Source organism: Burkholderia sp. BC1 (assembly GCF_052683555.1).
This window is the reverse complement of sequence record NZ_JBQYLP010000021.1, coordinates 1-57671: the sequence shown is the minus strand read 5'-3', so window position 1 is coordinate 57671 and position 57671 is coordinate 1. Positions and strand designations below refer to the sequence as shown.

The following is a 57671-nucleotide window of genomic DNA, read 5'->3' as shown; positions in this document are numbered from 1 at the left end:
GCAATCCGATCACGGCTCCGGCGCGCCGCTGTCGGCCGGCACCTCGAGCAGTTACACCGGCAACGGCGATACGGCCGCGCCGCCGCCGCCGAACATGCAGCAGTCGGACGGCGGACGCGGCACGATGTCGTCGCACAGCGGCGCGAGCGGCCACGTGAAGCCCGGCGCGAAGGGCGAGGGCGCCGGCAACGGCCGCTCGCCGGGCGCGACCGGTTCGGGCGGCGGCGGCGCCGGCGGGCAGGGCAGCGCCGGTTCCAGCGGTTACTGACGATGTCGCGCCGGCGTGCGGCCGGTGCGGCGCGATGGCCGACGCCCGCCGCCGGGGCGGGCGCGGCGACCACGCAGGAGGACACCATGCAATCGAACCCCCGAATCGGCATCGAGCCCTACGACATCGACGACGACCCGGATGCGGACGACCTCAACACGACAGTGCACCTCGACGTGGCGACCGGCAGGATCACGTTTCATGCGGCGTGGGCGATCGCGCCCGATGCGCCGCCCGACGCCGTGCGCCATTCGGTCGTGCTCGCGCTCGACTGCGACACGATGGAGCGCTACGCGGATCTCGACGACGGCGCGCGCATGCGCGTGCACGCGATGCTGCACGACTCGGTGCAGGCCATGCTCGAGCGGCTGCCCGACCTCGACGAAGACCAGACGCTGACGGTCGAGCTGACCGACGCGATGCTCGACGTCGCGACGCGTCTGCAGTGACCGGCCAAGTGTCCACGGCCGCGAAACCGTCTCGACGCTGCGACACATTGCGACGGCGCATGTCGCACGCGAGCGCCTGCGCAGCGGCGCGGCCTGCCCGTTACACGCGGTTGAAATCTTTGCAGTGAACGATGGGCGTTGCCGCGCGCGCCGCGTCGACGGGGTCGGAGAGCCGTTTGCACGTCGTTCGCGAAGCGCGACCGCAGGCCCGATGCGCGCGTTGTGTGAGCTCGCGCACGCGACGTGGCACGTCGATTGCTGCTGTCGGGTGACGGCACGATCGGTGCCGCAACCAGCATGGAGGTTTTTCATGAGCGGCAAACTCGCCAATTGCAAGGTCGCGATCCTCGCCGTGGACGGCTTCGAGGAGGCCGAACTCGTCGAACCGCAGCGTGCGCTCAGTGCCGAGGGCGCGCAGGTCGACGTAATTTCGCAGCAACCGGGCGAGATCCAGGGTTTCCGGCACGTCGACAAGGGTGCGCGCGTCAAGGTGGACCATACGTTCGACGATGCGAAGCAGGGCGACTACGACGCGATCGTCTTGCCGGGCGGCGTCGTGAACGGCGACGCGATGCGCATGATTCCCGCCGCGCGCGAATTCGTGACGGCCGCGATCGGCGCCGACAAGCCGGTCGCCGTGATCTGTCACGGCGGCTGGCTGCTCGTGTCGGCCGGGCTCGTCGACGGTCGCACGATGACGAGCTGGCCGAGCCTGCAGGACGACATCCGCAACGCGGGCGGCAAGTGGGTCGACGAGCGCGTCGTGCGCGACGGCAATCTGATCACGAGCCGCAAGCCGGACGATCTCGACGCGTTCAACGGCGCGCTGATCGAATGTCTCGCGGCCGACCGTGCGCACGCGCCGCGGGAGCGCCCATGAGCACGCGCGCGACGATCCTGAGCGATCCGCCGCCCGTGTTCGACGGCGCGACGCTGCAGCTGCAGTTCGTCGTCGACATCGACGGCGTGCAGTCGGACTGCGCGATCACGGCCGAAGCGCTCGAGGATCATTTCGGCGCGCGCTCGGCGCTCGAGGCGGATCTGCGCGACGCGTTCGAACGCGGTCGCGCGCGGATCGCGGAGGCCTGCGCCGACGTGGTCGCGGACGGCCACGGCGGCGCGGTGCTGCATAGCGGCTATTTCCGCGTGCAGCGGCGCGCGGCCGCGGCGCTCGCGCGTCAGGCGACGTCGCCCGCGCACCGGTCCTGACCCCGCGCATGGCGCGCGTTTCGCGCGTGCCGTGCAGGGCGGCGGTGCGGCCGTTACACGTCATTGAAAACTTTTCACCGGCTGCGCGCGCGATGCGGATTCGACCCCGCCCCGCGCGCGGCCGGGCCGATGCAGGGCGCGTGGCGCGCATTGGCATGTTTTCTGCATGCCATCATCGAATCCGGCAGGTGCACTGCCGGCCGCGATTGCGGCGTCGCCGCATCGGAAAATACGCCGTCATTGGGGAGACGAGCATGTTGACAGCTCACGAATTCGCCGCGCTGTTTCTGGTACAGCGCGCACCAGAACAAATCCAGCTCGATCGCGACGACATCGTCGCGCTCGTCGAACGCCAACTGGTCGTCATGCAGAGCGATGCGTCCGGCGCCCGCCGGCCCGAGCTGACGCCCGACGGACTGTCGATCCTGCGCTCCGTGCAGCGCGGCAGCGGAGGCTATGCGAACGACAACAGTTTGTGACGACCGGTCCGATCGCATGCGGCGCGCTGCCTGGGGAGCGCGCCGCATGTGCATTCAGCGCGCGAGCGCGACCGCGGCGTTGACCTGCACGGGCGGCGCGTCGTCGCCCGGCGCATGCAGGAAGCGGTCGATCACGCCGGGCTCGAACAGCAGGCAGTACGTCGAGCCGCCGAACTGGAAATAGCCGATCTCGTCGCCTTTTTCGACGCGCTGTCCCGGCACGACCTCGATCACGCACGACGATACGTCGCCCATCCCGACGAACACCGCGGCCACCGTGCCCAGGCCCGGATCGTCGCTGGCGATCGCGACGATCGCGCGCGTGGCGACGGCCGTCATGTAGCCCTGCGAATCGTTGAGCCCGGACGGGTCTTCGCCTTCGACGTCGGCGATCGAGTAATAGGTGCCGTCGACGCGGTACGCATGCGTGACGGTGCCGCGGATCGGCGCATGCCAGCGGTGGTAGTTGTACGCGGCCAGATACGCCTGATAGAGATCGCCGCCGACGAAGTGCTCGGCAAGCGGCAGCCGCGCGGGCGTGAAGATGTCGCGCAGCGAATAGGGCTGCCCCTTGATCCAGAACCGGTCGCGCAGCCGCAGGTTCGTGGCCGTGTGATACGGCGCGGCTTCGCACGCGCTGACGATCACGTGCGCGTCGTCGGGCGAGGCGACCGGGCGCGCGCCCGCGCGAAAGCGCCGCGTGAAGAAGTCGTTCCACGAGTCGAAGCCCCAGTGCGGCTGATCCTCGCGGTACTGGAACTGCGACATGCCGATCCGTTTGCGCGCTTCTTCGCAGAGCCAGCCGTCCGGCGCCGTCGTCACGAGGTGGTCGCGCGAGTGCGGCCCGCCAAGAAAATCGCACCAGACGTTCAGCACACGCTTCAGATGCGCGTTGACGGTCGCGTCGCGGAACACCGCGCGGCCCGACGGCATGCACATCGGCCAGTCGAGGAACGCGTTCAGCGGACACACGATCAGGCTCGATTCGCTGAACGGCGGCGTGTAGGTCATCAGATAGTCGATTACCGTCATCAGCTCGCCGATCGACCGGTAGCCGAGTTCGCGGCCCGTCGCGAGCGCCTCGTCGATCGCGCGCGACAGCCCCATGTGCAGCACCGCGTGATCGTCGAACAGTCGCGCGAGTTCCTGCACGGCCGGCGTGCGCAGCCGTTCGCCGGCCCGTGCGCGCGCCTCCGCGGCGATCCGCGTGCGGAACGCGGCCATATGCTTCTCTTCGCCGGCCAACCACCCGCCGAGTCGGCGGCGGTCTGCTTGCGTGTCCTTGTCGTTCGGCATGTCACCTCCGGGAGCGAGTCTCGATCGTGCCGATGTAGCAATCCGCCTGCCTGTGCGCGGCACCGAAATTGCGGCACGGCCCGAATCGGCACCGACGAACCGGGAGGCAAGGATGAACGCGATGTCCAATACACCGCAGACGAACGGCGAGGCCGCAAGCGAGACGCACCGCGACGGACCGCGTACGGTCGCGCCGACGCGCCCGCGCGTGCGCGCCCATGCGCCGCGCGCCAAGCGGCGGCCGCAGGACGGCGCCGCGCACGGCACGCTGACGGCCGGCCACGACGCGCGCGGCGCCAGCGATGCGCATTGGGAGGAGGACGGCGCGCCGATGCCGCCGGAAGAATGGTCGTGAGCGCCGATCGTCGAGAACGCGCGTGACACAGCCGCGCGGTCGCGCTGCCGCCATCGTGCCGGCGCTTCTGTAAAAAACGACCGCTGCCGCGCGCCTCGTCATGCGCGCGGCGGCGGCCCGACCCACACCGCGACCGGCAGCGCGCGCAGGCCCTGCGCGACGCGCAGCAGGCCGTCCGGCGTGTCGCCGGCTTCGCGCGCCTCGAGCCAGTCGGCCCACGGCCCCGTCGCGCCGGCCGGCAGCACGACGGCCGTGTCGTCCCACTGCGCCGGTTCGACGCGCGGCAGCGCGGGCGCGTCGCCGAGCAGCCGGCACGCGAGCCGCGTCGTCACGACGACGATCGTCGCCGCGTCGTCGCAGCGCGCGAACGCGACCACGTGACGCGCGAGCGGACCGCGCACGCGCAGCGGCACGTAGCGGCCGTTCGCGAACGTCGACGGATATTGTGCACGCAGCGCGAGCAGCCGCTCGACGAGCGCACGCTTCACGCGTGCATCGGGCCAGGTCGGCAGATACGCGCCGACGGGGCCGTCGACGCGCTCGGCCGCGAGCGCCGCGAACGGCACGTCGCGCCGGTTGTCCGGATCGACGAGCGAATGGTCCCACCGTTCGGTGCCCTGATAAAGATCGGGCACGCCGGGCGACGTGATGCGCAGCGTCGTCTGCGTGAGGCTGTTGACCACGCCGGCCGGCGCAATGCGCATGACGAACGCATGCAGCCGATGCACGAAATCGCCGGCGCCGTGCGGCTTCAGGATCGCGCGCACGAACGCCTCGCTGTCCTGCTCGTAGTCGGGTTCGGGCGCGAGCCAGTCGGTCTGCTGCTTCGCTTCGCGCAGCGCCTTCGTCTGCCATTGCACGACGCGATCGGCGAGCGCCGCGAGGCCGGCCGCGTCGTCGGGGGCGAGTGACGGCGGCCAGCAGCCGACGAGCGTCTGATACAGCATCGCTTCGGCGGCGGGCCCCGGCGACCAGTCGAGGTCGCGATGCGCGCGGCCGCGATGCGGCTGATTCAGCGCGGACCAGTCGAGCGAGACCGCGCGCCATGCGTCGGGGATCTCGCTCAGCACGGCGAGCCGCACGCGCGCGTCTTCGCCGCGCTTGTGGTCGTGCGTCGCGGTCGCGACGAGCGCGTGCGGCGAATGGCGCGCGCGCCGCCGGTTGCGCGCATGGAACGCGCCGCGCGACAGACTGAAATCTCCGGCATCGGCGCCGACTTCGTTGCGCGACAGCAGCCGTCCATAGCGATAGTTCGCCGTATCCTCGACGCCCTTCGCGGCGAGCGGCGCCGTGAGCTGCGCGAACGCGACACGCGCCGCATGCCGGCGCGCCGCATCGGCGCGCGGCGCGCGTGTGCCCGGCAGGCCGAGCCACTGCGCGACGCGTTCGAGCGCGATGCGGTCGGTCGGATCGACGGCTGCGCGGGCGCACGCATACGCCTGCGCGAGCACGCGGCGATCGTCGGGCGCGAGTTCGTCGTCGGCCGGATACATGCGGTACACGCTCAGGTGCACCGCGAGTTCGCCGAGCACGCGATGGATCGCGATGCGGCTGATGTCGCGTGTCGCGGGTGACGCGCGCGCGATGTCGTGCAGCTTGCGCGCGACGCGCGCATGTTCGCCGGCGAGCTGGCGCAGCAGCACGCGCCGCTTGCCGTCGACGGCTTCCTGCGCGAACGTGCGCGGCGAGCGCGACACGGCGGCCCAGTGCGCGCCGAGCGGTTCCGCGCCGGCCGGATCGTGCAGCAGCGCGGCCACGTCGTTCATGAAGTCGTAGCCGGTCGTGCCGTCGATCGGCCAGTCGGCGCGCAGCGTTTCGCCGGGCGCGAGGATCTTCTCGACATAGATCGTCGGCGGCGTGTCGCGCTGCGCGGCGAGCCGCGCATGCAGGCGCCGGCAGTACGCGCGCGGATCGGCGAGCCCGTCGACGTGATCGACGCGCACGCCGTCGACGAGCCCTGCCGCATGGAGCCGCAACGGCAGCGCATGGACCGCGTCGAACACCGCGTCGTCCTCGACGCGCACGCCGGCCAGCGTCGCGATGTCGAAGAAGCGCCGCCAGTTCAGCTCGTCGGCGGCCGTGCGCCACCACGCGAGCCGGTAGTGCTGCCGTTCGAGCACGTGGTGCAGGCACGCTCGCGAGCGCGCCCGGCGCGCATCGGTGCCGTGCAGCACCGCGTCGAACGCATGCGGGCCGTGCGCGGCCGCGTGCGCGCGCAGCGCCGCATGCGCGGCGGCGACGCGTGCGCTGCCGCGTGTCGCCGCCGTATCGAAGCGTTCGGCGAGCGCGTTCAGGTCCGCGCGGTTCGCGACGCGCAGGATTTCCGGATACGTCGCGATCGCGACCGGCAGTTGCCGTCCCGCGCAGGCGATCGTGAAGCGCCCGGCCGCCGCGTCGATGCCGAGCGCGATGTCGCCGGCGGCGAGCGCGTCGCCGTACGGCGCGCCGAGGCAGGGCAGCAGCACCTTGCCGTCGAGCGTCGGGTCGGGCGGATGCCAGTCGATGTCGAAATAGCGCGCGTACGGGCTCGCGGGGCCCCACTCGAGCACGTCGTTCCACCAGCCGTTCGACGAGCCGCCGACGCCCATGTGGTTCGGCACGATGTCGACGATCACGCGCAGCCCGCGCGCGCGCAGCGCCTCGACGAGCCGCAGAAAGCCCGCTTCGCCGCCGAGTTCCGCGCTGATCGCGCCGTAGTCGACAGTGTCGTAGCCGTGCCGCGAGCCGGGCTCCGCGGTCGTGATCGGCGACAGATACAAATGGCTGATGCCGAGCCGCGCGAAATAGTCGGCGTGCGCCGCCGCGTCGTCGAACGTGAAGCCGGCATGCAGCTGCAGCCGCAGGGTCGCGCGCGGCGTCATGCGCGTCGCTCCGGCGTGCCGCGCGCGTCGGCGATTGCCGCGATGCGCGCGCGCGTGTCGGCGTCGAACAGCGCGTCGACGGTGCGCGGCAGGCGTCGCCGCCAGTTCGGATGGCCGCATGGCGGCCCCGGCAGGTTCGGCTGCGCGTCGAGCGCGAGCAGATCCTCGAGCGGCACGATTGCGAGCGGCGACGCACTGCGCGCGACGAACGCGAGCACGGCGCCGACGGGCGGCGCATCGGCCGGCGGCGGCGGTGCGTCGCCCGGCGCGCAGCGCGCCTGCTGCAGCGCGCGCCACAGCGCGGTGCGCGCGGCGTCGCGTTCAGCGAGATCGGCCGGTGTCGCCGCGCGTGCGGCGGCTGCGTCGGGGTCGACATGCGCGCGCTCGGCGGTGTCTGCGGCGTTCGCGTCGGTCACATTGTTCACGTCGCTTGTATCGCTCACGTCGCGCGTATCGCTCGCATCGCTCTCATCGCTCTCATCGCTCGCGGCGTGACGCTCCTCCGGCCCGGCATCCGCGGATCCGGCACGCGCCTGCTCGTGCTCGGCCGCGATGCGCCGCCAGCCGAGATCGATGCCGCGCCACCAGCCGGCGACGGTCGGCAGGTCGTGCGTCGAGGTCATCGCGAGCGCGTCGCGGTCCCAGCTCGACGGCGGCCGGAATGCGCCGTCCGGCTCGCGTTCGAACCACAGCACGCGCATACCGGCGACGCCCTGCGCGCCGAGCCGGTCGCGAAACCCGTCGGGCACGGTGCCGAGGTCCTCGCCGACTGCGATCGCGCGGTACCGCGCGGCCTCCAGCGCGACGAGCCGCAGCAGGTCGTCGCACGGATAGTGCAGATACGCGCCGTCGCGTGCGCTCGCGCCGTCCGGCACGACCCACATGCGCGCGAAACCGAGCACGTGATCGATCCGGATGCCGCCCGCGTGCGCGAACGCGGCGCGCAGCAGCTCGATGAACGGCGCGAAGCCGTTCGCGCGCAGCGCGGCCGGCGTCCAGGTCGTCACGCCCCACGCCTGGCCGGCCGCATTGAACGCGTCGGGCGGTGCGCCGAGCGACAGCCCGCGCAGCAGCGTCGTACCGTGCGCCCACGCATCGCTGCCCGCCCGATCGGAGCCGACCGCGAGATCGGCGATCAGCCCGATCGCCATGCCCGCGCGGCGCGCGGCCTGCTGCGCGTCGGTTAGCGCGTGCGCCGCGCACCATTGCAGGAACGCATGGAACGCGACCGTATCGGCGTGCGCCTGCGCGAATGCGTCGACTTCGACCGAGGTCGGCATCCGCCACGGCGCCGGCCATTGCCGCCAGTCCGCGCCGAGCCCGCGCGCGACGCAGAACGCCTGCAGCGCGTCGAAGCGCGCATGCGCGTCGAGCGCCGCGCCGCCCGCCGCGCGGAACCGTTCGAACCCGTCGAGCGCGGTGCCGCCGCCCGCGCGCAGCGCGTCGAACCGCGCGCGCAGCCGGCGCAGCTTCTGCGGCAGCACCTGCGGCCAGTCGACGAGCCGCGCATCGGCCGCGCCGTCCGCTTCGTCGCCGGCGATGCGGCCGACGCCGGGCACCGCGTGGCAGTCGAGATACGCGACGTTGTGCCAGCGCCGCGACGACGGCGAATACGGGCTGTCGTGCGCGGGCAGCGCCGGATAGCCGGCATGCGTCGGACTGATCGCGACCGCATGCGCGCCGTGCCGCGCCGCCTGCGTCGCCAGTTGCGCGAGCGCGGTGTAGTCGCCCGCGCCGTCGTCGCCTGCGCGGCGCAGGCCGTAGAGCTGCGCGGCGATGCCCCAGCGGTTGCCGGCGTCCGGCGTGCCGCGCAGGCGCTCGGCCGCGCGCACGCGGCGCGGTGCGATCGCGATGGCGATCCGCTGCTCGCCGACGTCGAGGGCGTGGTAGCCGGGCCGCACGATCGGCGGCAGCAGCGGGTCGCCGCTCGTGCCGCCGACGCGACCGTCGACGTGGCCGCCCGTCTCGAACGTCACGCGATAGCGCGCGCCCGGCCCGGCCACGGTGGCCGGCAGCGCGATCGGCATGCCGGCATCGGCGGTGATCATGCGCGGCGGCGCCGCATCGGCATCGACGAGCGCGGCGAGACTGTCGACGCGTTCGACCGGCGTACCGCACGGCCAGCCGAGCGCGTCGACGAGCGCGAACAGCGCGTCGTCGGCGACGCGGCGCGGCACGCCGACCGCGTCGGTCCAGTCGGTCTGCAGCCCCGCCGCCCGCGCGAGGGATGCGATCGGGATGTCGGTCGTCATGGCCGCGCGTGTCCGTTCGCGCGATGGTTCAGCGCGTCGTGGTTGACCGCGCCGTCGCGCCACGCGATGCACGCGCGTGCCGGCAGGCGGGCGTCGACGAGCGCATCGCGCGCACGCGGCGGCGTCTCGAACACGATCTTGCCGACCGGCAGTTCGGGCAGCGCCGTCGCGCGCGGACCGAGGTTCAGCGCGAGCGTCAGCGTGCTGCCGTCGCCGAGCCGCCAGCGCGCAACGAGCGCGCGCGCCGTCTCGTCGTCGGCCAGCACGTCGACGCCGAGCGCGCGCGCACCCGGCAGATGCGGCGTGACGAGCGCGGCGCGCACGGTCAGCGCGCTGCGGTAGAAACGGCGCCACGCGTCGGCATCGGGCCAGGTGTCGGGCCGCTCGTGCAATGCCGAGCGCGCGAACGTCGCCGGATCGTTCGGATCCGGAATCGCGTCGCGATGCGCGGGGTCGGCGAACGCCGGAAACGCGGCGAATTCGCGGCGGCGGCCCTCGCGTACGGCGTCGGCGAGCGCACCGCGATAGTCGGTGAAGAACTGGAACGGCTGCGTGCTGCCGTCTTCCTCGCCCATGAACAGCAGCGGGATCTGCGGCGAGAGCAGCAGCAGCGCGGTGACCGCCCGCAGCGCGTCGTCGTTCGCGAGCGCGCGCAGCCGTTCGCCGAACGCGCGGTTGCCGATCTGGTCGTGGTTCTGCAGGAACGACACGAACGCGGTCGGCGGCAGCTGCGCGCTCGGCTCGCCGCGCGGCGCGCCGTCGTGCAGCGGCGACGGTTCGCCCTGGTACGCGAATCCTTCGCCGAGCGTGCGCGCGAAATGGCGCAGCGGCGCGTCCGCATACGCGCGGTAGTAGCCGTCGCGTTCGCCCGTCAACAGCACGTGCGCGCTGTTGTGGAAGTCGTCGTTCCACTGCGCGTCGAAGCGGTCGGGCCCGAGCAGGCTCGCGGTATTGCGCTCGTTCTCGAGCACCAGATGCACGTGGCGCCCGCCTGCGGCCGCGCGCACGCGCCGCGCCAGTTCGCGCAGCCACGCATCGTCGTCGATCGCGTGCGCCGCATCGATGCGCAGCCCGTCAAACCGGTACTCGTCGATCCAGTACAGCGCGTTCTCGATGAAGAAGGCGCTCGTCTGCGCGCGCGAGAAGTCGATCGCAGGCCCCCACGCGGTGTGCCGGTCGTCGCGGAAGAACGCGGGCGCATAGCGCGGCAGCAGGTTGCCGTCCGGGCCGAAGTGGTTGTACACGACGTCGAGGAACACCTGCAGCCCGAGCCCGTGCGCGGCGTCGATCAGCGATTTCAGTTCCTCGGGGCGGCCGTACGACGCATCGGGCGCGAACGGCAGCACGCCGTCGTAGCCCCAGTTGCGCGTGCCCGGAAACGCGTTGATCGGCATCAGCTCGATCGCCGTCACGCCGACCGATGCGATGTCGGGCAGGCGCCGCTCGACGTTCGCATAGCCGCCGCATGCGCCGACGTGCAGCTCGTACAGCACGGTCTCGTGCCACGGCCGGCCGCGCCACGCCCCGTGCCGCCAGCGATACGCGGCCGGATCGACGACCTGGCTCGGGCCGTGCACGTCGGACGGCTGAAAGCGCGATGCGGGATCGGGCACGACGAGTTCGTCGTCGAGCCGATAACGATAGAGCGCGCCGGCGCCGACCGGCGCGACGAGCTCGAACCAGCCGTCGCCGGCGGCCGTCATCTCGAGCGTTTGCGCGCCGTGCAGCTCGACCTGCGCGCGGCGGCTGGCAGGCGCCCACAGACGAAAGCGCGTGTGGCCGGCATCGAGGCAGGTCGCGCCGAACGACAACTCGAACGCATGCGTGGACGACGAAGCGGCGGAATGGGACGTCATGGCGTTTCCTTCGAAGACAGGTCGGTCGGCACCGGCGCGACCGCGATCACGGCCGCGTGCGCGGCGACCTCGAGGCCGTCGGCGGGCCAGTCGCGCGGGCCGCCGTCGGGCGTCGCGGTGTCGACCAGCACGCGATACGCGAGCGCGGGCGGCGGCGGCTTGAACGTGATCGTCTCGGCCGACGCGTTCAGCATCACGAGCAGCGCCTCGGTGCGGCCCGTGCGGCCGGTGCCGACGCGCCGCATCGTCAGCGCGCGGCGCTCGCGATCCTGCCACGCGGGCACGCTGACCTCGTCGCCGTGCTCGTCGAACCAGGCGATCTCGCGCATGCCGGGCGCGCCGTCGCGGTCGCCGGACGGAAAGCGCGGCGTCGACATCACCGGATACATGCGCCGCAGCGCGGCGAGCCGCGACACGAAGCGCGTCATCTGCACGGCCTCCGGCTGCTGCGCGGCTTCCCAGTCGAGCCACGACAGCTCGTTGTCCTGGCAGTACGCGTTGTTGTTGCCGTGCTGCGTGCGGCCGAATTCGTCGCCGGCCACGAGCATCGGCGTGCCGAGCGCGGTAAACAGCGTCGCGAGCATCGAGCGCGCGACGCGGCCGCGCACGTCGCGGATCGCCGGATCGTCGGTCGGCCCTTCGACGCCCCAGTTCGCGCTGCAGTTGTCGTCGCGGCCGTCGCGGTTGCCTTCGCCGTTCGCCTCGTTGTGCTTGCCCGCATACGACACGACGTCGGCGAGCGTGAAGCCGTCGTGCGCGGTGACGAAGTTGATCGACGCCCACGTGCGGCGCCGCTGGTGGTTGAACAGGTCGGCCGAGCCCGCGAGCCGCGCGGCGAGCTCCGGGCGCTGGCCCGCGTCGCCGCGCCAGTAGCGCCGCACGGTGTCGCGAAAGCGGTCGTTCCATTCGGCGAAGCCGGCGGGATGGCGGCCGAGCTGATAGCCGCCGGGGCCGACGTCCCACGGCTCGGTGATCAGCTTGCGCTGCGCGAGCACCGGGTCCTGCCGCAGCGCATCGAAGAAACCCGCGCCGGGATCGAAGCCGTGATCCTCGCGGCCGAGCGTCACGCCGAGATCGAAGCGAAAGCCGTCGATGTTGAAGGCGGTCGCCCAGTAGCGCAGCGAGTCCATCACCATCTGCAGCACGCGCGGATGCGACAGGTTCAGCGTATTGCCGCAGCCGGTCTCGTCGACGTGATAGCGCCGGTCGTCCGGCACGAGCCGGTAGTAGCTCGCGTTGTCGAGGCCGCGCCACGACAGCGTCGGCCCGAGCTGGTTGCCTTCGCAGGTGTGGTTGTAGACGACGTCGAGCACGACCTCGATGCCGGCCGCATGCAGCTGACGGATCGCGATGCGCATCTCGTCGAGCCGCCGCGTCGACAGATACGACGGCTCGGGCGCGAAGAACGCCGCCGTGTCGTAGCCCCAGTAGTTGCGCAGTCCGCGGTTCAGCAGCTCGCGCTGCTGCAGGAACGCATGCACGGGCAGCAGCTCGACCGTCGTCACGCCGAGCGCGAGCAGATGATCGACGAAGGCCGGATGCGCGAGCGCCGCGAACGTGCCGCGCTCCGGCGCGCGCAACCCCGGCCGGCGCATCGACGCGCCGCGCACGTGCGTCTCGTAGATCACGGTGCTGTGCCACGGCACGCACGGGCGCCGGTCGTTGCTCCAGTCGAACGCCTCGTCGACGACGATGCACTTCGGCATCGCGGGCGCCGAGTCGCGCCGGTCCATCGACAGATCGCCGCGATTCGAATGCACGCGATACCCGAACAGCGCGTCGGACCAGCGGAAATGACCGAGCAGCTTGCGCGCGTACGGATCGATCAGCAGCTTGGTCGGATTGAAGCGATGGCCGGCCTGCGGCTGATACGGACCGTCCGCGCGAAAGCCGTAGACGGTGCCCGGATGCGCGCCGGGCAGGTAGCCGTGCCACACCTCGTCCGTGCATTCGGGCAGGTCGAGGCGCGCGAGCTCCTTGCGGCCGGTCGAATCGAAGATGCACAGCTGGATCCGGTGTGCGTGCGCGGAAAACACCGCGAAGTTCGTCCCGAGGCCGTCCCAGGTCGCGCCGAGCGGATAGCTGCGGCCGGGTTCCAGGCGAGGGGGCAGGGCGGTCGGCATGGGGGAAGTCTCCGTGTCGAGGGCGCCGTCGGTCATGCCGGGCTCAGCCATAGCGTGGCGAGCGGTGGCAGCCGTAGCGTGGCCGACCACGCCTCGCCGTGCGCAGGCACATCCTCCGCCCACACGGCGCCGTCGTTGCCGGCATTGGTGCCGCCGTAGACGGCGGCGTCGGTATTCATCAGTTCGCGCCACGCGCCGGGCGCCGGCAGCCCGACGCGATAGCCGGTGCGCGGCACGGGCGTGAAGTTGCAGACGGCGACGACGGTGTGCCCCGCATCGTCGCGGCGCGCGAACGCGAACACGCTGTTGTCGCGGTCGTCGCCGATCAGCCAGGCGAAGCCGGCCGCGTCGCAGTCGAGCGCATGCAGCGCGGGTTGCGCCGCATACGTGCGGTTCAGGTCGCGCACGAGCCGCTGCACGCCGCGATGCGCGGGCGCATCGAGCAGATCCCAGTGCGGCGTGCCGTCGTGCGCGAACTCGGCCCACTGCGCGAGTTCGCTGCCCATGAACAGCAGCTTCTTGCCGGGATGCGCCCACATGAAGCCGAAGTACGCGCGCAGCGTCGCGAGCCGCTGCCAGGCGTCGCCGGGCATTTTCGACGCGAGCGAGCCCTTGCCGTGCACGACCTCGTCGTGCGAGAGCGGCAGCACGAAGCGTTCGGAGAACGCATAGACGAGCCCGAACGTCATGCGGTCGTGGTGATAGCGGCGATGCACGGGATCCTCGTGCAGATACGCGAGCGTGTCGTGCATCCAGCCCATGTTCCACTTGAAGTCGAAGCCGAGCCCGCCGTCGCGCGTCGGCGCGGTGACGCCCGGCCACGCGGTCGATTCCTCGGCGACCGAGACGACGCCCGCCGGCGCATCGTCGCCGTGCAGCGTGTCGTTCAGCGCACGCAGGAACGCGACCGATTCGAGGTTCTCGCGGCCGCCGTAGATGTTCGGCACCCACTCGCCGGCCGCGCGCGAGTAGTCGCGATACAGCATCGATGCGACGGCGTCGACGCGGATGCCGTCGACGTGATAGCGGCGCGCCCATGCGAGCGCCGACGCGATCAGGAACGCGCCGACCTCGTTGCGGCCGACGTTGAACACGCAGGTGTGCCAGTCGGGATGCATGCCTTCGCGCGGGTCGGCATGCTCGTACAGCGCGCTGCCGTCGAACTGCGCGAGCCCGTGCGGATCGTCGGGGAAGTGCGCGGGCACCCAGTCGACGAGCACGCCGATGCCGGCCGCATGCGCGCGATCGACGAAGCGCGCGAAGCCCTCGGGCGGGCCGAAGCGCGCGGACGGCGCGAACTGCGCGAGCGGCTGGTAGCCCCACGAGCCGCCGAACGGATACTCGGCGATCGGCATGAATTCGACGTGCGTGAAGCCCATGCCGCGCACGTACGGAATCAGCCGCTCGGCGAGTTCGTCCCAGGTCGCATTGCGGTCCATCTGCTCGGGATAGCGCTGCCACGATTCCGGATGCACCTCGTAGATCGACCACGGCCGCCGGTAGCGGTCGCCGTGCGCGCGCGCCTGCAGCCACGCGTGGTCGTGCCAGGCGAAATCGTCGACGGCGCCGGTATCGGCGACGATCGACGCGGTGCGCGGCGGCGCCTCGGTCGCGCGCGCGCACGGGTCGGCCTTGTGCGGCAGCACGCGCCCGTCGGCCGCACGCAGCTCGTACTTGTAGCGCTCGCCCGCGCCGATCCCCGGCACGAACAGCTCCCACACGCCCCACGGCAGACGCAGCCGCATCGGATGACGGCGGCCGTCCCACGCGTTGAAGTCGCCGACGACCGACACGCGTTGCGCGTTCGGCGCCCAGACCGCGAAGCGTACGCCGTCGACGCCGTCGATGCAGGTCGGCACCGCGCCGAGGCAGTCGAGCACCGCGAACGGGTTGCCGGCCGCGAAGCGCGCGAGCGCCGCGTCGTCGAGCAGCAGCCCGAACGCGTAAGGGTCGTCGATCACGTGCCGCGCGCCCGGCCACTCGACCGCGAGCCGATAGCGGCCGTCGTGCGCGAGCGCGCCGGCGAAGCAGCCCGCGTCGTCGACGCGCGCGAGCGTGCCGAGTTCGGCGCCGTCCGGCGCCAGCACGCGCACGTGCTCGGCGCCGGGCAGCAGCGCGCGCACGATCGTGCGGCCGTCGTGCGCGTGCGGGCCGAGGCACGCGAACGGATCGGGATGGCGGGCGCCGAGCAGCGCGTCGATGTCGGCGCGGTCGAACAGCGCGTCGGTCATGACTCGTCTCCGTCTTCGGCGCCGCGATGTTCGAGCAGCCGCTCGACGAGCGCCGCGAGGCCGCCGACCGGCACGCAGAGCCAGTCGGGACGGTTCGCGGCCTCGTAGCAGAGCTCGTACGACGCCTTGTCGATGAGGAACAGCGCGAGCAGCCGGTCGGTGTAGCGCGGATCGACGAAGCGCACCGGCGCATGCTCGGCGGCTGCGCGATAGCAGTCGACGAACGCGTCGGCGGCCGCGCGACCGAAGCGCTCGAACAGTGCACGCTTGCGGTCGGCCGCCTGCGGCGGCGCTTTCTCGATCGCGAACTGCCCGGTCGCGCTCACGTACGACAGCGAGCGCAGGAAGCCGGCCACGTCGCGCAGCGGGTGCGACTTCGCGCGGCGCCGCTCGAGCGCGCGCGCGGGCTCGCCTTCGAAATCGATCAGCAGCGCGTCGCCCTGCACGTCGAGCACCTGCCCGAGATGGAAGTCGCCGTGAATGCGCGTGCAGTGCGCGTCGAGCGTGCGCGGCACGAGTTCGCCGAGCGCGCGCACGGCCGCGTCGCGCGACGCGAGCAGCCGTTCGGCGGCCGCGCGCGTGTCGGCGTCGAGGCCGTCGAGCCGCGTGCCGAGACAGGCGAGCGCCTGCTCGAACGACGCGATCGCGTCGGCGCACCAGCCGTCGACGTGCTCGGGCGTCGCGCGCTCGGGCGCGAACGCCGGATCGTCGGACGGCTGCGCGAGTGCGACATGCAGCTCGCCGAGCCGCTTGCCGACGACACCGGCGAACGCCGCATAGCCGAGCAGCGCGTCCGTCTCGGCGTCCGGCTCGGTCGTGTCGGCGTCGTCGGCGGCCGGCAGCGCGAGCTCGTCGACGGCGCGTTTCAGGAAGTCGAACGAACGCGTCCACGCATCGCCCTGGTTGTCGACGAAGCGCTGCAGGATCGCGACCGTATGCGGGCGCCCGTCCGGATCGACGTGCACGACTTCGCCGGCGAGCGCGGCGGTGTTCTGGTAGCCGATGCGCGTCAGATGCCGGCTCATCTCCGCTTCGGGATGCACGCCGTGCGCGACCTTGCGCACGAGCTTCAGCACGATCGCCTCGCCGATCACGAGCGAGCTGTTGCTCTGCTCGGCCGCGAGCCAGCGCACTTCGGCCTCGTCGCCGGGGTCGAGCGACGCGAGCGCGGCCTCGGGCAGGAACGCGAGATGGCCGCCGTCGGACGTCGGCACCGTCGCGCCCGCGCGCAGCTTGCGCAGCATCCCGTGCGCGAAGGCGGGCAGCGCGAACGCGTCGGTCAGATAGCCGACCGTATGGCCGCGCCGCACGCGCGCGAGCGCGAGCTGCGCGAACAGCGGGCCGGAGGTTTCGCCGCCCCACGCGACCGCAAGCGGCACCACGTAGCGCTCGGCGTGGCTGTCGCCGCGCACCGTCACGCAGGCTTCCGCGTACTGGAACGATTCGCCCGGAATCGGCGTGACGACGTTCAGGCGCGCGTCGGCGATGGTGCGGTCCTTCGACGCGAACCAGCGCCGCCGCGTGAGCCACGACGCGAGCGCGTCGTGCGCGAGCGTGTGCAGCTGCGCGACGTCGGGCCGCGTGTCGCCGCGCCGCATCACGAGCGTCACGTATTCGGGCAGCGGTTCCGCATGCGGCTGCCGCCAGGCGGGCTCGCGGCCGTGCGCGGACAGCACGAACCAGAGGAAGCCGTACGGCGGAAAGGTGAGCAGATACGGGAGCTGGCCGACGGGCGGGAACGGCGAGTCCGAGGTCATCTCGATCGGCACGCGGCCCGCGAATTCGGACAGGTCGAGTTCGACCGCCTGCGACGCGCGCGACAGGTTCGCGACGCAGAGCACCGGGTCGTGCCCCTCGAGTTCGCGCAGATAAGCGAGCACCTTGCGGTTCTCCGGGCGCAGGAAGCGGATCGAGCCGCGCCCGAACACCTGCGTCGCGCGCCGCGTCGCGAGGATGCGCCGCGTCCAGTTCAGCAGCGAATGCGGGTCGCGCGTCTGCGCTTCGACGTTGATCGCGTCATAGCCGTACAGCGAACCCATGACGGGCGGCAGCACGAGCAGTTCCGGGTCGGCGCGCGAGAAGCCGCCGTTGCGGTCGGACGACCACTGCATCGGCGTGCGCACGCCGTCGCGGTCGCCGAGATGGATGTTGTCGCCCATGCCGATCTCGTCGCCGTAGTAGATGACGGGCGTGCCGGGCATCGACAGCAGCAGCGAATTGATCAGCTCGATGCGGCGCCGGTCGCGCTCCATCAGCGGCGCGAGCCGGCGCCGGATCCCGAGGTTCAGCCGCGCGCGGCGGTCGCTCGCGTAGGTCTGCCAGAGCAGGTCGCGCTCGGAATCGGTGACCATCTCGAGCGTGAGCTCGTCGTGATTGCGCAGGAACACGGCCCACTGGTTGCTCGGCGCGAGCGCCGGCGTCTGCCGCATGATGTCGATGATCGGAAAGCGGTCCTCGCTCGCGATCGACATGTAGATGCGCGGCATCAGCGGAAAGTGGAACGCCATGTGGCATTCGTCCTCGTTGCCGAAGTATTCCTGCACGTCCTCCGGCCACTGGTTCGCTTCGGCGAGCAGCATCCGGTTCGGATACTCGGCGTCGATCGTCGCGCGGATCCGCTTCAGGATCGCGTGCGTCTCCGGCAGGTTCTCGTTGTTCGTGCCTTCGCGCTCGACGAGATACGGCACCGCGTCGAGGCGCAGCCCGTCGATGCCGAGGTCGAGCCAGAAGCGCATGACCTGCAGCACTTCGCGCACGACGGCCGGGTTGTCGAAGTTCAGGTCCGGCTGGTGCGAATAGAAGCGGTGCCAGTAGTACTGGCCCGCGACCGGATCGTGCGTCCAGTTCGACGTCTCGGTGTCGAGAAAGATGATGCGCGTGCCGGCGTATTTCGTGTCGGTGTCGGACCACACGTAGTAGTTGCGGTACATCGAGCCCGGCTTCGCGCGCCGCGCGCGCTGGAACCACGGATGCTGGTCCGACGTATGGTTGATCACGAGCTCGGTGATCACGCGAATGCCGCGCGCATGCGCTTCGCGGATGAAGCGGCGCACGTCGGCGAGCGTGCCGTAGTCGGGATGCACGTCGCGATAGTCGGAGATGTCGTAGCCGTCGTCGCGGCGCGGCGACGGATAGAACGGCAGCAGCCAGATCGCGTCGACGCCGAGTTCCGCGATGTAGTCGAGCTTCGCGATCAGGCCGGGGAAGTCGCCGATGCCGTCGTTGTTCGAGTCGAAGAACGACTTCACGTGCACCTGGTAGATGATCGCGTCCTTGTACCACAGCGGATCGTCGGCGCAGAGCGCGGGCGCGGGCCGGCGCACGCGGCGCTGGCGCGGCGAGCCGGCGTGCGGATGCGACGCGAACTGCGCGCGCCGCACGTCGTCGAGGGAATCTTCGCGTTTCATCTTCCATGTCCTCCCGACGAGCGACGGTCGTCGTCCGTGGCGGGTCGGTGTGCCCGCGCCGCGCCGGCGGCGGGCGCCAGTCGCCAGATCGTGTAAGGCCGCACGTGCGGATCGAGCGACACGTATTGCCGATGGCCGCGCCACGTCGTCGGATGCGCGGCATCGTGTTCGTGCGCGTCGAGCGGCTCGCCTTCGACGAGCCCGAGGCCGCGCCACAGCGCGCCGTCGAGCGTGAAGTTCGCGGCCTGCGGGTGCCATGGATCGAGGCTGATCGCGACGACGACCACGCTGTCGAACGCGGGCGTCGCCTTCATGAACACGAGCACCGCGTCGTTGTCGGCGTCGACGAACGTGATGCCGAGATGCGTCTGCAGCGCGCGGTTGTCGCGCCGCGCGCGGTTCAGCCGCGCGATCTCGGCGCCGATGTGCGCGGCCTTGCTCCAGTCGCGCGCGCGCAGTTCGTACTTCTCCGCGTCCGCGTATTCCTCGCTGTTCGGCAGCGGCGCCGATTCGCCGAGCTCGAATCCCGAATACATGCCCCATGCGCCGGACAGCGTCGCCGCGAGCGCCGCGCGGATCACGAACTGCGTGCGCGGCGCGTTCTGCAGGTGGCGCGGATTGATGTCCGGCGTGTTCACGAAGAAATTCGGCCGGAAGTACTCGCGTGCGGGGCCTTGCGTCAGTTCGGTCAGATACTCGATGAACTCGCGCTTCGATTCGCGCCACGTGAAGTAGGTGTACGACTGCGAGAAGCCGAGCTTCGCGAGGCGGCCCATCATCCCGGGCCGCGTGAACGCCTCGGACAGGAACACGACGTCCGGATGGCGGCCGCGAATGTCGGCGATCATCCACGCCCAGAACGGCAGCGGCTTCGTATGCGGATTGTCGACGCGGAAGATCCGCACGCCCGCGTCGATCCAGAACTGCACGACGTCGCGCAGCGCGAGCCACAGGCCGGGCAGCGCGTCGGGCGCGTAGAAGTCGGGGTTGACGATGTCCTGATAGCGCTTCGGCGGATTCTCCGCATAGCGCAGCGAGCCGTCCGGACGCCATGCGAACCAGCCGGGGTGCGCCTTGAGCCACGGATGATCGGGCGAGCACTGGATCGCGAAGTCGAGCGCGATCTCGAGCCCGTGGTCGCGCGCCGCGTCGATCAGCCGGCGGAACGAATCGAGCGTGCCGAGCTGCGGATGCACGGCCGTGTGGCCGCCGTCGGGCGAACCGATCGCGTACGGGCTGCCGACGTCGTCGGGTGCGGCCTGCAGGCTGTTGTTGCGCCCCTTGCGCGCCGTCGTGCCGATCGGATGGATCGGCGGGAAATACAGCACGTCGAAGCCCATGTCGCGAATGCGCGGCAGGTGCGCGATCACGTCGTCGAAGGTGCCGTGCCGATCCGGATCGTTGCTCGCCGAACGCGGGAACATCTCGTACCAGCTCGAGAAGCACGCGGCGCGGCGGTCGACGTCGACCGGATAGACGGTGTCGTCGTGCGTGACGAACGGCCGGTAGCGCAGCGCGGCGACCGCATCGGCGAGCGCGGGCGCGCCGAGCAGCGCGAGCCGGTCCTCCGGTGACGCGCGTTTGAATTCCTTCGTCAGCTGCTCGATGCGCGCGCGCGCCTGCGGATCGACCGGATCGGCGAGCTTCGCGGCGGTCGCGAGCAGCAGCTGCGCCTCGCGCAGTTCGAGCGACACGTCCTGGCCGGCCGCACGCTTTTTCGCGACGTCGTCGACGAGCGAGGCCCAGTCGTCGCGCCACGCGATCACGCGGAATTCGTGACGGCCGAGCCGGTCGAGCGTCACCTGCGCGCGCCAGCGATCGTTCGGCTCGGCGACGAACGGCACCTCGCGCCAGTCGCTTTCGCCGGCCGCGCGCCACGCGAGCACGGCCGCGAGATGCGCATGGCCGTCCGAGAAGATCGACGCGCGCACGACGAGCGTATCGCCGACTACGCGTTTCACCGCGAAACGTCCGCCGTCGACGGCCGGCTCGACGCGCTCGATCGCGATCCGGTCGGCGACGAGCGCGGCCGACAGCGCGTCCTGGTCGCGTTCGGGGTCCGCGGGCAGCGTCGCGGGCGGCGCGCGCCGCGCGTCGCGCAGCGCGCAGGCGCCGGGCGCGAGCGTGAATGCGTCGAGCGCGGCCGGCGCGTGCGACGGCGCGTCGTTCGGCGTCGCCACGTGCGTGAAGCCGCCCGGCACGCCGGGCAGGATCGTCGCCGGATCGACGCGCGCTTCGGCGTCGAGATCGGGGTTCAGCGCGATCAGCAGCGCGTCGTCGTCGTATTCGAGCGACGCGCTCGTGCCGCGCAGCAATACGGTCGCCGGTGCGTCGGGCGCGCTCAGCTGCAGCAGTTCGCCGCGTGCGGCCGCGACCGGCGTCGCGCGGCGCCAGGCGTTCGCGTCGGCGAGCGTGCTCGACAGATCGAAGCGCGCGGCGTCGAACGCGGCGCGGTAGCGCGCGGCGCTCGTATCGCGCGCCATCAGCGGCAGCGCGACGCCGCGCTCGAAGCCCATCGGCACGAGCCAGCCCGTGCCGACTGCGGCGGCCGTCCACAACGCGCGGCGATAGGCCCGTGCGACGCGCTCGTCGGGCGCATCGCGCCAGTCGTCCGCGAGACGCGGGCCGTCGAACGCGTCGGGAAACGCGATCGGCGCGCCGATGCGGCGCAGGAAGCGGTGCTCGTCGACGAACCACGGCGCGCGCAGATCCCACCAGCGCGCGGACGAGAACACGGCGTCGAAGCCAGCCGATTCGAGCGGCGCGAGCGCGTCGCGCGCATGGCCCGGCACGCCGGCGATCAGCGCCAGCGACGGCCGCACGCGCTGCAGCGCGGCGCGCCACTGCGCCCACCACGCGGCCGGCAGGTGCTGCGGCGCATCGACGAGAAAGCCCGCGGCGCCGGCCTGCGCATAGGCCGTCAGATGCGCGCGCCACCACGCCGACAGCGCATCGCGCGCCTCGTCGTCGGTCAGGTTCGCGTGCGCGATGTCCTGCGCGTGCGCGGCGCTGCGCGGGTCGATCAGCGCGTCGTCGTGCGCGCGCTCGACGTACCAGTGCGGATGCGCGGCGCGCAGCGGGTTGTCGCGCGCGACGCGCTCCGGCACGACTTCGAGCAGCACGCGCAGCCCGTGGCCGTGCGCGAGCTGCGCGAGCCGCGCGAAGGTGTCGAGTGCGCTGTCGCGCGTGCCGAACACGTCGGCGGGCCGGTCGAAATCCGCGACGTGGCGCGGAAAGCCGGCGGGGCTCGACGCCCAGAACGCGCCGACGAGCACATGATCGAAGCCCATCCCCGCGACATGCGCGAAGGTCGCCGACCATGCGTCGAGCGGCCCGACGAGGCGGGCGTCGCAGAAGTAGAGATGGGGAGCGAAGGTCGGCACAGGTTCCATGTGGGCGTCGGCAGGCAGCGAGGGCGATCAGGGCGCAAGCCGAACGCAACGCGCGTGCCCGCTCCGCGCAGCCCCGCGCGACAACGCCGGCGCCGCACCACGCCGATGCGGCCCTGTCGTTTTTACATGGGGTGCGTACCGGGAAGGGAACGCGCGGCGCGTGCGGCGCACGCTTACATGCGTGGCACGGAGCGGATGTCCGTGCTGTCGCCGAGCGCCGAGGCGTCGTCCGCCTCGGGCAGCGGCGCGCCGGCGTCGTAGCGCACGATCGCGCCGCGCTCGATGCGGTGCGGGAAGTCGGGCGGCGCGTCCACCGTATCGCCGAAGCAGGCGCGCACGTACGCGCGCAGCAACGCGACGCGCGCGTTCGGGCCGCGTGCGGCGCAGGTCGACGGGCCGTCGGCGAACGACGCGTCGCATTCGACCTCGCCGCCGCGCCGCACGATGCGCAAGTCCGTGACGCGATCGAGCACGGCGCCCGCGTCGGCCCACGAGCGCGACGGCGTGAAGTGCGCATCGAGCCGGCGCAGCGCGTCGCACGCGGCCGTCACGACCACGGTCGGCGTGACGGCCGTGAAGCGCAGCGTGTCTTCGTGGTCGGCGCAGAGGCCGCGCACGCACCAGTAGTCGAGCGCGGTTCCGTCGAGTTCGTCGATCTGCATGGAGCTCTCCGTCGTCAGGGGGCGTCTTTGCGCGCAAGCGGCGTGCCCGGCCGGTCGAACGGCGCGGCGGCCGGCTCCGGCGCCGGCTGCGGCGCGCGCATGCGCGCGACGAGCGGATAGTGATCGGACGCGTGCCGCGCGCGGGCGCTGCGATGGACCGCGACGTCGACCAGCAGCTCGCCCGGATGGACCCAGATCCGGTCCAGCGAGAACAGCGGGCAGACGGTCGGGAACGTGCGCGGCGCGGGCGCGCGCCGGAACCGCGTGACGAGCGCCTGCAACGCGCGGCCGCGCACGAACCATTCGTTGATGTCGCCGAGCAGGATCACCGGCATCGCGCCGGTGTCGAACGCCGCGAGCAGCCGCTGCACCTGCGCGCTGCGCTCGCGCGCCGACAGCCCGAGATGCGTCGCGACGACGCGCAGCGGGCCGCTACGGCAGTCGATGTCGGCGTCGAGCGCGCCGCGCGGCTCGCGCTGATGGAACGACAGATCGAGCGTGCGCGCCGCGCGGATCGGATAGCGCGACAGCACCGCGTTGCCGTAACGGCGCTCGGCCGTGTCGATCGTCGGGCCGGCCGCCGCGTGCATGCCGGTCGCGTCGCGCAGATGCGCGAGCACGTCGGGCGCGCGCGTGCCGCCGAGCGGCACTTCCTGCAGCGCGATCACGTCCGCGTCGAGTTCCTCGATCACCGCGGCGATGCGATCGGCCGCGCGCGCATGCCACGGGCCGTAGCCGCCGTGGATGTTGTACGTCGCGATGCGCAGGTCGCGGCCGCCCGGCGCGGCCGCGGGCGGCGCGGGGGCCGTGACGACTTCGGGCGGCGCTGCCGCGTGCCGGATCAGCGCCATCGCCGCAGCATCCTGACGAGCAGCGCCGACACGCCGACGAGCGCGATGCCGATCGCCGCGAGCCACGCGAACGCGCTCGGCCCCGGATGGCTGAACGCGGCGAGCAGCTGGTTCGCGAAGACCACCGTGAGCACGATGCCGGGCAGCATGCCGATCGCCGTGCCGATCACGAAGTCGCGCAGCCCGATATGCGACGCGCCGGCGACGAGGTTGACGACCGTAAACGGCGCGATCGGCAGCAGCCGCAGCACCGTCATCGCGACCACGCCGCGTTTGCCGAGATGCTCGCTGAGCCGGTTCGCGCGCGCGCCGGCGAGCCGGCGCACCGCATCGCGGCCGAGCCAGCGGCCGAGTCCGTAGGTCGCGACCGCGGCCATCAGCGTGCCCGCGCCCGCATAGGCGAAACCGGGCCACGCGCCGAACACGAGGCCGGTCGCGGCGATCAGCAGCGTGATCGGCACCGCGAGCGTCGCCGCAATCACGTAGCCGAGCAGCAGCAGCACGGGCGCGGCCGGCAGTCGCGACATGCCGGCGGCCGCATGCGCGAGCGACGCGACGTTCAGGCGCTCGCCGAGCGGCGAGAAGCGCCACGTGAGCGCGAGCGCGGCGATCAGCAGCACGATCGCACCGAGCACGAGGAAGCGCGCGCTGAGCGTGCGGTGCTGTTCGCGCGGCACGAACTCGCGGATCAGCCGGTCGGGCTCGATCGGCTGCTCGGGATCGAGCCACGCGCTGACCGGCACGAGCGCGTCGAGCTGCGGCGCGACCGAGGGATCGAGCGTGCGCAGCGAACGGCCGCGGTCCTTGCGCAGCCGGTCGAGCGCGTCGTTCGGCCGCTCACCGCGCGCGAGCGCATCCGCGAACGCGTCGGCGACGGCCGCGGGCGTCGTGCCGAGATGCTCGGCCAGCAGACGGTCGCGCGTGCCGGCGATCGCGGCGCGCACGCGCGCGTCGCCGGCCGCGACCAGCGCGACGCAGCATTCGGTGTCGAGCAGCATCGAGCGGTTGTTCAGGTTCGCGCTGCCGATCATCAGGCATTCGTCGTCGACGATCGCGACCTTGCTGTGCACGTTGACGCAGCCGTCGCCGAGCCCGTCGACGTGCGGATACAGCAGCCGGTAGCGCCCGAAGCGGTCCGCCGCGACGAGCGTCGCGTGCAGCCGCGCGCGCAGCACGCCCATCGTCGCTTCCTGCAGCCAGCCGCTCTGCACGCGCGGCGCGACGACCGTCACGTCGGGCCCGTCGTCGTCGGCGAGGCGCGCGGACAGCGTCTCGCGCACGACGGCCGCGGTGAAGTACTGATTCTCGAGATACAGATGGCGGCGCGCGGTGCGGATCGTGTCGGCGACCAGTTCGCGCACCTGGCTCACCGGCGCCGCGTCGCGATGGCGCGGCGCCGTATAGGCGATGCCGAGCTGCACGTCGCGCACGTCGACCTGCGCGCCGGGCGGCCACGGGTCGGGATCGTCGTCGCGTTCGAGATGCTTGTGCGCGCGGATCGCGATCGGCCGGCCGCATGCGCGCAGCCAGCGCGCGCGTGCCTGCTCGCCGATCGCGGCGGCCGCGTCGCCGTCGAACATCGTGTGCACGTCGTGGAACGGACCGTACGGCATGCCCTGTTCGTCGCGCCGGCGCGGGTCGTCCGCCGCATGCGCGGGCGTGTCCCAGCGCGCGCGTGTGAGATCGAGGCCGCCGACGAACGCGAGCCGGTCGTCGATCACGACGAGCTTCTGATGATGCGACGCGCCGCGCGGATGCGCATCGTCGAGCCGGAACACGATCCCGCGATGCGCGCGCCAACCCGCGCGATAGACGGGCGGCCAGTCGCGTTCGAGCGCGTAGATCATCGCGAAGTCCCACGCGAGCACGTAGATCCGCAGGTTGTGCCGGCGCGACGCGAGCGCGTGCAGGAACGCCGCGAGCGTATCGGGGAAGCCGTCGTCGGCGCCGCCCGGCATGAGCCGCATCCGGCTGTCGACGTCCCAGCCGAGGATGAATACCGTATGGCGCGCACGCAGGAGCGCGGCGCGCAGCGTCGAGAAATACGCGTCGCCGTCGATCAGCGTCGCGAAGCGGTCCGCATGGCGGATCGTGTCGCAGTTGCGGCCGACCTCGAGCAGGCCGTGCCGGACGATCGCGTCGCGCTGTGCGGCGCCGCTCTGCGCGTCGTCGGCACGCGCGGGGCCGGCCGTCGCGAAGCCGGTGCGCGAGCCGCGGGCCGGCACGATCATCGTGCGTCGACGTCCCGGTCGCCGTCGATGCGCTGCAGCAGCACGTCGCAGCGTGCGCGCAGCGCCTGCATTTCCGGCGAATGCGCGTCGAGGCGTACGCGCTCGCCGTCGGCCGGCTGGCCGTGCGCCGTCGCGACCTCGTAGATGCCTTCCGCGATCGCCGAGGCGGCTTCGACGATGCGGATGCGGTCGAGCCAGTCGCATTCGGCGTGGTGGTACGCGAGCCACGCGCGCAGCGCGCCGACGACCTGGCTGATCGTGAGCCACGCGCCGGAACGCATGCGCGCGGCCAGTTGACTGGTGACGAGATACGAAAGCAGATCGGTCTGGGTCACACGAGACTCCTTGACGAAGTGTCGGGACGGCAGATCCGTACGCCGGCGAGGTTTTGCAGCGTCCGGCAGATCGCCGCGAATTCCACCGGGCTCGTTCGCGAGAACGAGACCGAGATGTCGTCGGTGTCCGGATCGTCGTCCGACTGCTGGACGATGAACCGCTTCACGCGCACGTGCCGCGTGCCGAGCGCGTCGTGCAGCGTGCGCAGCGTGAGCCCGCCGCGCTCGACGACGAGCCGCAGCGTGCGCTGTTGCCGCTGCGCGATGAAGCGGCGTTCGAGCGGCTTCACGCCCGCGAGGATCACGAGCACGATGACCGTCGCGCCGACCGACGCGACGATCATGCCGCCGCCGACCGCGAGACCGACGCCGGCGACGGCCCAGAGGCTCGCCGCCGTCGTCAGCCCGCGCACCACTTCGCCGCGCAGCAGAATCGAACCGGCGCCGAGAAAGCCGATGCCGGACACCACCTGCGCGGCGACGCGCGACGGATCGAGTACGACGCCGTTGCGGCCGGCGACGTCTTCGAAACCGTAGGTCGACACGAGCATCGTCAGCGCGGAGCCGACGCACACGAGCATGTGCGTGCGCAGGCCGGCGGCCCAGTTCAGCCGCTCGCGCTCGAGGCCGATCACGCTGCCGAGCAGCGCAGCGAGCAGCAGGCGTCCGAGGAGTTCGACGTGGCCGATCATCGCGTGTCTCCCGAGGTGGTGCCGACCCGGTGCCGGGACGGTTCGATGCCACGGGGATGCAAGCGGCGTGCCGGTTCGCCGCGCGCGGGTACGCCGCGTGCGCGCGCAGCATCGGGCGCGCGCGGCCGTCGTGCGGCGCGCATTTTTTTCAGGTGATCGCAGATAAGCACAGGAGGCCATCGTGCAGCATCAACAGGACGCACAGGTACGCGATCCGTATCGCGGCCACGAGATCCGCGTGTGGGCGCGGCGCAACGAGCGCGGCGCATGGCGCGACGAAGTGCAGCTCTACGTCGACGGCGCGCGCATCGAGCTGATCGTGCCGGAGCCGGCCGGCCCCGAATGGCTGACCGAGGACGAAGCGCTGCGTGCGGGCGTCGAGCGCGGCCGCTATCTGGTCGACAAGCGCGTCGACGACGACTGACGGCACGGCGCTTGCGGCGCTTCTGCGACTGTGCGGCCGCGCGGCGGCCGCTTGCCGGGAGACACGATGGACGACGACACGCGCATCCTCCATATCTATCGCTACGACCCCGATCGGGACGCGGCGCCTTACATGCAGCGCTACGAGATCGCCGTGCAGCCCGACGACCGGATGCTGCTCGACGTGCTCGGGCGCCTCAAGCGCGAAGACGAAACGCTCGCGTATCGCCGCTCGTGCCGCGAAGGGATCTGCGGCTCCGATGCGATGAACATCAACGGCTCGAACGGGCTCGCGTGCCTGACCAACATGAAGACGCTGCCGCGCGAGATCACGCTGCGCCCGCTGCCGGGGCTGCCGGTCGTGCGCGACCTGATCGTCGACATGACCGATTTTTTCAATCAGTACCACTCGATCAAGCCGTATCTGATCAACGACACGCCGCCGCCCGAGCGCGAGCGCCTGCAGTCGCCGGCCGAGCGCGATCAGCTCGACGGGCTGTACGAATGCATCCTCTGCGCGTGCTGTTCGACGCAGTGTCCGACGTTCTGGTGGAATCCGGACAAGTTCGTCGGGCCGGCCGGGTTGCTGCAGGCCTACCGCTTCATTGCCGATTCGCGCGATCTCGCGACCGGCGAGCGGCTCGACAACCTCGAGGATCCGTATCGGCTGTTCCGCTGCCGGACGATCATGAACTGCACGAGCGTGTGTCCGAAGGGACTGAATCCGGCGCGCGCGATCTCGAACATTCGCGCGATGCTGGTGCGGCGCGCGGTGTAGCGGGCGGGGCGAGGGCGGCGATCGGGGAGCGCTTGCGGGCAGGTGCGTGATGCGGTGGCGGCGATGGTGCGCGCGAGGCGGTGTCTCGGTGGCGCGCGCGTCGTGATCGAATGCGTGTTTGCCGTGATTGTCGGTATGCGCAGGCCCGCGTTGGCGTGCAGTCCTGTTCCAGTGCGCGGGCGAACGTGACGGGCGGTGAGCCGTGGCGGTCCTGCCCGGCGATGTTTTTCGCTAGCGATGACAAGAAGCGTTACGGGTATTGTTGCAAAAGCAACTAGTCGAGATTGAACGCGTGGTCCGTATGCGTGTTGCTGTCGGCATCACCCTGAGTTTGGCGTAGTCTCCTGCGTGCCTGCGTGCCTGCGTGCCTTCGTTCAGCGTCGCACCGCCCGTCTCCCTCCTCATCGATGAATCGCCGCACGCAGTCTGCGCACGTCCTGCGTCGACACCGGCGCCGCGCGATTGCCCCATGCGCCGCGCACGTAGCTGACGACGGCCGCGATCTCGCTGCTCGTCAGCGCGCCGCGCATCGCCGGCATGCGCCGCACGCCGCTACGATCGTCGCCCGGCGCCGGACGCGCGCCTTCGACGACGATGCGGATCGCGCTCGTCGGATCGGCCGCGACGACGACCGGATTGCCGGCGAGCGGCGGCCCATGATCGGGCACGCCCGCACCGTCTGCGCCGTGACAGCGCGCGCAAAAGCTCGCATACACGCCCGCGCCGGGCGCCTGCTGGCCGCCTTCGGGGCGCGGGCCGGCGACAGTCAGCCGCGGCATGCCGACGCCGAGCGGATTCGTCGCGGCGGTCGGCTGCGCCGGCAGCGACTTCAGATAGACGGCGATCGCGTGACGATCGGCGTCGCTCAGCAGCGCGGTGCTTTCGCCGACGACGGGCGCCATCGCGCCGAACACGGCGCCATGCCGCGTGTGGCCGTCGCGCAGGAATGCGGCGATGTCGTCGACGGACCAGCGGCCGAGCCCGTCGCGGTCCGCACCGGTCAGGTTCGGCGCGAACCAGTGATCGGTCACGCCGCCCGTCAGAAACTTCGCGCTGCGCTCGTCGTAGCCGCGCTCGTTGTACGCGGGGCCGCGCGGCGTATGGCAGGCGCCGCAGTGGCCGAGCCCCTGCACCAGGTACGCGCCGCGGTTCCATGACGCGGAGCGCGACGGCGACGGCACGAAGCGTTCGTCGTTCGCGAACACCATGCGCCACAAGCCGAGCGCCCAGCGCTGGTTGAACGGAAACGGCAGCGCCGTGCGCTTGCCGGCCTGCGGCGACGGCGCGACGCCGTGCATGAAATACGCGTAGAGCGCGCGCACGTCGTCCGGATGGAGCCGCGCGAACGAGGCGTACGGCATCGCCGGATAGAGATTGCTGCCGTCCGCGCGCACGCCGCGCCGCAACGCATCGTCGAACTGCTGCAGCGTGTAGCGGCCGATCCCGTGCACAGGATCGGGCGTGATATTGGGCGCATAGATCGGACCGAACGGCGAATTCACCGGCTGTCCGCCCGCGTAGGGCGTGTGGTCGGCCGCGTCGTGACACGCGGAGCAGTCGCCGGCATGGGCGAGATAGCGGCCGCGCTCGATCAATGCGGCGTCGGCGTCCGCGGCGGCGGCCGCGACGAGCGGCCGGCGCGTGTCGTCGTGCGTCGACGCATCCGGCGCCGCGGCGCCGGTTCCCGACGCAGCCGATGCGGACGCTTGCACGTCCGACGCAGCGCCGCCGACTGCCGCGCCGCCGTGCCGCGCGGACAGCCGCGCATCGCGCTCCGCGCGCGCGGACATCGCCGCTTCGGCCGGCGCGCGAATCCGCGTGAAGCGCCATCCGGACGCCGGCTCGGGCGCGGACGCGGCCGAGGCCGCATCGGCCGTATCGCGTTGCGCGCTGCCGTCGTCGAGCGGATCACAGCCCGCGAGCGCGACGCCGAGCGCGAGCGCGACGGCCGCCGACCGGCACACGCCGCGCCGGCGCAATCGAAACGGGAAGCGAGCGGACGAGATCAGCGCCATGGACTGCACGGCCCCACGAAACCTGTGACGATCCCGGTAAACACGAGACCGACGACGAACCCGAGCGCGGCGAGCATCGCGCAGCGGACCAGAAACCGCGTGCTGTCGTCGCGCGTGGCCGCGCGGATGTCCGGATCGTCGGGCCGGCGCCAGACACGCGCGATCCACGCCGCGCACGCGGCCGCGAGCGCGAACGCGCCGCCCGCGATGAGCGCGAGCCAGACGCCGACGTGCGCCCAGCGCGGCGCGAGCTGCGCGACGCCGAGCGGATAGCACGCGGTCGACGCGAGCGTCTCGGACGCGGCCATCTGCGCGAACCACAGCGCAGGCGCGCCGACGAGCCCGGCCGCGATCGCGAACAGCGGCATCAGCGAACGGCGGGCGCGTATCATCCGGGCCTCCTGAGCCAGTACGGCGTCACGTACAGCGCGGTGAAGATGAACAGCCAGACGAAATCGACGAAGTGCCAGTACAGCGCGCCGACGCTCAGCGCGACGCGCCGCTCGCGGTCGAAGAAACCGGCCGCGGTCCAGCCCGCGAGCAGCGCGAGGATCGCGAGCCCCGCGACGACGTGCGCGAGGTGAAAGCCCGTGATCGTGAAATACAGGCTGCCGTACAGATGGGCGGTCGGCCCGTACGGATGGTCGCGCCATTCGTGGAGCTGCACGAGTGCGAACGCGACGCCGAGCACGAGCGCGACGGCGAGCGCGGCGACGGCACGCGGCCGGCGGCCGGCGCGCACCGCCCGTTCGGCGAGCCAGACGAACACGCTGCTCGACAGCAGCACGGCCGTGTTGACGCCGGCGAGCCCGAGCTTCGGCATCCCTTCGGGCGGCCACGGCGCGGCCGACTGCGACTGCAGGTAGAAATAGCTGAACAGCAGATAGCCGAACAGGCCGGCTTCGGTCACGACGAGCGTCAGCACGCCCCACCAGCCGCCCGCGCGCTTGCCGCAGCTGCCGACCGGCAGCGGCGCGTTATACGGCGCGGGCGCGGCCGGCGGCGCTGCGGCAGCGGCCGGCTCGTGCATCATGAACGGTGCGGGCGGCGGCACGCCGTCGCGCTCGGGCGCCGCGGCGCGCTGGCCGAGCGAGCGGCGCGGCCACAGCCACGCGCCGAGCGCGATCGCGCAGCCGAGCGTGGCGATGGCGACGAGCGTCGGCGAGCGCACCAGCATCGCGGCGAACACGGCCGTCGCGAGCAGCGACAGCACGAACGGCACGCAGGTGTCCTCCGGCATCTTGAGGATCGCGCTCGGCGTCGCGGCGAGCGGCGACACCGCGAGCGCCTCGCGCCCGTCGGCGAGCCGGTAGCCGACGCGCAGGCTCGAGCGGCGCGGCTCGCCGCGCGTTTCCCAGAGCGGATGGCGCGACGCGATCAGCGGCAGCACCGCGAAGTTGTAGGCGGGCGTTGGCGACGCGACCGACCATTCGAGGCCCGGCGCGCCCCACGGATTGTCGCCGGCGCGCGCGCCGCGCCGCGCGCTGACGAGCGCGTTGATCACGAACATCACGATGCCGATGCCGAACACGAACGAGCCGATCGTCGTCAGCAGGTTCGACGTGTCCCAGCCCATGCCGGACGGGTAGGTGTAGATGCGGCGCGGCATGCCGAGCAGCCCCGACACGTGCATCGGAAAAAAGCCGACGTTGAAACCGGTCAGCACGACCCAGAACGTCCAGCGGCCGACGCGCTCGTTCATCATCCGGCCCGTGAACTTCGGAAACCAGTAGGTGATGCCGCCGAGCACCGGAAACACGTTGATCCCGAGCAGCACGTAGTGCAGATGCGCGACGACGAAGTACGTGTCGGTCAGCTGCCAGTCGAGCGGCACGGCCGCCGTCATCACGCCCGATACGCCGCCGATCACGAACATCAGCACGAAGCCCGCGAAATACAGGAACGGCGTGCGGAACACCGGCCGCCCGGTCCAGATCGTCGCGATCCAGGCGAACACGGCGACCGCGCTCGGAATCGAGATCAGCATGCTGGCCGCGCCGAAGAACGCGAGCGCGAGCGGCGCGATGCCGGTCGCGAACATGTGGTGTACCCAGACCTCGAAGCCGATCAGCATCGTCGCGACGGTCGACACCGCAACGGCTTCGTACGCGACGAGCGGCCGCCGACAGAACGTCGGCAGCGCATCCGACACGATCCCCATCGCGGGCAGCACGACGACGTACACCCACGGGTGCGCGAACATCCAGAACAGGTGCTGCCAGAGCAGCGGGCGGCCGTCGTGCGCGACGTCGAAGAAGTGCGTGCCCGCATTGCGGTCGAGCCACAGCAGGAAGAACGCGAGGCTGACCGACGGCACCGCGACGAGATTCGCGACGGATGCCGTCAGCGTGCCCCAGACGATGATCGGCAGCCGGTCGATCGACATGCCGTGCGCGCGCATGCGCAGCAGCGTGACGACGAAGTTGGCGGCGCCGCCCGTCGTCGAGATGCCGAGCAGGATCATCCCGAGCGCATAGATGTCGATGTTCGCGCCCGCGCTGTAGTCGAGCGACGTGAGCGGCACGTAGTTGAACCAGCCGCCGTCGGGCACCGCGCCGAGCGGAAAGCTCGCGTAGAGGAACAGCCCCGCGAACAGGAACACCCAGTACGAGAACGCGTTCAGCCGCGGAAACGCCATGTCGCGCGAGCCGAGCATCAGCGGCCACAGATAGTTCGCGAAACCGGACAGCACGGGCAGCGCGTACAGGAAGATCATCGTCACGCCGTGCATCGTGAACAGCGCGTCGTACTGCGCGGGCGTGAGCAGCGTCGCATTCGGCCGCGCGAGCTGGATGCGCATCACGAGCGCCTCGACCCCGCCGAGCAGCAGGAACGCGAAGGCGGTGACGATGTAGCGCAGGCCGATCCGCTTGTGATCGACGGTGCCGAGCCAGCCGCGCCAGCCGGGCTCGGACTCCCACAGCGCGGCGAGCGCGCGCTCGTCGGGCGAGCCGGGCGGCGCGTCGCCGAGATCCGGCACGCGCTCGAGCACGGGGCGGGAGTCGTGGGTGACGGCCATCGGCATCCTCCGTTCAGTGCAGCGTCGCGAGATAGGCGGCGAGATCGTCGGCGTCGCGCGGCGCGAGCGCGAACGACGGCATCAGCGTCTGCGGCTTGATCTGCTGCGCGTGCGCGATCCAGCGGCGCAGGTTGTCCGGCGTGTTGTCGAGCGTGCCGGCCGCGAGCGACCGGCGCGACGCGAGGTGCGTGAGGTCGGGGCCCGCATCGCCGGCCGCGTCGGTGCCGCGCACCGTGTGGCAGCCCGCGCAGCGCGCGGCGAACACGCGCGCGCCGTGCGCGGCCGCACCCGCGGGCGGTGCCGCGGCCGGCTGGCGCTGCGCGTCGAGCCACGCCCGAAACGCGTCGGGCGGCTGCGCGACCACGTCGAACGCCATGTGCGCGTGCTGCGCGCCGCAGTACTGCGAGCACTGGCCGCGATAGACGCCGGGCTCGTCGGCCTGCAGCCACTGCCGGTTCGTCTGGCCGGGAATCGTCTCGGTCTTGCCCGCGAGCTGCGGCACCCAGAATGCGTGGATGACGTCCGCGCTCTTCAGTTCGATCGCGATCGGCTCGCCCACCGGAATATGGATTTCGTTCGCGGTGACGAGCGCCGGTTCGCCCGGATAGCGCACGGCCCACCACCAGTCGTGCGCGATCACGGTGATCGTCAGCGCGGGCGGGCGCGGCGGATAGGCGACCGCGCCGAGCACGCGCAGCATGTAGACGAGCGCGCCGAACAGCAGCACGGCCGATACCGCGCTGCCGATCGCGACGAAGCGTACGCCATCGCCGCCGCGCGCCTCGCGCGTGCGGCGGCGAAACAGCGCCAGCGCGAGCAGCGTCGCGATCGCGATGCAGACGAACGTGCAAAGCGCAAGCAGCGCCCACCCGAGCACGAACACCGGCCGCGCGGCGGGGCCCGCCGCGTGCGCGACATACGCGAGCGGCAACGGTTGGGCGGCGGCCTGCGCGCGTGACACCGCTGCGTACGCAACGATGTACGCGGCGGCGCACGCGACGCGGCGCGCGTTCGGGAAAAGCGGGACCGGCAACGCGACTCCTTGCCGAATTCGGCGGATGACGACGGCGACAGGCCGTGCAGCAATTTCCGTGCGCGCGCGCGGCGAGTGCGACGCGCGACGCATGCGCGCGTGCGGCGGCGGCCGCGTTACAGCGGCGTTGTAAATCCGGCGGGCGCGCGCGCCGTGCGGCCGGATCGCCTGCGCCGGCCGGCGCGCGGCATGCCGGTTGCTCCGTCGCCCGCGTCCTGGCGCGCGGCGTGCGCACGGCTGCGGCGACGCGCGGGCCACGGAGCAGATCGGAGGAAACGAACGTGAAAACCGTCGCGATCACGGGCGCGAGTGCCGGCGTCGGCCGCGCGACCGCCCATGCCTTTGCCCGGCGCGGCGCGAACGTTGCGCTGCTGGCGCGCGATCCGCGCGCACTCGAGGATGCCGCCGCGGAAGTGCGGGCGTACGGCGTGCAGGCGCTGCCGATCGCGGTCGACGTCAGCGACGCCGCCGCGCTCGATGCGGCCGCCGAGCGCATCGAGCGCGAGCTCGGGCCGCTGGACGTGTGGGTCAACAACGCGATGGTCACCGTGTTCGCGCCATTCGACGCAATCGCGCCGGAGGATTTTGCGCGCGTGACCGACGTCACCTATCTCGGCTGCGTAAACGGCACACGCGCGGCGCTGGCGCGCATGCGCACGCGCGATCGCGGCACGATCGTGCAGGTCGGCTCGGCGCTCGCGTACCGGTCGATTCCGCTGCAGGCGCCATATTGCGGCGCGAAGCATGCGATCCGCGGCTTCACCGACGCGCTGCGCTGCGAGCTGCTGCACGACGGCAGCCGCATACGCGTGACGATGGTGCAACTGCCCGCGATCGATACGCCGCAGTTCGACTGGGCCGAATCGGAACTGCCGAACAAGCCGCGGCCCGTCGCGCCGGTGTACGCACCGGAAGTCGCGGCCGATGCGATCGTGCGCGCCGCCCATCGGCCGTGCCGCGAGCGCTGGGTCGGCTGGTCCTCGCTCGCGGCGATCCTCGCGAACGGCGTCGCGCCGGGCTGCTTCGACCGCTATCTCGCGTACACGGCCGTGCGCGGCCAGCAGCGCGCGGAGCCGGCCGGCGTGCGCGCGTCGAACCTCTGGGAGACGGTGCCGGAAGGGCATGCGACGCGCGGCGCGTTCACCGACGAGGCGCACCGCACGGGCGCCGACGGCGCGCTCGGATCGGCGCGCGCGCTCGCATTCGGCGCGGCGTTCGTGCTGCTCGCGGCCGGCGTCGCGGCCGCGCGGAAGCTGAATCGATGAGCGCGACGCCGATCGAGGACTACGCGCCGATCGGCGACGGTCGAAGCGCGGCGCTCGTCGCGCGCGACGGCAGCATCGATTGGCTGTGCTGGCCCGACTTCGATTCGCCGCCGTGCTTCGCCGCGCTGATCGGCACGCCCGAGAACGGCCGGTTCCGGCTGGCGCCGCGCGATCCCGACGCGCGCGCGACGCGCCGCTATCTGCCCGGCACCGCGATTCTCGAAACGACGTTCGACATGTCGTCGGGCCGCATCGTCGTGATCGACTGGATGAGCTGGGCCGCCGACGATCCGTGCCTGATCCGCAGCGTGCGCGGCGAGCACGGGCGCGTCGCGCTCGACGTCGAGCTCGGCGTGCGCTTCGACTACGGCTATGCGCTGCCGTGGTGCCGGCGCTTCGGCCGACGCTGGCGGATGATGACGGGCGGCGACGCGATGTGGGTCGACGCCGACGCGCGGCTCGAGGTGCAGGACGACCGCCTGGTCGGCACGCCGACGATCGCGGCCGGCGAGCGCATCGATATCTGCATCAGCTATGCGCGCTCGTACGACCGCGCGCCGGTCGTGCCCGACGCGTATGCGTCGCTGCGCGACACGCACGCGTTCTGGCGCGCGTGGTCGCGCTGCAACGCCGCGCAGGGGCCGTACGGCGACGCGATCGAACGCGCGCTGATCACGATCAAGCTGCTGACGAGCCGGCGCACCGGCGGCATCGTCGCCGCGCCCACGAGTTCGCTGCCCGAGCGCTTCGGCGGCGCGCGCAACTGGGACTACCGGTTCTGCTGGCTGCGCGACGCGAGCTTCACGCTGCGCGCGCTCGCGCGCTGCGGCTATCGCGACGAGGCGGCCGGCTGGCGCGACTGGCTCGTGCGCGCGATCGCCGATCATCCGTCGCAGCTGCAGGTGCTCTATGCGGCCGACGGCAGCCGCCGCGCGGACGAATGGCATGCGGAGCACCTGGCCGGCTACGGCGGCGCGCGGCCGGTGCGTTTCGGCAACGCGGCCGCGCAGCAACAGCAGCTCGACGTGTACGGCGAAGTGCTCGGCGCGCTCTATCAGGCGCGCCGTCACGGGCTGCCGCCCGACGACGACGCGTGGCTGCTCGAGCGGCGGCTGATCGACCATCTCGCCACGATCTGGCGCGAGCCCGACGAAGGAATCTGGGAAGTGCGCAGCGGCCGCCATCAGTTCACGTCGTCGAAGGCGATGGTGTGGGCCGCGGTCGAAAGCGCGTACCGTTCGGCGCGCGCGTTCGGACATCACGCACCGCTCGACGACTGGCGGCGCTGGGCCGACACCGTGCGCGACGAGGTGCTCGCGCGCGGCTATCACGCACAACTCGGGCGCTTCGTCGATCGCTTCGACGGCGACGGCCTCGACGTGAGCCTGCTGCTGATTCCGCTGAGCGGGATGCTCGATGCGTGCGACCCGCGCGTGGCGGCGACCGTCGCCGCGATCGAGCGCGAACTGCTCGAGGACGGGCTGCCGTTCCGCTATCGGCCCGAGCGTTTCGCCGACGGTTGCGAAGGGGACGAAGGCGCGTTCGTCGCGGCCGGCTTCTGGCTCGCGCAGGTGTACCGCCTGCAGCGCCGCGACGACGACGCGCACGCGCTGTTCGAGCGGCTGCTCGCGCTGCGCAACGACGTCGGGTTGCTGTCCGAGGAGTACGACGTGCACACGCGCCGGATGTGCGGCAATTTTCCGTTTACGCTCGCCCATGTCGCGCTCGTCAACGCGGCGCTCGCGCTGCAGTGCGACGCGCAGCAGGACGACCTCGGCGTCGCGTAGGGCCGCCGGGCGCCGCCGAGCACGGCACGCCGGCGCCATGTGCGCTTACGATTCTTTCTTGCCGCCGCGCTCGCCGTTGCCGGGCAAGACGGCCGACAGCACCTGCCGCGCGGTTTCGACGATCACGTTGTGCTCGCGCGAATCGCCCTTGAGCAGCGTCTCCGCGAAATGCTTGGCCTGCTGCAGCGTCACGTGCGGCGGCAGCGGCGGCACTTCGGGGTCGCTCTTGACTTCGAGCACGACGGGCCGGTCCGATGCGAGCGCTTCGTCCCAGGCCGCGCCGAGCTGCGCCGGATCGTCGACGTAGATGCCCTTCAGCCCGAGCAGCGTCGCGAAGCGCGAGTAGGGTACGTTCGGAATCTGCTGCGACGCGTCGAACTTCGGATCGCCTTCCATCACGCGCTGCTCCCACGTGACCTGGTTCAGGTCCTCGTTGTTGAGCACCATGCAGATCCAGCGCGGGTCCGCCCATGTGCGCCAGTATTTGGACACCGTGATCAGCTCGGCCATGTTGTTCATCTGCATCGCGCCGTCGCCGACCAGCGCGATCACGGGCCGCACGGGATGCGCGAACTTCGCGGCGATCGCGTACGGCACGGCCGCGCCCATCGACGCGAGGCCGCCGGACAGCGAGCCCATCATCCCGCGCCGCATCATCAGGTCGCGCGCGTACCAGTTCGCGCACGAGCCCGAATCGCTCGTCAGGATCACGTCGTCGGGCAGCCGCGGCGACAGTTCGGTGAACGCGCGCTGCGGGTTCACGCCGCGGCCCGGGCTCGCGCTCGCGGCCGCGCGCGCGGCGAGCGTGTCGCGCCATTCGTCGTTCCACTGCGCGATGCGGTCGCGCCACGCGGTGTCGTGCCGCGCATTCAGCAGCGGCAGCAGCGCGCGCAGCGTCTCGGCGCTGTCGCCGACCAGATTGACCTCCATCGGAAAGCGCAGGCTCAGCATGTCGGCCTTCAGATCGATCTGCACGCCGCGCGCCTGGCCTTCCTTCGGCAGGAATTCCGAATAGGGGAAGCCGGAGCCGACCATCAACAGCGTGTCGCATTCGCTCATCAGCGAATAGCTCGGCTTCGTGCCGAGCAGCCCGATCGAGCCCGTGACCCACGGCAGATCGTCGGGCAGTGCGGCCTTGCCGAGCAGCGCTTTCGCGGCGCCCGCGCCGAGCCGGTCCGCGACCGCGATCACCTCGTCGGTCGCGTTGAGCGCCCCCGCGCCGACCAGTATCGCGACCTTCGAGCCGGCGTTCAGCACGTCGGCCGCGCGCTGCAGATCGTCCGCATAGGGCACGACCTTCGGCCGCGTATAGCCGATGCCCGAATGCACGGTGCCGTGCGCGCGCTTCGGCGCCGCATAGTCGAGCTCCTGCAGATCGTTCGGCAGCACGAGCGCGGTGACCGCGCGCGCGCCGAGCGCGGTGCGCACCGCGCGATCGACGAGGTGGCGCACCTGGCCCGGCACCGTCGCGAGCTGCACGAACGCGCCCGCGACGTCCTTGAACAGCGCCGGCAGATCGACTTCCTGCTGATAATGGCCGCCGAGCGCCGCGCGCGCCTGCTGACCGACGATCGCGAGCACCGGCATATGATCGAGTCGCGCGTCGTACAGGCCCGTCACGAGGTGGGCGGCGCCCGGCCCCGACGTCGCGACGCAGACGCCGAGTTCGCCTGTAAATTTTGCATGCGCGGACGCCATGAAGGCCGCCATCTCCTCGTGCCGCGCCTGCACGAATTCGATCTTGCCCTCTGCGCGGTTCAGCGCACCGAAAAACCCGTTGATGCCGTCGCCCGGGTAGCCGTACACGCGGCGCACGCCCCAGTCGTACAGCCGTTCGACGATGAAATCCGCCACTGTCGCCATGCCGTTTCTCCTTGGTTTGCGGTGACCCGCACGCAGCCCTGCCGGCGCGCGCGGCGATGAGCGTGCCGCGGCGCAAGCGGCGTGCCGCGCGAAGCTGACAGGTATGCAGGTTGCGTGCGCGACGACACGCACCTACGGAGCGCAACGATGAGTCTTTCCGATGCGCCGACCCTCGGCGACGTGCGGGCGCGCGCGTATCGCGTGCCGACCGACCGGCCGGAGGCCGACGGTACCTATGCGTGGACCGCCACGACGATCGTGGTCGTCGAGATCGACGCGGGCCCCGTGACGGGGCTCGGCTATACGTACACCGATGCGAGTGCCGCGGCGCTCGCGACCTCGCTGCTCGCGGACGTGCTGCGCGGCCGTCCGCTCGCCGACGTGCCGGCCGCCGTCGACGCGCTATGGCGCGCGGTGCGCAACGTCGGCCGCGCGGGCGTCGCAGCGACCGCGATCTCGGCACTCGACGTAGCGCTCTGGGACGCGAAGGCGAAGCTCGCCGGCGTGCCGCTCGCGACACTGCTCGGCCGCCGTCGCGAACGCGTGCCGGTCTACGGCAGCGGCGGCTTCACGACGTACGACGCGGCGACACTTGCCGCGCAGCTCGGCGGCTGGCGCGACGAAGGCATTCGCGCGTGCAAGATCAAGACCGGCGTGCAGGACGCGTGCGACCCGGCGCGGCTGCAGACCGCACGCGACGCGCTCGGCGCGGACGTCGCGTTGTTCGTCGATGCGAACGGCGCGTACTCGGCGCGCACGGCGCTCGCGTTCGCGGAGCGCGCCGCACGATACGACATTCGCTGGTTCGAGGAGCCGGTCAGCAGCGACGACGTCGCGGGGCTGCGGTTCGTGCGCGAGCACGTCGGCGCGCGTGTCGACGTCGCGGCCGGCGAATACGCGTATACGCCCGACGACTTCCGGCGCCTGCTCGAAGCGGGCGCGGTCGACGTGCTGCAGGCCGACGCGACGCGCTGCGGCGGCGTCAGCGGGTTTCTCGCGGCGGGCGCGCTCGCCGATGCGTACCACGTCGACCTGTCCGCGCATTGCGCGCCCGCGCTGCATCGGCACGTCGGCTGCGTCGCGCCGCGCATGCGGCACGTCGAGTGGTTTCACGATCACGTGCGCATCGAACGCATGCTGTTCGACGGTGCGCCGCCGCTGATCGACGGCGCGCTCGAGATCGACGCGGGACGGCCGGGCCTCGGTCTCGAACTGAGGACGGCCGATGCGCAACGTTATGCGATCTGAACGACCCGAACGATCTGAAGGACCAGGAGGCACGATGCGCGTTTTCCGCCCGCCCGCGACCGCGCGCGACGAGCAGCTGCTGCGCGATGCCGCGCGGCTGCTGAACCGCAGCGCGCTGCTGCTGGCCGGCTCGGTATTGGCCGACAGCGGCGTCGAGCACTATCGCGGCACCTTTCACAACCGCGCGATGGTCGCGCCGCTCGTGATGTCGACGCTGTCGGTGATCGCGAGCGTGCACGGTCACGCGGACGACACGCCCGCGCGGCACCGGCTGCGCGATGCGGTGCACGTCGCGTCCGCGGCGACCGGCCTCGCCGGTTCCGCATTCCATCTGTACAACGTGACGAAGCGCGTGGGCCGCTTCAGCTGGCACAACCTGTTCTACGGCGCGCCGCTCGGCGCACCGGTCGCGCTGCTGCTGTCCGGTGCGCTCGGCGCGGCCGGCGAACGGATGCGCGACTCGCCGGCCGCCGCGCCGCACATCGGCGGCCGCCCTGCGGGCCGTGTGCTCGCAGGGCTCGTCGCCGCAGGCCTGGTCGGCACGCTCGGCGAGGTCGGGCTGCTGCATTTTCGCGGCGCGTTCCAGCATCGCGCGATGTTCGCGCCGCTGATCGCGCCGCCGGTCGCCGCGCTCGCGGCCGCGCATGTCGCGCTGTCGCGCCCGCGCGCCGCACGGCCGTTCTGCCGGTTCTGGATGCGCACGACCGCGCTGCTTGGGCTCGTCGGCGTCGCGTTCCATGCGCGCGGCGTCGCGCGGCAGATGGGCGGCTGGCGCAACTGGTCGCAGAACGTGCTGTCCGGTCCGCCGCTGCCTGCGCCGCCGGCCTTTACGGCACTCGCGATCGCTGGCCTGGCGGCGACCGCGCTGGCCGAACGGGAGGGACGATGAAGCGCGACAACGCGCGCGCGGCGATGCTGCCGCGCTATCCCGATTACGACGTGCTCGCGAAACGCGACACGCCTTCGTGGAACGACGCGACGCGTCGCGCGATCGACGCGCGGCTGAAAGTCGCGGCCACCGCGCCGCGCGCGCTCGACGCCGAGCGGTTCGCGACGCTGCGCGCACTGTGCGCGCGGATTGCGCCGCAGCCGGCCGGCAGCGATGCGATACCGACCGCCGCGCTGATCGATGCGCGGCTTGCGAACGACGAAGGCGACGGCTTTCGCGACGCGCGGCTGCCGCCGCTGCGCGACGCATGGCAGATCGGCCTCGCGGCGCTCGACGCGATGGCGCATCGCGCGCATCGCGCGTCGTTCGCATCGCTCGACGACGACACGGCCGACGCGCTGTTGCGCGCGGTGCAGCGCGGCGAGATCGATGCCGCGGATCGTGCCGCCTGGGCCGGCATGGACGCGCGCACGTTCTTCGCGAAACGCGTGCTGATGGACATCTGCGGTGCGTACTACAGCCATCCGTACGCATGGAACGAGATCGGCTTCGGCGGCCCCGCGAGCCCGCGCGGCTACGTGCGGATGGACTTCAATCGGCGCGATCCGTGGGAAGCGCGCGTCGGAGGCGACGACGATGGCCGCTGACGCGCCGCTGTCCGCGACGACGCCGCGCGGCTGCAACGGCCGCGCGCCGGACCCGCTGCGCGTCGGCGGCTGGATGCCGATGCGCATGTTCCGCGACGACGATCCGGTCGACTTCGTGATCGTCGGCACCGGCGCCGGCGGCGGCACGCTCGCGTGCAAGCTCGCGGAATACGGCTATTCGGTCGTCGCGCTCGACGCGGGCGCATGGTGGCGGCCGCTCGAGGAGTTCGCGTCGGACGAGTCGCATCAGCGCAAGCTGTTCTGGACCGACGAACGGATCTGCGACGGCGCCGATCCGCTGACACTCGGCACCAACAACAGCGGCCGCGCGATCGGCGGGAGCACCGTGCACTTCGCGATGGTGTCGCTGCGGTTCCGGCCCGAATGGTTCCGCTCGCGCAGCGCGCTCGGCTACGGCGTCGACTGGCCGCTCGACTGGCGCGAGATGTGGCATTACTACCGCGAGGTCGAGCAGGCGCTGAAGATCAGCGGCCCCGTCCGCTATCCGTGGGGGCCGCCGCGCCCGCGCTATCCGTATCGCGCGCACGAGCTGAACGCGGCCGCACTGGTGCTCGCGCGCGGCGCCGAGGCGCTCGGCATGGACTGGACGCCGACGCCGCTCGCGACGCTGTCCGCGCCGCGCGGCCGCGCGCATCCGTGCGTGTATCGCGGCTTCTGCATTACCGGCTGCGCGACGAACGCGAAGCAGAGCGCGCTCGTCACGTGGATTCCGCGTGCGGTCGCAGCCGGCGCCGAAGTGCGCGACCTCGCGATGGCGCTGCGCATCGAGGCCGAAGGCGATCGCGTGACGGGCGTGCACTATCGCCGCGACGGCCGCACGCGGTTTCAGCGCGCGCGCAACGTCGTGGTCGCGGGCTATGCGATCGAGAGCCCGCGGCTGCTGCTGCTGTCCGCGAACGGCCGCCACCCACAAGGGCTCGCCAACAGCTCGGGCCTCGTCGGCCGCTATCTGATGGCGCAGCTGAACCAGGCGTCGTGGGGGACGATGGACGACGAGGTGCGCTGGTACAAGGGGCCGCCGTCGCTGTCGCTGACCGAGCACTGGAACTACGTCGACGAAGGCAAGGACTTCTTCGGCGGCTACTGCTGGATGAGCCAGGGGCCGCTGCCGATCGAATGGGCGCGCAAGCTCGCGTCGCGCGGGCTGTGGGGCGATGCGCTCAAGCGCGAGATGGCGCGCTACAACTTCCAGGCGGGGCTGAAGATCGTCGGCGAGACGCTGCCGCGCGCGGACAACCGCGTGACGCTCGCCGACGAGCGCGACGCATACGGGCTGCCGGTCGCACGCGTGACCTACGCGTACGACGACAACGACCGGCGCATGATCCGCCACGCGCTCGCGCAGATGTCGCGCGCGCTCGAGGCGGCCGGCGCGCGCGACATCTGGCACGAGGAGGACGACACCTGCCATCTCGCCGGCACCGTGCGCATGGGCGACGATCCGGCGACGAGCGTCGTCGATGCCGATTGCCGGAGCTGGGACATCCCGAACCTGTGGGTCTGCGACGGCTCCGTGTTTCCGACCGTCGGCGGCGTGAATCCGTCGCTGACGATTCAGGCGATCGCGTGCCGCACCGCCGATCGCATCCGCACGCTGGTCGCGCGCGGCGAAGGACACGCGCGTGCGCGGCGTCGCTGAACGGCCGCGCGATCGCGACCGGTATGCCGCCGGCGCGCGGGCACGGTGCCTGCGCGCCTCGCGCCGGGCCGCGCACCGCGCCGCCTTTCATTCGACAAGGAGGTTCGTCATGCCGATTCATTCCCACCGATTCGTCCGTCCGCTGCGCTGCGCGGCCGCCTGCGCGGCGCTCGCGGCGGGCGCCGCCGCGATGCCGGCCGCCGCGCAACTGCGGCCGACCGACCCGACCGTCGTGCCCGACTCGTCGACGCAGGCGTTCCAGCGCGCGGACCACCGGATGATGGAAGCGATGGACGCCGCGCGCTATACGGGCGACGCCGATCGCGATTTCGTCTCGCACATGGCGCCGCATCACCAGGGCGCGATCGACATGGCGCAGGTCGAGCTGAAATACGGCAAGGATCCGACGCTGCGGCAGCTCGCGAGCCGCATCGTCGCCGCGCAGCGCGACGAGATCGCGCTGATGGAGCGCTGGCAGAAGGCGCACGGCGCGACGCCGTGAACGCGCATCGCGACCGCGCCGTCGCGCCGGACCGGAGGTCCCATGGACATCGATGCATTGCTGCTGTCGCGATTCCAGTTCGCCTGGGTGATCGCGTTTCATATCCTGCTGCCCGCGTTTACCGTCGGGCTGTCGTGCTTCATCGCGACGCTCGAGGTGCTGCACTGGGCGACGCGGCGCGCGGTGTATCTGCGGCTGTCGACGTTCTGGCTGCGGATTCTCGCGGTGTCGTTCGGCATGGGCGTCGTATCGGGCATCGTGATGCCGTTCCAGTTCGGCACCAACTGGAGCCGGTTCGTCGCGGCGACGTCGAACGTCGTCGGCGGCTTCATGGCGTACGAAGTGCTGACCGCGTTCTTTCTTGAGTCGGCGTTTCTCGGCGTGCTGTTGTTCGGCCGCCGGCGCGTGCCGCCGTGGGCGCATGCGATGTCCGCCGTGCTCGTCGCGCTCGGCACGCTGCTGTCGTCGTTCTGGATTCTCGCGGTCAACAGCTGGATGCAGACGCCGACCGGCTACCGGATCGTCGACGGCCGCTTCTATCCGGACAGCATGCTGTCGGTGCTGCTGAGCCCGTCGTTCCCGTTCCGGCTCGCGCATACGGTCACCGCGTTTCTGGTAACGACCGCATTCGTCGTGCTCGCGGTCGGCGCGCACTATCTGCTGCAGCGGCGCGCGCCCGACGAAAGCCGCGTGATGGTGCGCATGGGGCTGTGGTTCCTGACCATTGCCGTGCCCGTGCAGATCGCGCTCGGCGACGCGCACGGGCTCAACACGCTCGCGCATCAGCCGGCAAAGCTCGCGGCGATGGAAGGGCTGTGGGACACCGGCCGCGGCGTGCGCGCGACGCTGTTCGCGTGGCCCGATCAGGCGCGCGAGACGAACCTCTTCGAGTTATCGATTCCGCGCCTCGGCAGCCTGTATCTGACGCACGACTGGAACGGGCTCGTGCACGGGCTGAAGGACTGGCCGCGCGACCAGCGGCCGTCGGTGCCGGTCGTGTTCTTCGCGTTCCATCTGATGGTCGGGCTCGGCATCGTGATGCTCGCGATCGTCGTGCGCGGGCTCACGCTCTGGCGAAGACGCAGGCTGTACGCGGCACGCGGCTGGCTGCACGCGTGCCGCCTGGCGATGCCGATCGGTTTCGTCGCGGTGCTGGCGGGCTGGACCACGACCGAAGCCGGCCGGCAGCCGTGGACCGTCTACGGGCTGATGCGCACGGCCGACTCGGTCACGCCGTCGCTGACGACGGGCGACGTCGCGCTGTCGTTCGCGCTCTATGCGATCGGCTATCTGGCGATCTTCGGCGCGGGCTTCGTGCTGCTGCGCCGGCTCGTGCGGCTCGGGCCCGACACGGCGCCCGCGCATGCGGGAACGCCGGCCGCCGCCGTCTCGGAGCGGCCCGCGCGGCCGCTGTCGGCCGTCTCGGACAGCGGCGCGCAACCACCGGGAGCGAATGATGACAGGGCTTGATCTCGTACCGCTGTGGGCCGGCGTGCTCGCGCTGTCGGTGCTGATGTACGTGCTGCTCGACGGCTTCGATCTCGGCGTCGGGATGCTGTTCTTCTGGCGCCGCGACGAAGCCGAGCGCGACCGCATGATCGCGTCGGTATCGCCGGTGTGGGACTTCAACGAAACCTGGCTCGTGCTCGGCAGCACGCTGCTGCTTGCCGCGTTTCCGGGCGCGTTCTCGGTCGTCGTGCCGGGCGTCTACTTTCCGGTGCTGCTGATGCTGCTCGGGCTGCTGTTTCGCGGCGTCGCGTTCGAGTTTCGCGGCGTGGTCGGCGCGCGCAAGCGGCTCTGGAGCGGCGCGTTCGCGTGCGGATCGCTCGTCGCGACCGCCGCGCAGGGCGCGGTGCTCGGCATGTTCGTGCAGGGCTTTCGCGTCGTCGACGGCCGTTTCGCCGGCACGAGCTGGGACTGGGTCGCGCCGTTTCCGCTGCTGACCGCGGCCGGGCTCGTCGTCGGCTATCTGCTGCTCGGCGCGACCTGGCTCGTGATGAAGACCGAAGGGCCGCTGCAGCTCGCCGCACGGCGCGCCGCGCGCCACGCGCTGCTCGGCGTGATCGTGTTCATCGTCGCGGTCAGCATCTGGACGCCGCTCGCCGATCCGGCGATCGCCGCACGCTGGTTCGCGTGGCCGAACCTGCTGTTCTTCTCGCCGGTGCCGGTGCTGACGGCGCTGCTCGCGTGGCTCGCCTGGCGCGCGCTGAATGGCCGCGGCGAGGTGCTGCCGTTCGTCGCGTCGATCGGGCTGTTCTTTCTCGGCTTCTCGGGGCTCACGATCAGCCTGTGGCCGCACGTCGCGCCGCCGTCGGTGACGCTGTGGTCGGCCGCGTCGGCGCAGATGTCGCAGGAATTCCTGATGATCGGCACCGCGTTCATGCTGCCGGTGCTGCTGATGTATGTGGGCTGGTCGTACTGGGTGTTCCGCGGCAAGGTGCGCGGCGACGCCGGGTACGAGCATATGTGACGACCGCCGCTGCCGCGGCCGAGGTATGGGGAGACGACGGATGGGACGCGAACGCGCACGCGACGCGGGCGAAACGATCGACAGCGTCGCCGACTACATGGCGCGCATCGGCGCGCAGGACGACGGCCGTGCCGCGCGGCTCTTTCGCGGACAGTGCAACGCGGGCTGGGCGCTCGCGCCGAGCATCGCGCGCGGGCGCTCGACGCCCGATATCGAAGCGCGGATGCTCGACGAATTCATGCGCAGTGCGCTGCCGCATCTCGAACCGGCGCCGAATCTCGACGCGTGCGACTGGCTCGCGATCGCGCAGCAGCACGGGATGCGCACGCGCTTGCTCGACTGGTCCGGCAGCGCGCTCGCCGCGCTGTGGTTCGCGGTCAGAAGTGCGTCGGAGGCGGGCGTCGACGGTGTCGTCTGGTGTCTGCGTCACGACGCCGACGACATCGCGACGATCGCCGAGCGGCGCGCGCCGCTCAGCGTCACGCGCACGAAAGTGTTCCGGCCGCGCCACGTGATGCCGCGCATCACCGCGCAGGACGGCTGGTTCACGATCCATAGCTACGACGCCGACGCGCAGTGCTTCGCGCCGCTCGACGAGCAGCCGGACTTCGCGGGGCGCCTCACGCGCATCGTCGTGCCGGGCGAGCGGTTCGCCGCGATTCGGCATGAACTTGCGCGCGTCGGGATTAGCGTCGCGACGATTTTCCCGGATCTCGATGGCATCGCGCAGTGGACCGATACGCGGTATTTCCCCGACGACGAGGATACGCACGCGCCGCGATGAGGGTGCAGGGGCTGCGCGCCACGCACATGCACACGGGCACACGGGGCGCACGACGCAGACGACGCGCGCCGCGCACGTGACACAAACGACGGAAACGACGCACACGGGACACACGAAGCACATGCTTCGCAAGCCTCAAGCCACTCATGCCCCTCACGGCTCACATGCATGCCGGGCACGCCGGACATGCCCCGCGCGACACGCGACGTAAGACGCACCGCGCACCGCGCGAGGCGCGAGGCGCGACGGCGCGACGGCGCGACCGCGCAGGCATGCCGGTTGCTTCATACCGCATCGACGCCCGCATCGGGACCGTACCCCGCGCCCCACGTTGCGGCGGCGGCGCGGCCCGTGCGCGGGTGCGCTCACTTGTTCCATCCGGGAGGTGTCATGCGCGAAGCGAACGATTCATCCCGCGTCCGGCCGGACGCGGCCGACCGTCACGAGACCGACCGCGCGTCGGGCCCGCATCCCGTCACGCGCGCGTTCGAGCGTTTCGCGTCCGGCGTCACCGCGTGGGCCGGCTCGCCGATCGCCTTCGGCTCGGCCGTCGCCGTGACGCTGCTGTGGCTTGTCAGCGGCCCGCTGTTTCACTATTCCGACGCGTGGCAGCTCGTGATCAACACGGGTACGACGATCATCACGTTCCTGATGGTGTTCCTGCTGCAGCGGAACCAGAACCGCGACAGCGTCGCGCTGCATCTGAAGCTCGACGAACTCGTCGCGGCGACGCGTTCGGCGAGCGACCGGCTGATCGGCATCGAGGATGCGTCGGAGGAGGAGCTGAACCAGCTCGCGCAGGCGTACATGAAGCTCGCGAAGCGGGCAGGCACGCGCGAAGGCCTCGAAGAGGATTGCGCGCGCGTGCGCGACATGGCCGACGCGCCGCGGGACGCATCGTGACCCAAGTGCTTTTCCGCACTGCCGCATCGCGCGGGCGCGCCCGACATCCGCATTTTTCAAGCGTTTGTCATTTCGTTCGCCGCGCTGCGAACGCGTGCCGATGAGCGCGACCGAACTCGCGGACGGCTATCTGCGCTTCTTCGTGCTGCCGCTCTGGATCGCGGCCGGCTTCGTCGACTGGCTCTGCCATCGCCGCTCGCAGATCGCGTCGACGTCGGGCCTGCGCGAGTCGCTGCTGCATGTTGCGCAGCTCGTCGAAGTCGGCATTCCGCTGCTCGTCGCGCTGCTGTTCGAAATCGATCTGACCGTGCTCGCGCTGATGGCGGCCGGCTTCGTGCTGCACGAGTTCACCGCGCTGGCCGACGTGCGATACGCGGTGTCGCGGCGCGACGTGTCGCCGTTCGAGCAGCACGTGCACAGCTTTCTCGAGATGATGCCGCTCGTCGCACTGTCGCTGATTGCGTGGATCGTGCTGCCCGCACGGTTGCGCGACGGCGTGCAGGCGGCCGACTTCGCACTGCGCTGGCGGCCGACCGAGCCGCTTTACATCGTCGTGCTGCTCGCGGCCGTGCTCGTGTTCGCGGTGATTCCGTATGCGGAGGAGTGCCTGCGCGGCTGGCGATATGCGCGGCGGCACGCGGCATCGCGCTGAGCGCGGACTGCCGCGCGCCGTGTGCCCGGCGCGCGATGCGCGATGCGCGGCCGATGCGGCGCGTGTAGCCGCTGCGGTTTGCCCGCTTCGCGCGCGATCGAGGAACGGCGTGTGCTGCGTAGGCCGCGAAGCCCGGCCGTCCCCGGGTATTGCGTACGGTGTTGCCATGGAATCCCAGACTCGTCTGAAACCGCTGATGAATCTTGCTGCGGCCGTCGCATGCGGCGCGCTCGCGATGTACTTCCTCGATCCGGCGTCGGGCCGTCGCCGACGCGCGTACGTCTGCGACAAGGCCGCGGCCGGCGGACACGGTGTCGTCGACTACGCGAGCAGCTGCGCGAAACAGGCAACCGAGCGCGCGCGCAGCGCGATCACCGGCCTGCGCCAGCACTGGCAGCCCGAACAGGTGGACGACGCGTTGATCGCGGCACGCGTGCGCGCCGAACTCGCGCGGCTCACCGGTCGTCCGCACGACATCGACGTGAGCGTGGAGGACGGTCATGTGCGGCTCAGCGGCGCGATCGACGAAGCCGAGCGGCAGGCGATCGTCGACGGCGTATCGGCCGTCGACGGCGTGCGGACCGTCGACGACGGGCTCGGCACGCGCAGCGAGTACCGCGCGGACGCGGGCGACGGCGCGAGCTGATGCGTTCCGGCGCGGCGGCGTGCGCGACACTCGCGCGCCGCCGCACGCCCGCCTGCGTGCGTCCGCGTGCGTCCGCACCGGGCGAGCGCAACCTTGCGTTGTGCGATGATGTCCCGCAGCGTCGCGCCGCGCCCGCCGCACGACGCCGCGCCGGCCGTCCGCGCCGGACGCGCCGTCATTCGCCCCGCGGCGGACCTGCCGCGGGTGTTCCTGTCGCGCCGCTCGCGGCGGCGCCCGTTCCGGAGAACAGCCGATGGCCGAACGCCTGCCTGACGATACGACGCCCCCTCCCTCCGAACCGAATGCGCACGATGCGCTCGAGCGCCTGCTCGGCAGCCTGCACCGTCACGGCTTCCTGCGTTTCGCGAACGACGTGGTCAGCGCGAACGCGAAGATCGCCGAGGTGCTGGTCGGCGCGCTCGACAAGCCCGGCACGCAGACCGGCGTGCAGAACCTCGCGATGCTCGTGATGGCGCTCTCGCGCGTGCCGCCCGAACAGTTCGGCAAGACGATGTTCGCGGCCGCCGACGCACTGCGCCACATCGGCGCGTGGCAGCCGGCCGAGCACGAACATGTCGCGCCGGGCGTGCGTGGCGTCTACCGGCTGCTCAACGACGACGCGCTGTGGGAAGCGATCACGCCGCTGCTCGAAGGGCTGAAGGTGTTCGCGCAGGGCCTCGCACGCGAGCCCGAGCAATCGGTTACGGCGCTTACTGCAAAGGCGGGCGGCACGGACCGCGCGTGAGCGCCGCCGGCGCGTGCGCGCTAGCGATGCCGCGCAGCTGCGCGAGCTGATGGACGATGCGCTGCGTCGGCGCGCTGGCCGGCCAGCGCGCCACCGCGTCGATCGGTACCCACCGGCACAGCGCGATCTCGCGGCCGGGGCACGCATGCATGCCGGCCGGCAGATCGACGACGAACACGTGATGGCGTTTTACGTTGCCGTCGACGTAGAAGAAATACGCGAGGTCGAGCCCCGTCAGTCCCGTTTCTTCGTGCAGCTCGCGATGCGCGGCGTCGAGCGCGGATTCGCCGCGGCGGATCACGCCGCCCGGCAGCGTCCAGCGCGACGACGGCCGGCGCGCGACCAGCAGCACGCGGCCGTTGCGATGACAGAGCACCGTCGCGCGTTCCTTCGCCAGCGGCGCGAGCGGGACCGCGCGAACCGGAAAGTCGGCGGGATCGGGCAGTTTCATGTCGGGTAGCGGGCAGGCGGCGAAGGTGTTCATGGCTGAGCATCGCGCAAGCCGCATGCCCGCCGCAGCGGCCCGCCGGACGGCGCGAAGCGGCCGGTCGCACGCGCCGCGGCGGCGCGGCCGGCCGCGCGCCCTCAGCGTTTCGCGGTCGTGTTCGGACGCATTTCGCGCGCGAGATACGTGCGCACGACGCCCGCCATGTTGTGCTCGAGCCAGGCCGCCATCGCCTGCTCTTCGGGCAGGATGCGCTCGCAGATCGTCTGCGTCTCGATGTCGCCGGCCACGCGCGCGGCCTCGATCAGGTTGCGGTACGCGGCGATCTCGAAATGCTCGAACATGTAGCTCGCCATGCCGCCCTTGACGATCTCGTCGGATACGAACCCCGGACATGCCCTGCACCCAGGCCATCGTCTTCGCGCCGAGATCCTTCATGGTCGACACCGAGCCGCCGCGCCGCTCGATGCAGCTGCGGATCAGCCGCGCCTGTTCGCGCGTTTCCTCGATGTGCTGCTCGATGCGCCGTTTGATGTCCGGATAATGTTCGATCCGGCCGGCCATCGACGACAGCATCGTCTCGGCCTGTTCCTCCATCGCGTGCGCGTCGCGCAGCCATTCCATCAACCGCTCGTCTACCACGTTCGCTTCGCTTGCCATGCCTCATTCTCCTGTCGTTGGGGTGAGCGCGGGCCGAGGCGCGCGTACGCGCCTCTTGCGCGTTTACACGCCCGGCGTGCCCGGCGTGCCGGACACCGGCGGCACCGGCGACGTCGTGCTGTCGTGCGGTGCACCGGCGCCGAGCTCGGCACCGGTCGTCGGATCGCAGTTCGGGTCGGACGCGAGCCGGCGCGCCATCGCCTCGAGCGCCTGCGATTGCGTCGGATCGACCGCGCCCGTCGCGAGGCCGTCGCCGCCGTCGACGGCCGGCTCGCCGCGCCGCACCGACAGCGCATCGCCGCGATTCCACGGACCCGGCATCGGCTCGGCGCCTTCCTGCATCCGGAAGTACACGCGATCGTACGGCTCCATCGGCGGCAGCTTGCCCGGCGGGAAGTTCGCGGTGATCGCGTAGAGCGCCTTCTCGAACGACTTCTGGTGCGAGACCTCGCGTGTCATCAGGAAGCCGAGCGCTTCGCGCACGCTCGGGTCGTCCGACACGTTGATCAGCCGTTCGTAGATGATCTTCGCGCGCGCCTCGGCTGCGATGTTCGAGCGCAGATCGGCCGTCGGCTCGCCGATCGTGTCGATGTACGCGGCGCTCCACGGCACCGCGCCCGAGTTCGTCAGCGGCGAGCCGGCGCCGTACAGCAGCTGCGTCACGTGGCTGTCGTTGCCCGCACCGTTCAGCTTCCGGTAGAGCTCGGCCTGCTCGTCGACCGCTTCCGCGAGCTCGCCCTTCGCGCCGCGGTTCAGCATCGCGACGAGCGATCCGATCACTTCGAGGTGGCTCAGCTCCTCGGTCGCGATGTCGAACAGCATGTCCTTGCGGCCCGGATCTTCCTCGGTGATTGCCTGCGTGAAGTAGCGCATCGCGGCGGCGAGTTCGCCCTGCGGCCCGCCGAACTGTTCGAGCAGTAGGTTGGCGAGACCGGGGTTCGGCGCGTCGACGCGCACCGTGTACTGCAATCGGGTGTTGTGAATGAACATGAAGCCTCCGTGTGTAAGTGGACGACGGTTGCGCCGGATGCCGAGCACGTCGCGGGCCCGTAGTGCGGCGCGCGCCGCGCGGGCGGGCGTGGCCGCGTGCGTCCGCGGTTTTTCAACGCGTTGTCATTTCTGCTGACGTGACGCCAGGCGCGCGGCCGTCCGTCAGTTCTTGTCGGCGGCGCGGTCGCTGTGATCGGCCGGTTGCGCGCCGGGCCGCGCATCGTCCGACTGCGGCTTGCCCTCGGCCGGATCGCGCGCGCTGCGCGGCGGCGGCGTCGCGGTGCCGCCGCGCTTGCCTTCGGGGCCCGGCGTGCTGTCGCCGCGATCTTCGCCGCGCGTATCGGTGTCGAGCGGGGTGGGACGGGTCATCGAATGCCTCCTGTCGAAACGAGACGCGATTTGCGCGCATCGCGCGTGCCGGCTGCGCGCGCGACGCCGCGCGGCCGGTGCAATCGCCCTTGTAAAAAATGCGCGCCGGAGCGGCTGCGCATCGTCGACGCGGCATGGATCGGCGCCGGGCAGGCGCGGCACTTGCTTCGATCGCGCGCCATGAGGCCCGCGCGCACGTCGGTGCGCACGGGTTGCACACAGGAGCGCCGTTCGATGTCCGAGGTCACCGTGTCCCCGTTGCCCGATCGCCTGCGAGACCGCGTCGCGCCGACGCGCGCTTCGCCGCTCGCGCGACGGCAGGCGCGGACGCGCATCGCGCGCGGCGTCCGGCGTCGCGCAAGCGCGCGCACGGTCGATGCGCCGCTCGACCGCGAGCCGGGCGGCGCGCCGGTGCGCGTCGCGCGTGCCGGCGACGACGACGCCGGCCGCGGCAGCGGAACCGGCAGCGGACACGGCGAGCCGCGCGGCGAGCGCGACGCCGACGCACCGGGCGGTGGCGGTGGAGACGGGCATCCGCACGACGATCGCGGCGGCCGCACCGGCGGCGACGGCGATGGCGCGGGCGACGGCGGCGAACGCAAGCGGCCGGGCCGCAAGCCGCTGATCATCCTCGGCGCGATCGCGTTGCTGATCGTCGTGGGCGGGCTCGTCTGGTGGTTCGCGACACGCAATCAGGAAAGCACCGACGACGCGTACACCGACGGCAACGCCATCGCCGTCGCGCCGCACGTGTCGGGCTACGTGACGCGCCTCGCCGTCGACGACAACGTCTACGTGCATCGCGGCGACGTGCTCGTCGAGATCGATCCGCGCGACTATCGCGCGCAGGTCGACGCGGCGCACGCGCAGCTCGGCCTCGCCGAGGCGCAGCTCGACGCGGCGCGCGTGCAGCTCGACATCGCGCGCGTCCAGTATCCGGCGCAGTACCGGCAGGCGCGCGCGCAGATCGAATCGGCGGAAGCCGCGTACCGGCAGGCGCTGGCCGCGCAGGCGCGGCAGCGTGCAGTCGATGTGCGCGCGACCTCGCAGCAGGCGATCGACGCGGCCGACGCGCAGCGCGCGAGCGCCGATGCGAACGTCGCGATGGCGCAGGCGCAGGCGCGCACCGCGAGCCTCGTGCCGCAGCAGATCCGGCAGGCCGAAACGGTCGTCGAGGAGCGCCGTCAGCAGGTCTTGCAGGCACGCGCGCAGCTCGAGCAGGCGGAGCTGAATCTCGCGTACTGCACGATGCGCGCGCCGTCGGACGGCTGGGTCACGCGCCGCAACGTGCAGCTCGGTTCGTTCCTGCAGCCCGGTACGTCGATCTTCTCGATCGTGACGCCGCGCGTGTGGATCACCGCGAACTTCAAGGAGTCGCAACTGAAGCGGATGCGCGTCGGCGATCGCGTCGACGTGTCGGTCGACGCGTATCCCGATCTCGATCTGCACGGTCACGTCGACAGCATCCAGCTCGGCAGCGGTTCGCGGTTTTCCGCGTTCCCGGCCGAAAACGCGACCGGCAACTTCGTGAAGATCGTCCAGCGTGTGCCGGTGAAGATCGTGCTCGACGGTCCGCTGCCGCGCAATCCGCCGCTCGGCCTCGGCCTGTCGGTCGAGCCGACCGTTCATCTGAAATGACCGGCCGCCGCTGCATGCGGCGCGCCGCGCACGGAGCGCAACGATGTCCGACCTTCGATTGCCGTTCGTCCGAGCGGCCCTCGGCCGATGAACCGGCCCGCCGATCAGGCGGCGGCGCCGGGCGGCAACTGGCGGCCGGCCGCGAATCCGTGGATCGTCGCCGTCGTCGTCACGCTCGCCGCCTTCATGGAGGTGCTCGACACGACGATCGTCAACGTCGCGCTGCCGCACATCGCGGGGACGATGTCGGCGAGCTACGACGAGGCCACCTGGACGCTCACGTCGTATCTGGTCGCGAACGGCATTGTGCTGCCGATCTCCGGGTTTCTCGGGCGGCTGCTCGGACGCAAGCGCTACTTCGTGCTCTGCATCGCCGCGTTCACGGCGTGCTCGTTCCTGTGCGGCATCGCGACGAACCTGGGCGAACTGATCGTGTTCCGCGTGCTGCAGGGCTTGTTCGGCGGCGGGCTGCAGCCGAACCAGCAGTCGATCATCCTCGACACGTTTCCGCCCGAGCAGCGCAACCGCGCGTTCTCGGTGTCGGCGATCGCGATCGTCGTCGCGCCGGTGCTCGGGCCGACGCTCGGCGGCTGGATCACCGATCACTTCTCGTGGCGCTGGGTGTTCCTGCTCAACGTGCCGATCGGCGTGCTGACCGTGCTCGCCGTGATGCAGCTCGTCGAGGATCCGCCGTGGCGACGCGGGGCGGTGCGCGGGCTGTCGGTCGACTACGTCGGGATCGGCCTGATCGCGATCGGGCTCGGCTGCCTGCAGGTGATGCTCGATCGCGGCGAGGACGAGGACTGGTTCGGCTCGACGTTCATCCGGACCTTCGCGGTACTGTCCGCGCTCGGGCTCGTCGGCGCGACGCTCTGGCTGCTGCGCACGAAGAAGCCCGTCGTCGATCTGTCGTGCCTGCGCGATCGCAACTTCGCGCTCGGCTGCGTGACGATCGCGACGTTCGCGGCCGTGCTGTACGGCAGCGCGGTGATCGTGCCGCAGCTCGCGCAGCAGCATCTCGGCTACACGGCGACGCTCGCCGGTCTCGTGCTGTCGCCGGGCGCGCTCTTGATCACGCTCGAGATTCCGCTCGTGAGCCGGCTGATGCCGCACGTGCAGACGCGCTATCTCGTCGGCTTCGGCTTCGTGCTGCTCGCGTTCGCACTGGCGTATTCGCGCATGCTCGTGCCCGACATCGACTATCGGCATCTGGTGATGATTCGCTGCGCGCAGTCGCTCGCGATCGGCTTCATGTTCGTGCCGATCACGACGCTCGCGTATCTGACCGTGCCGCAGCGGCTGAACGACGATGCGTCGGCGCTGTTCACGATGTTCCGCAACGTCGCCGGGTCGATCGGCATCTCGGTGTCGACCGCGCTGATTCGCGAACGCACGCAGGCGCGCATGGCGCATCTGTCCGCGCATACGTCGCCGCTGTCGCAGAACTTCCAGGACGCGCTGCATGCGAACGCGCGGGCGATCGCGGAGCTGTCGGGCGGCACGCCGGCGGCCGCGCTGCAGACCGCGAACGGCCGGCTCTACGAGACCTTCGTGTCGCAGGCGACGATCCTCGCGTATATCGACGTATTCGCGCTGCTCGCGGTGTTTTGTGCCGCGTGCATTCCGCTGACATTCCTGTTTTCGCCGGTGAAGGCCGCACGCGCCGGAGGAGGGCATTGACATGACGACGTGCGACGCCGCTCGACGCAGCCGCCCGCCGCGCGCGCTGCGCCGTGCGACGGCCGCGGCTGCTGCGGCCGCCGCGCTGGCCGCCGGCACGCTGCTGGGCGCGTGCACGGTCGGGCCGGATTTCACACCGCCGCGCGCGGACGTGCCCGCGGGCTGGCACGCGTTGCAGCGCGCGGACGCGGCCGCGCCCTCCTCGGGCGCGAGCGCGCCGGCTTCCACGCCGACGACGGACGCCGATCCCGACCCGCGCTGGTGGCGCGCGTTCGGCGATCCACTGCTGGACCGGCTCGTCGAACGCGCGGCGCGCGACAACCTCGACGTGCAGGCCGCTGTGTTGCGCATCGCACAGGCGCGTGCGCAGGTGCGTGCGGCCGCCGCACAAGGCTTGCCCGACGTGCGCGCGAGCGCGAGCTATCAGCGCGAGCAGCTCGGCCTGAAGGGGTTCGTCGAAGATCAGGGGCTGGACCGGCAGATCGACCGGCTCGGCGCGCCGGGCTCGCCGCTCGACCGGCTCGGGCCAGGCACTGGCGCGGCCGTGCAGCAGCGTGCGCGCGGCGCGCTCGATGCATTGGAATCGCCGGTCAACCTGTGGCAGGCCGGCTTCGACGCGTCGTGGGAGCTCGATCTGTTCGGACGCGTGCGCCGCGCGGTGGAGGCCGCCGATGCGCAGGCGGGTGCGGCCGTCGCGAGCCGCGACGACGCGTTGCTGTCGCTCGAAGCCGAAGTCGCCCAGACCTATCTGCAGCTGCGCGGTGCGCAGACGCAGCGCGCGCTCGCCGACGAACTCGTGGGCGCGCAGCGCGAACTGCGCGATCTGACGCGCGAGCAGGCCGCGCACGGCCTGGCGAGCGACCTCGAAGTGCGCAGCGCCGATGCGCGGCTCGCCCAGTTGCGCGCGCAACTACCGCAGTTCGATCAGCAGATCGTGCTGCTGAAGAACGGGCTTGCCTATCTGGTCGGCGGCGCGCCGGGCGCGCTCGACGACTGGCTCGACACGCCGCGTGCGCTGCCGGGCGTGCCGCCCGCCGTGCCGGTCGGCCTGCCGTCGACGCTCGCGCGACGCCGGCCCGACATCCGACGCGCGGAAGCCGACCTGCACGCGGCGACGGCCGACGTCGGCGTCGCGGTCGCGCAGTTCTATCCGGACGTGTCGCTGACCGGGCAAGTCGGGCTGCGCGCGACGCATGTGCGCGAGCTCGCGCACTGGTCGCATTTGTTCTATGCGTTCGGGCCCGCGGTGTCGCTGCCGATTTTTTCGGGCGGCGCGCTGGTGTCGAACCTGCGGCTCACGCAGGCGCGTCAGGCGGAGGCGGCGCTCGCGTATCGGCAGACCGTGCTCGTCGCGCTGCGCGACGTCGACAATGCGCTCGCCGTGTACCGCACCGACCAGACGCGCGCGGCCGCGCTCGACGATGCCGTGCGCGCGGAGCAGGGCGCGCTGGAACTCGCGCGCGATCGTTACCGCAAGGGGTTGTCGCCGTTTCTCGACGTGCTGGACGCGGAGCGGCAATGGTCGGAAGGGCGTCAGCAGGCCGTGCAGGGCGCGCTGCAGACGACGACCGATCTCGTCGCGCTGTACAAGGCTGTCTCTTATACACATCT

Annotated in this window: 46 protein-coding genes and 1 pseudogene (1 of these 47 running past the window's edge); 25 read left to right on the top strand and 22 right to left on the bottom strand. The window is 71.5% G+C overall.

Annotation, left to right across the window (positions count from 1 at the left end; translation table 11 throughout):
* The 5 genes from ACSHSS_RS12845 to ACSHSS_RS12825 all read left to right on the top strand — a co-directional run.
* Window positions 1-268: the 3' portion of a hypothetical protein gene (locus ACSHSS_RS12845; protein ID WP_048994856.1), read on the top strand. It extends 107 nt beyond the left edge of the window; only the last 268 of its 375 coding nucleotides appear in the window; its start codon lies beyond the left edge, outside the window; its stop codon occupies window positions 266-268.
* An 86-nt stretch (window positions 269-354) separates the two neighbouring features.
* Entirely contained in the window at window positions 355-717 is a 363-nt protein-coding gene (locus ACSHSS_RS12840; protein WP_006415261.1) for a hypothetical protein, read from the top strand.
* Window positions 718-1027: 310 nt separating this feature from the next.
* Window positions 1028-1597 carry a type 1 glutamine amidotransferase domain-containing protein gene (locus ACSHSS_RS12835; protein WP_006398946.1) on the top strand — a complete coding sequence of 190 codons (570 nt, stop codon included), beginning with the start codon at window positions 1028-1030 and terminating at the stop codon, window positions 1595-1597.
* Window positions 1594-1926: a DUF1488 family protein gene (locus ACSHSS_RS12830; protein WP_006415257.1), complete on the top strand. Its 333-nt coding sequence runs from the start codon at window positions 1594-1596 to the stop codon at window positions 1924-1926. The genes ACSHSS_RS12835 and ACSHSS_RS12830 overlap by 4 nt, the downstream gene beginning before the upstream one ends.
* A gap of 254 nt (window positions 1927-2180) precedes the next feature.
* The gene (locus tag ACSHSS_RS12825; RefSeq protein ID WP_035956345.1) at window positions 2181-2405 is read left to right on the top strand and encodes a hypothetical protein; all 225 of its coding nucleotides are present in this window, start codon (window positions 2181-2183) and stop codon (window positions 2403-2405) included.
* A 54-nt stretch (window positions 2406-2459) separates the two neighbouring features.
* Here the strand turns inward: ACSHSS_RS12825 and ACSHSS_RS12820 are convergent, their stop codons facing one another.
* Window positions 2460-3701 (bottom strand): phosphatidylserine decarboxylase family protein, encoded by a 1242-nt coding sequence (locus tag ACSHSS_RS12820; protein WP_048994570.1) that lies wholly within the window; start codon window positions 3699-3701, stop codon window positions 2460-2462.
* 121 nt (window positions 3702-3822) lie between these two features.
* On the opposite strand from ACSHSS_RS12820, the gene ACSHSS_RS12815 reads away from it, so the two are divergent.
* Window positions 3823-4056 (top strand): hypothetical protein, encoded by a 234-nt coding sequence (locus ACSHSS_RS12815; RefSeq protein ID WP_233620191.1) that lies wholly within the window; start codon window positions 3823-3825, stop codon window positions 4054-4056.
* Window positions 4057-4154: 98 nt separating this feature from the next.
* Here ACSHSS_RS12815 and treY read toward each other — a convergent pair whose 3' ends face one another.
* The 12 genes from treY to ACSHSS_RS12755 form a co-directional block, all read right to left on the bottom strand.
* Window positions 4155-6917 (bottom strand): malto-oligosyltrehalose synthase, encoded by a 2763-nt coding sequence (treY, locus tag ACSHSS_RS12810; protein WP_049019056.1) that lies wholly within the window; start codon window positions 6915-6917, stop codon window positions 4155-4157.
* The gene (malQ, locus tag ACSHSS_RS12805; protein ID WP_049019055.1) at window positions 6914-9169 is read right to left on the bottom strand and encodes a 4-alpha-glucanotransferase; all 2256 of its coding nucleotides are present in this window, start codon (window positions 9167-9169) and stop codon (window positions 6914-6916) included. The genes treY and malQ overlap by 4 nt, the downstream gene beginning before the upstream one ends.
* Window positions 9166-11025, bottom strand: coding sequence for a malto-oligosyltrehalose trehalohydrolase (gene treZ, locus ACSHSS_RS12800; RefSeq protein ID WP_006413617.1), 1860 nt, complete (start codon window positions 11023-11025; stop codon window positions 9166-9168). The genes malQ and treZ overlap by 4 nt, the downstream gene beginning before the upstream one ends.
* A complete protein-coding gene (gene glgX, locus ACSHSS_RS12795) occupies window positions 11022-13148 on the bottom strand; it encodes a glycogen debranching protein GlgX (protein WP_006413618.1) in 2127 nt (708 codons plus the stop codon). Before glgX ends, treZ begins: the two co-directional genes overlap by 4 nt.
* A 32-nt stretch (window positions 13149-13180) precedes the next feature.
* The gene (gene glgB / locus ACSHSS_RS12790) at window positions 13181-15379 is read right to left on the bottom strand and encodes a 1,4-alpha-glucan branching protein GlgB (RefSeq protein ID WP_006413621.1); all 2199 of its coding nucleotides are present in this window, start codon (window positions 15377-15379) and stop codon (window positions 13181-13183) included.
* Entirely contained in the window at window positions 15376-18786 is a 3411-nt protein-coding gene (gene treS / locus ACSHSS_RS12785; RefSeq protein WP_006413616.1) for a maltose alpha-D-glucosyltransferase, read from the bottom strand. Before treS ends, glgB begins: the two co-directional genes overlap by 4 nt.
* Entirely contained in the window at window positions 18783-22178 is a 3396-nt protein-coding gene (locus ACSHSS_RS12780) for a maltotransferase domain-containing protein (RefSeq protein WP_048995084.1), read from the bottom strand. Before ACSHSS_RS12780 ends, treS begins: the two co-directional genes overlap by 4 nt.
* A gap of 173 nt (window positions 22179-22351) precedes the next feature.
* Window positions 22352-22840, bottom strand: coding sequence for a phage protein NinX family protein (locus tag ACSHSS_RS12775; RefSeq protein WP_006415933.1), 489 nt, complete (start codon window positions 22838-22840; stop codon window positions 22352-22354).
* Between the two features lie 14 nt (window positions 22841-22854).
* Window positions 22855-23691, bottom strand: a complete 837-nt coding sequence (locus tag ACSHSS_RS12770) for an endonuclease/exonuclease/phosphatase family protein (protein WP_048995083.1) — start codon at window positions 23689-23691, stop codon at window positions 22855-22857.
* Window positions 23682-25922, bottom strand: coding sequence for a VTT domain-containing protein (locus ACSHSS_RS12765; RefSeq protein WP_048995082.1), 2241 nt, complete (start codon window positions 25920-25922; stop codon window positions 23682-23684). The genes ACSHSS_RS12770 and ACSHSS_RS12765 overlap by 10 nt, the downstream gene beginning before the upstream one ends.
* Window positions 25919-26257: a hypothetical protein gene (locus tag ACSHSS_RS12760; RefSeq protein ID WP_006398963.1), complete on the bottom strand. Its 339-nt coding sequence runs from the start codon at window positions 26255-26257 to the stop codon at window positions 25919-25921. The genes ACSHSS_RS12765 and ACSHSS_RS12760 overlap by 4 nt, the downstream gene beginning before the upstream one ends.
* A complete protein-coding gene (locus ACSHSS_RS12755; RefSeq protein ID WP_006405126.1) occupies window positions 26254-26949 on the bottom strand; it encodes an MgtC/SapB family protein in 696 nt (231 codons plus the stop codon). Before ACSHSS_RS12755 ends, ACSHSS_RS12760 begins: the two co-directional genes overlap by 4 nt.
* A 181-nt stretch (window positions 26950-27130) precedes the next feature.
* Here ACSHSS_RS12755 and ACSHSS_RS12750 point away from each other — a divergent pair, with 181 nt between their 5' ends.
* Together ACSHSS_RS12750 and ACSHSS_RS12745 are read left to right on the top strand one after the other, a co-directional pair.
* Window positions 27131-27373, top strand: coding sequence for a DUF6566 family protein (locus ACSHSS_RS12750; protein ID WP_006398965.1), 243 nt, complete (start codon window positions 27131-27133; stop codon window positions 27371-27373).
* Window positions 27374-27439: 66 nt separating this feature from the next.
* The gene (locus ACSHSS_RS12745; protein WP_043282263.1) at window positions 27440-28150 is read left to right on the top strand and encodes a succinate dehydrogenase/fumarate reductase iron-sulfur subunit; all 711 of its coding nucleotides are present in this window, start codon (window positions 27440-27442) and stop codon (window positions 28148-28150) included.
* Between the two features lie 401 nt (window positions 28151-28551).
* On the opposite strand, the gene ACSHSS_RS12740 is transcribed toward ACSHSS_RS12745, so the two are convergent.
* Genes ACSHSS_RS12740 through coxB form a run of 4 tightly spaced genes read right to left on the bottom strand, consistent with a single transcriptional unit; the run spans window position 28552 to window position 34217 of the window.
* The gene (locus tag ACSHSS_RS12740) at window positions 28552-30165 is read right to left on the bottom strand and encodes a cytochrome c (protein WP_049018143.1); all 1614 of its coding nucleotides are present in this window, start codon (window positions 30163-30165) and stop codon (window positions 28552-28554) included.
* Window positions 30156-30557: a hypothetical protein gene (locus ACSHSS_RS12735; RefSeq protein WP_006416516.1), complete on the bottom strand. Its 402-nt coding sequence runs from the start codon at window positions 30555-30557 to the stop codon at window positions 30156-30158. The genes ACSHSS_RS12740 and ACSHSS_RS12735 overlap by 10 nt, the downstream gene beginning before the upstream one ends.
* Window positions 30554-33184, bottom strand: a complete 2631-nt coding sequence (gene ctaD, locus ACSHSS_RS12730; protein ID WP_049018142.1) for a cytochrome c oxidase subunit I — start codon at window positions 33182-33184, stop codon at window positions 30554-30556. The genes ACSHSS_RS12735 and ctaD overlap by 4 nt, the downstream gene beginning before the upstream one ends.
* A 13-nt stretch (window positions 33185-33197) precedes the next feature.
* The gene (coxB, locus tag ACSHSS_RS12725; RefSeq protein WP_048994807.1) at window positions 33198-34217 is read right to left on the bottom strand and encodes a cytochrome c oxidase subunit II; all 1020 of its coding nucleotides are present in this window, start codon (window positions 34215-34217) and stop codon (window positions 33198-33200) included.
* Window positions 34218-34498: 281 nt separating this feature from the next.
* Here coxB and ACSHSS_RS12720 point away from each other — a divergent pair, with 281 nt between their 5' ends.
* Complete coding sequence (locus tag ACSHSS_RS12720) at window positions 34499-35482, top strand: SDR family oxidoreductase (RefSeq protein ID WP_048994813.1); 984 nt, start codon at window positions 34499-34501, stop codon at window positions 35480-35482.
* Window positions 35479-37269: a glycoside hydrolase family 15 protein gene (locus ACSHSS_RS12715; RefSeq protein WP_006416729.1), complete on the top strand. Its 1791-nt coding sequence runs from the start codon at window positions 35479-35481 to the stop codon at window positions 37267-37269. Before ACSHSS_RS12720 ends, ACSHSS_RS12715 begins: the two co-directional genes overlap by 4 nt.
* A gap of 45 nt (window positions 37270-37314) precedes the next feature.
* Here ACSHSS_RS12715 and ACSHSS_RS12710 read toward each other — a convergent pair whose 3' ends face one another.
* The gene (locus tag ACSHSS_RS12710) at window positions 37315-39132 is read right to left on the bottom strand and encodes a thiamine pyrophosphate-requiring protein (RefSeq protein WP_006416726.1); all 1818 of its coding nucleotides are present in this window, start codon (window positions 39130-39132) and stop codon (window positions 37315-37317) included.
* A 147-nt stretch (window positions 39133-39279) separates the two neighbouring features.
* Between ACSHSS_RS12710 and ACSHSS_RS12705 the strand changes: the two genes are divergently transcribed.
* The 12 genes from ACSHSS_RS12705 to ACSHSS_RS12650 all read left to right on the top strand — a co-directional run bounded on the left by ACSHSS_RS12705 (window position 39280) and on the right by ACSHSS_RS12650 (window position 50278).
* A complete protein-coding gene (locus ACSHSS_RS12705; RefSeq protein ID WP_006416730.1) occupies window positions 39280-40380 on the top strand; it encodes an enolase C-terminal domain-like protein in 1101 nt (366 codons plus the stop codon).
* Window positions 40381-40414: 34 nt separating this feature from the next.
* Window positions 40415-41269: a hypothetical protein gene (locus ACSHSS_RS12700; protein WP_012217912.1), complete on the top strand. Its 855-nt coding sequence runs from the start codon at window positions 40415-40417 to the stop codon at window positions 41267-41269.
* Window positions 41266-41916, top strand: coding sequence for a gluconate 2-dehydrogenase subunit 3 family protein (locus tag ACSHSS_RS12695; RefSeq protein WP_048994809.1), 651 nt, complete (start codon window positions 41266-41268; stop codon window positions 41914-41916). Before ACSHSS_RS12700 ends, ACSHSS_RS12695 begins: the two co-directional genes overlap by 4 nt.
* A complete protein-coding gene (locus tag ACSHSS_RS12690) occupies window positions 41906-43576 on the top strand; it encodes a GMC family oxidoreductase (RefSeq protein ID WP_006413362.1) in 1671 nt (556 codons plus the stop codon). The genes ACSHSS_RS12695 and ACSHSS_RS12690 overlap by 11 nt, the downstream gene beginning before the upstream one ends.
* Window positions 43577-43685: 109 nt before the next feature.
* Window positions 43686-44078, top strand: coding sequence for a CopM family metallochaperone (gene copM, locus ACSHSS_RS12685; RefSeq protein ID WP_035956381.1), 393 nt, complete (start codon window positions 43686-43688; stop codon window positions 44076-44078).
* A 42-nt stretch (window positions 44079-44120) separates the two neighbouring features.
* Window positions 44121-45548 carry a cytochrome ubiquinol oxidase subunit I gene (locus tag ACSHSS_RS12680; RefSeq protein WP_006412913.1) on the top strand — a complete coding sequence of 476 codons (1428 nt, stop codon included), beginning with the start codon at window positions 44121-44123 and terminating at the stop codon, window positions 45546-45548.
* Window positions 45535-46548 (top strand): cytochrome d ubiquinol oxidase subunit II, encoded by a 1014-nt coding sequence (locus ACSHSS_RS12675; RefSeq protein ID WP_035956384.1) that lies wholly within the window; start codon window positions 45535-45537, stop codon window positions 46546-46548. Before ACSHSS_RS12680 ends, ACSHSS_RS12675 begins: the two co-directional genes overlap by 14 nt.
* A gap of 40 nt (window positions 46549-46588) precedes the next feature.
* On the top strand, window positions 46589-47332 hold the full coding sequence (locus ACSHSS_RS12670; protein WP_006412915.1) for an FRG domain-containing protein: 744 nt from the start codon (window positions 46589-46591) through the stop codon (window positions 47330-47332).
* Between the two features lie 390 nt (window positions 47333-47722).
* Complete coding sequence (locus ACSHSS_RS12665) at window positions 47723-48235, top strand: low affinity iron permease family protein (RefSeq protein ID WP_012217919.1); 513 nt, start codon at window positions 47723-47725, stop codon at window positions 48233-48235.
* 100 nt (window positions 48236-48335) lie between these two features.
* Window positions 48336-48887, top strand: coding sequence for a hypothetical protein (locus tag ACSHSS_RS12660; RefSeq protein ID WP_006412914.1), 552 nt, complete (start codon window positions 48336-48338; stop codon window positions 48885-48887).
* A 166-nt stretch (window positions 48888-49053) separates the two neighbouring features.
* On the top strand, window positions 49054-49533 hold the full coding sequence (locus ACSHSS_RS12655; protein ID WP_006412911.1) for a BON domain-containing protein: 480 nt from the start codon (window positions 49054-49056) through the stop codon (window positions 49531-49533).
* A 253-nt stretch (window positions 49534-49786) separates the two neighbouring features.
* A complete protein-coding gene (locus tag ACSHSS_RS12650; RefSeq protein WP_006415544.1) occupies window positions 49787-50278 on the top strand; it encodes a DUF1641 domain-containing protein in 492 nt (163 codons plus the stop codon).
* Here the strand turns inward: ACSHSS_RS12650 and ACSHSS_RS12645 are convergent.
* The 4 genes and pseudogenes from ACSHSS_RS12645 to ACSHSS_RS12630 form a co-directional block, all read right to left on the bottom strand.
* Window positions 50244-50729, bottom strand: a complete 486-nt coding sequence (locus ACSHSS_RS12645; RefSeq protein ID WP_043281563.1) for an NUDIX hydrolase — start codon at window positions 50727-50729, stop codon at window positions 50244-50246. The two genes, ACSHSS_RS12650 and ACSHSS_RS12645, sit on opposite strands and share 35 nt — an antisense overlap.
* Before the next feature lie 134 nt (window positions 50730-50863).
* Window positions 50864-51383 (bottom strand): annotated as a pseudogene (locus tag ACSHSS_RS12640) (ferritin-like domain-containing protein).
* 63 nt (window positions 51384-51446) lie between these two features.
* Window positions 51447-52373 (bottom strand): manganese catalase family protein, encoded by a 927-nt coding sequence (locus ACSHSS_RS12635; protein WP_006417408.1) that lies wholly within the window; start codon window positions 52371-52373, stop codon window positions 51447-51449.
* Between the two features lie 162 nt (window positions 52374-52535).
* Window positions 52536-52742, bottom strand: coding sequence for a hypothetical protein (locus ACSHSS_RS12630; RefSeq protein WP_006417406.1), 207 nt, complete (start codon window positions 52740-52742; stop codon window positions 52536-52538).
* 234 nt (window positions 52743-52976) lie between these two features.
* Between ACSHSS_RS12630 and ACSHSS_RS12625 the strand changes: the two genes are divergently transcribed.
* From ACSHSS_RS12625 to ACSHSS_RS12615, 3 genes are all read left to right on the top strand, one after another.
* Window positions 52977-54380, top strand: coding sequence for an HlyD family secretion protein (locus tag ACSHSS_RS12625; RefSeq protein WP_105769163.1), 1404 nt, complete (start codon window positions 52977-52979; stop codon window positions 54378-54380).
* Between the two features lie 87 nt (window positions 54381-54467).
* A complete protein-coding gene (locus ACSHSS_RS12620) occupies window positions 54468-56060 on the top strand; it encodes a DHA2 family efflux MFS transporter permease subunit (protein WP_006412586.1) in 1593 nt (530 codons plus the stop codon).
* A gap of 1 nt (window position 56061) precedes the next feature.
* Window positions 56062-57671 (top strand): efflux transporter outer membrane subunit (locus ACSHSS_RS12615; RefSeq protein ID WP_445545058.1); only part of this gene is annotated, 1610 nt, incomplete at its 3' end.

Excerpts from the sequence above, each read along its gene's own strand:
- ACSHSS_RS12700 (WP_012217912.1), top strand. The coding sequence starts at position 40,415 with ATGCGCGTTTTCCGCCCGCCCGCGACCGCGCGCGACGAGCAGCTGCTG.
- ACSHSS_RS12780 (WP_048995084.1), bottom strand. The coding sequence starts at position 22,178 with ATGGAACCTGTGCCGACCTTCGCTCCCCATCTCTACTTCTGCGACGCC.
- ACSHSS_RS12680 (WP_006412913.1), top strand. The coding sequence starts at position 44,121 with ATGGACATCGATGCATTGCTGCTGTCGCGATTCCAGTTCGCCTGGGTG.
- treY (WP_049019056.1), bottom strand. The coding sequence starts at position 6,917 with ATGACGCCGCGCGCGACCCTGCGGCTGCAGCTGCATGCCGGCTTCACG.
- ACSHSS_RS12670 (WP_006412915.1), top strand. The coding sequence starts at position 46,589 with ATGGGACGCGAACGCGCACGCGACGCGGGCGAAACGATCGACAGCGTC.
- ACSHSS_RS12695 (WP_048994809.1), top strand. The coding sequence starts at position 41,266 with ATGAAGCGCGACAACGCGCGCGCGGCGATGCTGCCGCGCTATCCCGAT.
- ACSHSS_RS12645 (WP_043281563.1), bottom strand. The coding sequence starts at position 50,729 with ATGAAACTGCCCGATCCCGCCGACTTTCCGGTTCGCGCGGTCCCGCTC.
- malQ (WP_049019055.1), bottom strand. The coding sequence starts at position 9,169 with ATGACGACCGACATCCCGATCGCATCCCTCGCGCGGGCGGCGGGGCTG.
- ACSHSS_RS12740 (WP_049018143.1), bottom strand. The coding sequence starts at position 30,165 with ATGGCGCTGATCTCGTCCGCTCGCTTCCCGTTTCGATTGCGCCGGCGC.
- ACSHSS_RS12620 (WP_006412586.1), top strand. The coding sequence starts at position 54,468 with ATGAACCGGCCCGCCGATCAGGCGGCGGCGCCGGGCGGCAACTGGCGG.
- ACSHSS_RS12765 (WP_048995082.1), bottom strand. The coding sequence starts at position 25,922 with ATGATCGTGCCGGCCCGCGGCTCGCGCACCGGCTTCGCGACGGCCGGC.
- ACSHSS_RS12710 (WP_006416726.1), bottom strand. The coding sequence starts at position 39,132 with ATGGCGACAGTGGCGGATTTCATCGTCGAACGGCTGTACGACTGGGGC.
- ACSHSS_RS12635 (WP_006417408.1), bottom strand. The coding sequence starts at position 52,373 with ATGTTCATTCACAACACCCGATTGCAGTACACGGTGCGCGTCGACGCG.
- treS (WP_006413616.1), bottom strand. The coding sequence starts at position 18,786 with ATGAAACGCGAAGATTCCCTCGACGACGTGCGGCGCGCGCAGTTCGCG.
- ACSHSS_RS12745 (WP_043282263.1), top strand. The coding sequence starts at position 27,440 with ATGGACGACGACACGCGCATCCTCCATATCTATCGCTACGACCCCGAT.
- ACSHSS_RS12820 (WP_048994570.1), bottom strand. The coding sequence starts at position 3,701 with ATGCCGAACGACAAGGACACGCAAGCAGACCGCCGCCGACTCGGCGGG.
- ACSHSS_RS12655 (WP_006412911.1), top strand. The coding sequence starts at position 49,054 with ATGGAATCCCAGACTCGTCTGAAACCGCTGATGAATCTTGCTGCGGCC.
- ACSHSS_RS12840 (WP_006415261.1), top strand. The coding sequence starts at position 355 with ATGCAATCGAACCCCCGAATCGGCATCGAGCCCTACGACATCGACGAC.
- ACSHSS_RS12665 (WP_012217919.1), top strand. The coding sequence starts at position 47,723 with ATGCGCGAAGCGAACGATTCATCCCGCGTCCGGCCGGACGCGGCCGAC.
- ACSHSS_RS12775 (WP_006415933.1), bottom strand. The coding sequence starts at position 22,840 with ATGCAGATCGACGAACTCGACGGAACCGCGCTCGACTACTGGTGCGTG.
- glgB (WP_006413621.1), bottom strand. The coding sequence starts at position 15,379 with ATGACCGACGCGCTGTTCGACCGCGCCGACATCGACGCGCTGCTCGGC.
- ACSHSS_RS12650 (WP_006415544.1), top strand. The coding sequence starts at position 49,787 with ATGGCCGAACGCCTGCCTGACGATACGACGCCCCCTCCCTCCGAACCG.
- treZ (WP_006413617.1), bottom strand. The coding sequence starts at position 11,025 with ATGACGTCCCATTCCGCCGCTTCGTCGTCCACGCATGCGTTCGAGTTG.
- ACSHSS_RS12835 (WP_006398946.1), top strand. The coding sequence starts at position 1,028 with ATGAGCGGCAAACTCGCCAATTGCAAGGTCGCGATCCTCGCCGTGGAC.
- ACSHSS_RS12830 (WP_006415257.1), top strand. The coding sequence starts at position 1,594 with ATGAGCACGCGCGCGACGATCCTGAGCGATCCGCCGCCCGTGTTCGAC.
- copM (WP_035956381.1), top strand. The coding sequence starts at position 43,686 with ATGCCGATTCATTCCCACCGATTCGTCCGTCCGCTGCGCTGCGCGGCC.
- ACSHSS_RS12630 (WP_006417406.1), bottom strand. The coding sequence starts at position 52,742 with ATGACCCGTCCCACCCCGCTCGACACCGATACGCGCGGCGAAGATCGC.
- ACSHSS_RS12825 (WP_035956345.1), top strand. The coding sequence starts at position 2,181 with ATGTTGACAGCTCACGAATTCGCCGCGCTGTTTCTGGTACAGCGCGCA.
- ACSHSS_RS12735 (WP_006416516.1), bottom strand. The coding sequence starts at position 30,557 with ATGATACGCGCCCGCCGTTCGCTGATGCCGCTGTTCGCGATCGCGGCC.
- ACSHSS_RS12675 (WP_035956384.1), top strand. The coding sequence starts at position 45,535 with ATGACAGGGCTTGATCTCGTACCGCTGTGGGCCGGCGTGCTCGCGCTG.
- ACSHSS_RS12715 (WP_006416729.1), top strand. The coding sequence starts at position 35,479 with ATGAGCGCGACGCCGATCGAGGACTACGCGCCGATCGGCGACGGTCGA.
- glgX (WP_006413618.1), bottom strand. The coding sequence starts at position 13,148 with ATGCCGACCGCCCTGCCCCCTCGCCTGGAACCCGGCCGCAGCTATCCG.
- ctaD (WP_049018142.1), bottom strand. The coding sequence starts at position 33,184 with ATGGCCGTCACCCACGACTCCCGCCCCGTGCTCGAGCGCGTGCCGGAT.
- ACSHSS_RS12690 (WP_006413362.1), top strand. The coding sequence starts at position 41,906 with ATGGCCGCTGACGCGCCGCTGTCCGCGACGACGCCGCGCGGCTGCAAC.
- ACSHSS_RS12660 (WP_006412914.1), top strand. The coding sequence starts at position 48,336 with ATGAGCGCGACCGAACTCGCGGACGGCTATCTGCGCTTCTTCGTGCTG.
- ACSHSS_RS12625 (WP_105769163.1), top strand. The coding sequence starts at position 52,977 with ATGTCCGAGGTCACCGTGTCCCCGTTGCCCGATCGCCTGCGAGACCGC.
- ACSHSS_RS12770 (WP_048995083.1), bottom strand. The coding sequence starts at position 23,691 with ATGGCGCTGATCCGGCACGCGGCAGCGCCGCCCGAAGTCGTCACGGCC.
- ACSHSS_RS12815 (WP_233620191.1), top strand. The coding sequence starts at position 3,823 with ATGTCCAATACACCGCAGACGAACGGCGAGGCCGCAAGCGAGACGCAC.
- ACSHSS_RS12705 (WP_006416730.1), top strand. The coding sequence starts at position 39,280 with ATGAGTCTTTCCGATGCGCCGACCCTCGGCGACGTGCGGGCGCGCGCG.
- ACSHSS_RS12755 (WP_006405126.1), bottom strand. The coding sequence starts at position 26,949 with ATGATCGGCCACGTCGAACTCCTCGGACGCCTGCTGCTCGCTGCGCTG.